This window comes from Acinetobacter sp. CIP 102529 (assembly GCF_000368325.1).
In the GTDB taxonomy this organism is placed as follows: Bacteria; Pseudomonadota; Gammaproteobacteria; order Pseudomonadales; family Moraxellaceae; genus Acinetobacter; species Acinetobacter parvus.
Genome location: NZ_KB849355.1, coordinates 1,577,970 through 1,635,640 on the forward strand (window position 1 = coordinate 1,577,970; position 57,671 = coordinate 1,635,640).

A 57,671-nucleotide genomic window follows, 5' to 3' on the forward strand; every position below is an offset into this window, starting at 1 on the left:
TTTAATACTTTTTTGAATCCGTCAATGCGTAAGTCCTATATGTAGTTCCCTTGCATGTTTAAATGAGCCTAGTCATGTCGTGACTAGGCTTTTTCGTTATAATAGTGTCAATTTTATTTTAAAAACTCATTTCTCTATGAAAGTTCGTACCCGTATTGCACCTTCTCCTACAGGCTTTCCGCATGTAGGCACTGCCTATATTGCCCTGTTCAACCTGTGTTTTGCCAAACAGCATGGTGGTGAGTTCATTCTCCGTATTGAGGATACTGACCAGCTTCGCTCAACGCCCGAATCTGAAAAGATGATTCTGGATTCTTTACGCTGGCTGGGTCTAAACTGGTCGGAAGGTCCTGATGTTGGCGGGCCGCATGCGCCTTATCGCCAGTCGGAACGGATGGGAATCTATAAGCAGTATGCTCTGGAATTGGTTGAAAAAGGTCATGCTTTCTACTGTTTTGCAACCGCGGAAGAACTTGACCAGATGCGTGCTGAACAGCAGGCGCGTGGCGAAACACCAAAATATGATGGTCGTGGGCTAAAATTATCTCAGCAAGAAGTGGAACGTCGTCTTGCTGCGGGCGAGCCCCATGTGATCCGCATGAAAGTCCCTGAACATGGTGTATGTAAGATCAATGACCTGTTGCGTGGTGAAGTGGAGATTCCATGGGCACAGGTGGACATGCAGGTATTGTTAAAAACTGATGGCTTGCCGACCTACCATCTTGCCAATGTGGTTGACGATCACCTGATGGAAATCACCCATGTATTGCGTGGTGAGGAATGGCTACCTTCCGCACCAAAGCACCAGTTGCTGTATCAATATTTTGGCTGGGACATGCCAACCCTGTGCCACATGCCTTTATTGCGTAACCCAGACAAATCAAAATTGTCTAAACGCAAAAATCCAACCTCCATCAACTATTATCGCGACATTGGCGTGTTACCAGAAGCCCTACTCAACTATTTAGGCCGTATGGGCTGGTCAATGCCAGATGAGCGTGAGGTGTTCACCTTGGGGGAAATGGTGGAAAACTTTGATGTACAGCGTGTTTCACTAGGTGGTCCAATCTTTGATGTTGAAAAACTCAACTGGCTGAATGGTCAATGGATCAAGGCACTGACTCCTGGACAATTGCTGGACCGTTTACTGGCATGGAAAAATGACCGTCAAACGCTGGAAGATATTGCCGCCGCCATTCAGCCACGTATTAACCTGTTGTCTGAAGCAGTAAACTGGGCAGGTTTCTATTTTAACCACATGCCTCAAATTAGCAAGGAGCAGTTTGAAAGCAAGAAATTGACTGAAGAACAGGTTCGCCAAAGTCTACAGTTTGCCATTTGGCGTCTGGAAAGCCAGTTCACCTGGAACAATGACACAGTCAGCCAGACCCTGATGGACCTGGCAAACCAGATGGAAGTGAAGCTCCGTGACTTCATGCCTGCATTCTTTATTGCGATTGCAGGTTCAACCAGCTCCACGCCTGTCATGCAATCCATGGTGACTATTGGGCCTGACCTGACCTTTGCCCGTCTACGCCATGCGCTTGAGATTATTGGCTCTCCAAGCAAGAAAGAACTGAAAGTTTGGGAAAAGTTGAATGAAACGCTGAAATTGCCGAAAAATGATGCAAACAGTGAAAATTAATTCAATCTAATCATTGACGTGTGATGGCAATCCTCCTAAGATTGCTGTCACACATACTGGGGTCATAGCTCAGTTGGTAGAGCGCTACAATGGCATTGTAGAGGTCAGCGGTTCGATCCCGCTTGACTCCACCAAGTTTCTTATGTGTATTTTTCATCTGCGCCATGCAGATAAATGACTGCCTCACCTGTCCCTATCGTCTAGAGGCCTAGGACATCGCCCTTTCACGGCGGTAACCGGGGTTCGAATCCCCGTAGGGACGCCATATTCTGTTTATCCAATAATTATACTTTTCTCTCAATCTTTCCATTATTCAGATTGCACATTTCCGAATTTTCCATAAAATAGCCGCTTCTCCATGCTTGGACAAATTGTGCTATGCAATCTTCCAACTCAAATGCGAATTCAGAAACCAAGGCACTGAAACGTGCGATGAGTACCCGCCATTTAGTCATGCTTTCTTTAGGTGGTGCAATTGGTACAGGTCTATTTCTTGGTTCTGGTGAAGTCATCGCCCAAACAGGTCCAGTAGCTGCCATCATTGCCTATATTTTAGGTGGCCTGATCGCCTATATGGTCATGCTCTGTCTAGGTGAACTGGCGGTACACATGCCTGTAGCGGGTTCCTTTGGTGCATATGCGCAAAAATACATTGGTCCAGGTACGGGATACATGATTTCCTGGGTCTACTGGCTGACATGGACCGCAACCCTAGGGACCGAATTTACGGCTGCGGCCTTGCTGATGCAGGAGTGGTTTCCACATATTTCCATGTGGATCTGGACCATTATCTTTGCCATCACCATTTTTGCATTGAACCTCAGCTCAACCCGTATTTTTGCTGAATCTGAATTTTGGCTGGCACTGGTTAAGGTGGTGACTGTGGTTGCCTTTATTATCCTGGGTTTGCTGGCAATTTTCGGCCTGATTCCTTTCCACGGTGCCGAGTCTGCCCCCTTATTCCACAACCTTACTGCACAAGGCTGGTTTCCTCAGGGACTGGTTCCAATTTTCACCACCATGCTGATTGTAAACTTTGCCTTTTCAGGCACTGAACTGATTGGAGTGGCAGCAGGTGAAACCAAAGACCCTGCGGTGAATGTGCCAAAAGCCATCAACGCCGCAATCTGGCGGTTACTGATTTTCTTTGTCGGCACCATCGTGGTGATTAGTGCCTTATTGCCATTTCAGGTTGCAGGCCTGGGTGGTGAAAGTGTAAGCAACAGTCCTTTTGTGACTGTGTTTAACTACATTGGTATTCCTTATGCCGATGACATTATGCGCTTCGTGATTATTACCGCACTGTTGTCTGCCGCCAATTCTGGTCTGTATGCAGCATCACGGATGATGTGGTCATTGTCCGCCCAGCGCCAGCTTCCACAGGTGTTCTCACGCCTGTCAAGTAGCGGCACACCTATAATCGCGCTGGTGGTCACCATGTTTGGTGCAATTCCAGGACTGTTATCAGAGCATTTTGCCCCTGAAACCATTTTTAAGAATTTACTCGGTATTGCCGCTTTTACTATGGTGATTGTGTGGATGAGCATCTGCTGGAGTCAGTTCAACTTTAGACGTGCATGGTACAAGGCTGGTCACTCCGCAAAAGACCTCAAGTTTGCTGCGCCACTTTATCCGATTGTTCCGATTCTGGGTTTTGTCTTCTGCTTTATTACAGGTTTAAGTATGGCGGCAGATCCTGAAATGCAGGCTGGCTTTATCGGATGTTTACTGTTTATTGCAGCCTGTTATCTCAGCCATTATATTTTCTATCGTGACCGTACATAAAATTGGCTCAATAAAAATGCACTTGCACTTCGCCAAAGCTTCAATCGCTTTGGCTTGCTCAAGTTGCATTTTTTATCTCCATAAAAGGTGATTTGGCTGAAACAACTGACCTTAAAACTATTTTTGCTTATTTATTCCGCACAACGCTTTATTTTTAGACACCCACAAGATTTTTTTAGATTTTCTTTGGAAAAGTGTTTGACAGCCTACCTAATTCAACCTAATATACGCCCACCTCTGAAACGTCCCTATCGTCTAGAGGCCTAGGACATCGCCCTTTCACGGCGGTAACCGGGGTTCGAATCCCCGTAGGGACGCCAAATTCTAAAAAGCCACTGCATTGACAGTGGCTTTTTATTGGCGATAAAATTTATTATAAGGCGAACATAGTTCGCCCTGTATTAATCTGTTCCGATGCCAACCTGTACTTCCAGCCGTCCTGACTGTACCCGTAAGCCACGGATCTCAAACTGGTCCACCAGTTGCTGTACCAGCTCACGGCTTTCCTGCAAAATGTTCAAACCAGGCAGGATGCTAAAATCAGACAGACTGAGCAGTTTATCAACCATCCATGAACGGTTGTTAATGAAGTCAATAAAGCCCGCTTCCTCAAGGTCGATATACCAAATGCGGTGCCCCTCTTTCTGGATGCCTGGCACATCACGAATCAGGTGATTAATTAAAAAGGGAATCGGCAAGGAATTAATGACTTCAAAGCTGACATTACCCACCCGACGTGCCGCCCAGTTGGTTAGCGTGCCACCATGACGGATTTGCAGGTCCAGATGTTCATCAATCTGGCGTAAACGCAGATACTTTTCCTGACCAATGCGACATTCCAGCACATTGAACTCAAGTGAAAGACGATAGAGAAAACGGCGGTAATGCCCGTCCAGTTCAATGTGAAAACGGTCATTGCCACATTCAATTTTAATATCATCAATTTCAGAACGATCCATACGTTTCCGAATTTGATTATTGAGCAGCATTTCAGGTAAATATAAGGTGAGGCTACTTTTCCCTAACGATGCACGTGCCATTGCTAACGCAACTTGACGCGCTGCTTCACTGGTTTCTGATACCATATCACGAACAGTATTTCGCATTCCTTCAACACCACGTTTGGTATGATGCGTAACTTGATCTAAGGCGCCTAAGGCAGCATCTGCGACACCTGCTATGTTACGGGATGTGTCAGTGGCAAACTCAACCGCATCCTGCGCGTGTTGCAGGGTCTTGTTGATCAGCCGACGTGACAGCGATGGTTTTTCACCCGATTCATCTGAGTCTGCTGGCATAATATCAAACATTGCCTTTTTATCATCTTGTCGATTCAAGATGTTCTCCCTCTTCCCTTTCTTACTGGCCCATTTCTATGGGCTACACTCTACTTTCTAAACTTATTCAAGGTTTTTTCTAGATTAGCATGCAACGCATGGCAAATTGCGTCTTTTTGTTGCGTAACTTCAAATTATTTAATGCACCAGACAGACAATCTCTAATAAAAAAAACGTTACTTTTCATCTTCTTTGATAGATGTGGTTTCAGGCTGTTCTGGTCGTACCCACACCTGTTCCAGACGGATGGTTTTATACTTTTCCAAAGCCTGCTGGAGTAACTCGATCTTTTCTTTCGCCTCCTCAAGCTGGAAATAAACAATTTCCCTCAGCGCCACCCATGCAGCCTGCATCCTGTAAAAATCATTGCCCTTTTCCAGTTTTTGCTGCATCCAGTTAAACAGACCCTGAGCCCGCTGCTGCTGTTCAAACTGATAGGCAAACAGCCCACTTGATAGTGCTCCCTCAATCGTCTGTTCACTTAACAAACCTTGTAGCTGCTGCAATCGTTTAGTTTGTTGCTCAAGGTAAGTCTTTAACACATCCTGATGGAACCACTGGGCAAATGCAGTCATTTCTGCAACCACCACATCCCGCTGCTCATATAAGGCCGTTCTTTCAGGATGGTGTTTATCCAGGCGAATATCGCCTAGATAGGCCATTAAACCCTGCTCCAGAATGGTCTGGATTGAACCGAGATTTAAACAGCTCTCATGCAATGCCTCTGTATTGGTCAGTGTTGTTGTTAATTGCTCAGGTTGGTTCAATAATTTCAAAATATCAGGATTGGCCTGAACAGCAAGCCATAAACGCCCAAGTTGTTGTTCAGCATTATCCTGTGTGATTGTCGAATCATTTTCAGGGTTTAAAATACGTTTTAACGCTGCCTGCATGTTATTTGAATGAACCAGGCTCGCAACAATGATCTGATCCATTAAAAGCTGGGGCGCGCTGGCAATCACCTCCTGACTATAAGGAAGATGTAACTCTCTTCCACCCAGTATTCCTCCCAAGGATTTCCCCAGTGAATTTAAACCACGTCCAACATCCGCCAGAATATTGGTTTCAGTTGCCCGTTTCTGCAAGATATTGGCGGGTAACAACAGACTCACTGCCCGCTGCAACAGCATGGCATGGGTTTTCTGGTCAATCACTTTGCCATATTGGTTTAACAACTCAACTGCATATTCCACATCACTGAGGTGTGACTTATATTCAGGCTGGTTCCGCTTAAGCAGGCAGTCGATATAGCCATAAAAGGCAACTTCATTGCGCTGGGTGGATTGCGGCGGCGCCCATTCATATTGCGTGATGGCCTGCGTATATTGCCCTGCACCTGCATAGGACTTCGCCAGTGCCACCGCATGCTGGGCACTTGGATATTTCTGCTGAAAATGATGAAGCAAATCCAGTTTAGGCTGCTGGTCCAAACATAGGTCAAGCTGACGCAAATAGAGGTTGATTTGCTGCTGAGTGGGTTGTGGCGTAATGAAGTTTAGTCGATACATCAGGCACTGTTCATACCAGGCATATTTTCTGGCATGGGTTTCATAGGCAGGAATAAACTCATCCTCAACCAATTGAATCAGTTGGGTCGAATACAGAATGTCCTCTTCTGTCTCATGCCTGAATTTCCATTGTTTTGGCAAAGACATCTTAAAGAGCCGTAAAAAGAAATTGGTACTGAGATCAGGACTTTCCATACTCACCAGTATCAACTTGTCCTGAGTGGAAAGATGTTCCTTTCCCTTTGCAATCCGAGACAAACGCAATTTTAACAGCTTCGTTGGGAGCATAGTTCTGTTACATTTTGTACTTATATAAAAGTAAAATATCACGAGCTGACTGAGTTCAGCAAAAGTTTATGATCACTGTCATGCTGATTTGCTAATAAAGTACATATTTGCCCACGTACCCTACAAAATTAAGAAAAAGACTGCCGCTATTCGACATATGCAGCAATGGCGTTGATGAATATCATTGATAAACATCCTGATATTTTGACCAGTTAATATAAAAAAGCCATTACATCTAGAGTAGTAATAGCTTTTTATCAGTTTAAATCAATAATCTGTATAACGAAACCCTTGTGATTCCATACAATCACTGACCATTGCATTTCTTTCATTTTGCTCAACTTTGGCAGCTCTTACTTCATAGCGACATTTTGCCAAAGCGTTATTCATATCAAAGGGTGTAACACCTGCTTTGCGCCACATCGGTTGCGCTGATGAACAACCAACAAAAGTTCCAATCATCAATAACATGCCAATCGTTAAAATACTTGTTTTCATAAAAATCCAAATGGTAAAAATCTACGTAAAACGCAATATTGCGCAATTCGTAAAAACATTCAACATTAAATATACGAATTTCGTAACTTTTACAATGTATGGCATGCTGGAATGATTGAAGATACAAAAGCATGATTTTGTAGAAGATTAAAAACAACACGTAAATTCAAAAAAATTTCACAAGAACAATTAGGCATTACCATTGGTTTAGATGAATCCTGTCCCAGTGCTAGAATCAGCCGCTACGAAAATGGCATCCATACCATTGAGTACAATACAGCCGAAAGAATTGCTCAGGTTCTGGATGTACCCTTAGCTTATTTTTATGCCGATACCGAAGAATTCGCTGAATTGACCAACATCTTTGATCATCAGGATCATGAGAGACAGCAGCGGCTTTTGAACTTTGCACGCAGTTTAGGGAATTAAAATTCTCCCATTTCTGCTTTTGCATAATTTTCGCTAAAATAGCCAAAACACTATAGGAATCCTCTATGCAATACCGTTGCCCTAAATGTCAAAGCGTGAAAATTATGCCTGTCAGTCAGGGTGCCAACAGCCCTCGTCCCAGCGTACCAAAAAGCCTGGTGCTTCTCGTTCCCGCCATTTTTATTTTACTGGTTTTGGTGCTGATCAGTGTTGGGATGTGGGTTTTTGGTCATGGTGCAGGACAAACACTGCAAATCGCAACCGTTGCAGTATTTGGTGTTTGTGTAATTGCAGGTGTTCTGTTCTGGCGTGATCTGCCAGATTTTAAAATCTCCATGCAGGCCTTTATGCAGGCGCAAAAGCACTGGAAATGCCGTGACTGCAATCACCAATGGCAGAATTGAACCACATAAAAGAATTGGGTTTCACATCAGCTTAATGCTGATGTGAATGACCATGTTCCTCATCTTCATCATGTTGATGCGTATGCTGGCAATTCATTTCTGCATCATCCTCTATTTGTAAGGTCACCTCGGCAATACCATGCTCGTGCGATAGCATCTCTGCTGCGGCATAATGCAGCTGTTTTCGGTCAGCATTTGGTGCAAATAAATGTACGGTCAGATGAATATTCTTTGAGGTAATCGCCCAAACCTTAAGTTGATGAATACTCTCAACACCCTGTAACGCCAATAAGTCGTTACGCAGTTTTTCAATATCCACTTCTTCAGGTACACCTTCAAGGAGAATATTGATACTTTGACGAAGCAAAATCCAAGTTCTTGGTAACACCCAAAACCCAATTGCAACGGCAATAATCGTATCAACCCAATACCAATTGGTGTAGTAAATAATGACCGCACCAATAATCACACCAACTGAGCCAAGCGCATCACTTAACACTTCCAAATAAGCGCCTTTCATATTCAAACTTTCGGCTGCACTCGACATCAAAATCTTCATGGAAATAAGATTAATGACAAGACCCAAAGACGCAACGATAAGCATGCCTACACTCTGAATCTCAGGAGGTTGTGTAAATCGTTGATAAGCTTCGTAAAGGATATAGATTGCAACAAAAAATAGCATGGAAGCATTAAATAACGCCGCCAAGATTTCAAAACGCTGATAACCAAATGTGCGTTTATTATCTGCTGGACGTTTAGCGATTTTAATCGCAGCCAAAGCAATCGCGAGTGCTGCCGCATCAGTAAACATATGCGCTGCATCGGACAGCAATGCCAAACTTTGTGTAATTAAACCCGCAATAACTTCGACGATTAAAAATGTTGTTGTCAGCACCAACGCAATCGTCAATTTTTTTGCGTTGCCTTCAGTAACTACAGCATAACTATGATCATGCCCTTGATGTCCACTCATGTTGGACTCCTTATCATTATCGGCGTAAAACCCATAGGGGTTTTACAAGTCAGCCAAAGTTGAAATGCTTTGGCTGGTTTAGTTTCTTCTTAATAAAATGCTTTACTAAGAAGATAGCATAAATGGATTAGATTGCGGTTTCCTGACTTTTTGCTTCCTTAGCTTCATTCATCCAGCGATAAACTACAGGCAAAATCAGCAAGGTCAGCAAAGTCGATGAAATAATTCCACCAATCACTACCGTTGCCAATGGACGCTGCACCTCTGCACCAGTACCAGTCGCAATTGCCATTGGAATAAAGCCAAGCGAAGCAACAAAAGCCGTCATTAATACAGGACGTAATCTTAAGATTGCTCCCTGCCATGTGGCTTTATGCACATCAAACTGCTCACGAAGTTCTTTAATAAAACTCAGCATCACCAAACCATTCAGTACTGCGACACCAGAGAGTGCAATAAAGCCCACGCCTGCTGACATTGACAATGGAATATCACGCAGCCACAGCGCAACCAGACCACCTGATAAGGCAAATGGCACGCCACTAAACACCAAAAAGCTTTCCTTAAAGTTATGGAACACCGCCATCAATAAAATAAAGATGGTGATCAAGGCCAAAGGAATGACGATTTGCATTCGCGCGGCCGCAGAAGCCAGATTTTCAAACTGTCCGCCATATTCCAGCCAATAACCTGCGGGTAATGGTTGCTGTTTCAGTGTGGCCTGTAACTCCTGCACAAATGAACCCAAATCACGCCCTTCCACATTGGCAGTCACAATGACACGACGTTTACCATTTTCACGTCCGACCTGATTCATACCTGAAATGGTTTCCACCTTGGCAATATCTTGCAACTGGATCAAACCACCATTCGGCAATTGAATAGGTAACTGCGCTAAGTTCTGTGCTGTGCGTTGTTCATCGGGTAAACGGATTTCAAAATCAAAACGGCGGTCACCTTGTAAAATCTGACCGACATTCTGACCACCGACACTCGCTGCAACAACATCTTGAATCGATTTCACAGATAAGCCATATTGCGCTGCAAGTGCATTATTGATATCGACATTGAGTACAGGCAAGCCCGTCGTTTGCTCAACCTTAACTGCAGTCGCTCCCGAGATTTTCTGGACTTGTTGCGCAATTGTCTGTGCTTGAGTATTCAGCACATCCATATCATCGCCAAAGACTTTGATCCCGACATCACTACGTACACCTGAGATCAATTCATTAAAACGTAGTTCAATCGGTTGTGAAAACTCACTGTTGTTGCCTGGAATATTTTCCAGAAATGCCTGCATCCGTGTCCGTAACTCATCAATAGTTTCCTTTGGATTTTCCCACTGATCTCGTGGTTTTAATAAAATCACCGCATCGGAAATATTGGGTGGCATTACATCCGTTGCAACTTCAGCCGTACCTGTTCGAGCAAAAACAGCTTTAACTTCTGAGAAATTCTTTAAGATTAGTTTTTCAGTGTTTTCCTGCATTCTTAAAGATTGTTCCAAACCTGTACTTGGAGAGCGCATTTGCTGTAAAGCAAAATCCCCTTCACTCAATTGTGGTGCAAACTCACTACCAATTTGCGTGGTCAATACACCAGTCAAAACTAAAATACTCACCGCTAAAGTCACAACCACCATCTTAAATTGATATGCCCAATCTAGGATTTGTTGATATTTTCTTTTTAGCGCTTGCATCCAACGAGATTCTTTTTCTTTCACCTCACCTGTAATAAATAACGCCACAGCCGCTGGAACAAAAGTCACCGACAAAATCATCGCACCCAGCAATGCCATTACCACCGTCATTGCCATTGGATGGAACATTTTCGCTTCTACACCTGTCAAAGCAAAAATGGGTAGATACACCACCATAATAATGGCCTGACCAAACAGGAGTGGTTTACGTGCTTGCTTGGCTGCCAAAAAGACTTCTTTAAAGCGTTCTTGTCTTGTTAATAATCGCCCTGCATGATGTTGGGCTTCTGCGAGCCGTCGAATACAGTTTTCGACAATCACTACCGCACCATCGACAATAATCCCGAAGTCTAATGCGCCTAGACTCATCAAATTGGCACTAATATTTTGCTCAGCCATTCCTGTTAATGTAAACAACATCGAAAGCGGAATGACACAGGCAGTAATTAAAGCTGCACGAAAATTACCTAAGAACACAAAGAGAATCACGATGACGAGGATCGCACCTTCAACCAAGTTCTTTTGAACAGTTTTAATGGCTTTATTGACTAAACTGGTACGATCATAAACCGTTTCAATTTCAACCCCTTTGGGTAAAGTCGGCTGAATTTCTTGAATTTTTGCATCTACCGCTTGGGCAACGGTACGACTGTTTTCGCCCATCATCATCATGGCGATACCTAATACCGTTTCTTCGCCATTATAGGTTGCAGCACCTGTACGTAAATCATGCCCAATCGCAACCGTTGCAATATCGGCTACACGTATAGGTAAACCATTTTTGACACTTACGGTAATATTTTGGATATCTTCAACAGTGCTCAACATGCCCGGAACACGGACAGTAAGCTGCTGACCATTTTCCTCAATAAATCCCGCACCACGGTTTTCATTATTTTCCTGTAGAGCTGTTTGAAACTCTGTCAGTGAAATTTGAAGCTGCTGCAAACGTTTTAAATCAGGAGAAACGATATAGGTTTTGTTGTAACCACCAATACTATTGATTTCAGCTACACCTTTCACTCGCTGCAATTGCGGACGCACAATCCAGTCTTGGATCTCGCGCAAATCCATAGCAGTATATGGCGTACCATCTTCTTTTTTGGCATCAGGTTTAGCTTTAATCACCCACTGGTAAATTTCGCCCAAGCCCGTAGAAACAGGTGACATGAGTGGATCAACTGCATCTGGCAACTGCCCATCGGCTTCTTGCAAACGTTGATTAATTAACTGTCTCGCCCAGTAAATATCAGTGCCATCTTTGAAAATAATAGTGACTTGCGATAAACCATAACGTGAAATTGAACGAGTTTGCTCTAAGTTTGGAATCCCTGCCATGGCGGTTTCAATCGGATAAGTAATCCGCTGTTCGACTTCGAGAGCTGTATAACCATTGGCTTGGGTATTAATTTGCACTTGGGTATTGGTAATATCTGGCACTGCATCAATCGGCAGTTTTTGATAACTCCATATCCCAACCGCAATCCACGTCATCACAAACAACATGACCCAAATCGCATTACGGATCGCAAATTGAATAATGCGATCAAATAAGCCCTCTGGCTTCGGCAATTGAGAGGAATTAGTGTCCATGCGCAGCCTCTCCTTTCTCAAGCTCTGATTTCAGCAAGAAGCTTCCTTCAGCCACATAAGATTGACCTGCTGTTAAACCTTGGGTAATTTCAACCCATTGTCCATCTTGGGTACGCTGTCCAACTTGCACAGGTACTGCAACAAAATCAAAGCCTTTTTTTTGATTTGCTTTTGCAACAAAAACGGTATCTTTACCTTCAACCTGTTGAATCGCCTGTGCATTGACGCGCATAGCCGACTGTTTTGAGCCTGCTTGTAGCTCTACATTCACCATCAAGTTTGGACGTAATTCAGTTGCATTTGACAAAACTTTAGCACGTACTTGTAAACGCCCTGTTTGTGCATCGGCTTCAGTCGTTAAACTTTGGACTTGGGCATTAAACAGATTGCCTGTTTGCAGTGATTTAAATCGAATCTGCTGATTGGGCTGTACATTGATATTTGCCATAGTCGGCAACACAAATTCCAACCAAAGTTGATCTAACTGATCAATGGTAAATAGTTGATCTGCAAGTTGAACATTTTCACCAATGACAATGTCTTTATTACTAATCACACCACTGATCGGTGCAGTTAGCGTATAGCGACCACTTGAACCAGAAGCTGCACCAAAGGCGCTAAGACGCGAACGGGCTGCCTGCACCTGAATCTGTGCTTGACGATAAGCATTGTAGGCACGTTGATAATCTTGTTTGGCAGAAATACCTTGCGACCATAAACTACGTTCACGCTCATAATCCTGCTTTGCCAGCTCCAGATTGGTCTGGGCAATTTGTAAATTGGCCTGTTGATCCACCAAATCAGGAACAAGCAGATTTGCCAAAGCCTGACCACGTTTCACTTGCTGACCCAACTCAACGTAGACCGATTCAACACGACCAGCAAAACTTGGTGAAACATGCGCTTGCCGATCTGTATTCACGACCAATTTTGCAGGAAAAGTTTGAACCTGATTCACTTCACCCAATGCCACTTGTGCCAATTTGACACGATGCTGCTGCATTTGCTCTGCGGTTAAACTAAGGCTTTCTTCAGCCTCATGTTCCTCGCCATTTTCATCATGAGCAGATTCAGCTTTTTCACTTTCCTGATGAGCATGTTCTTGTTCACCCTGTGCAGCACTTTCAGCAGTTTTGCTCTTGTTATTCCACAATAGTCCGACTGCCAAAAGTATCGTCAGTACGGCAATCACCACAATCCAAAGCCACTGAGAAGGTGTTTTTTGTTTGATATTCATTTCTTATTCTCCGACTTGGCTTGGGAAAGCGTTACTTTGTTGCCAAACACGTTGATTCAATTGCATCAGTGCATCTTTGGCTGTGATTTGCTCGACAGGAAGACCCATACGCGCACTTTGAACTTCTACACTCAACTGCCATGCTTGTTTAAGGAGTTGTACTTTACGCAAGCGAACATCTTGTAATTGGGTGGTCGCTTGCTGCACGTCAGTCACAGCAAATTTACCAAGACGAAAACCTTCTAAGGTTTTTTGCTGAACTTGGGTTGCCAAGGGCACCTGCTGATCATTCAGTTGTTTAAATTGCATGTGTAAGCCACGTAATTCTGCAAGACGAACATCGATATCCATCTGGTTTTGTTGACGGTAGAAACGCTGTTGCTGTTGAATCAGTGTTTGTTTGGCCTCTGCAATCTGAATACCGTATTTTTGTGGATTAAAAATATTAAGAGGAATCGCAACGCCTAAACGAATTTGATTTTCAGTGTTTTGATCTGCTGATCGAGTCCGATTCACCCCTAAGGTCATAATCGGCTGAGGACGAGATTTTGCTTTGAGCTGCTCGATATTGGCTTGTTGACGTTGTGTTTCTAATTGCAAACTACGCTCAAACAAATTCTCAATGTTTTGTTCATCAGTCTTCACAGCTGTGGCTCTTGCCCAAAGCTCATTGACAGTTGGTGCAATCATAAATTGATTCGCATCACTGCCCCAGAAACTGGCTAATTGTTTCTGTGCGACTTGCAGCTGTAAATCAGCCTGCTGAAAAATACGCTGATTCTCTAAATGAGCCATACGCACACGTTCGACATCAACTTGAGCAATACTACCGGCCTGATAGCGTTTTAAAGTGGCATCTAAATTTTGCTGACTCACTTGCAACTGTTCTGCGATCAATGACTTTTCTAATTGGAATAACGCCACTTGCGACCATGCGTATTGCACAATCAAATCAAGCTCTGCATTGTAACGTTGCTGTTCTAAATCAACTTGAGTTGCCGAAAGTTGAGCGACTTTCTGTGCTGCGCGACGCTGACCAAAAAGATCCAAAGGTTGTGAAACACCAATTGCGAGCTCTTGATCTTTATTACTTTGTAAGCCTGTTTGTTCCACTGAAATACTTGGATTGGCCCATAAAGCACTTTGTTTGAGCTGTGCACTCGCCATCTGTTGTTGTGTTTGCCAACTCGACTGATTCGCTTGATAGCTACGAATCTGTTCAAGGATCTGATCAAAACTAGCATTTCTTTGCATAGCACGATTGGGTGACTGATTGGCATCCAACAATGACTCTGCTTGCACAGATTGATTAGAAATCACCATTGCCAGTGTTAGCAAAAGTACTGAACATTTTGATGAAAACGCATAAGCACTTGGTTTTAGTGCATACGACCTAAGCGTATTACTACGCTGATTAAAACTGGAAGACATAATGAAGCCCCGCAAATAAAGGAAAATTGCGGTGGGCTATTTTTCGGCTACCCCACCTATAGCGGGGTAAAAAGCGGCGGTGGGTTTAATCTAGATAAATGCGGGGATTGGTAGGAATTCGACCAAATATAATTCTGCTTAAATTCTTTGACTCTAAGCAAAGGTTCATCAAGTTGCTGCTGTGCTTCAATCATCACAACATGAAAACAGGATGGCAAATGATCATGGTGATCCTGTAAATTCAAAGACATCGGTAAATCAGAGGCTTCCTGATCGGAAACCACTGAATAATGAGTAGATGCAATAGAACTTTCTGGAACATGATGACCAAAGTGCGTAACCACGCTGCTATTTGTCGTATTGATATTTTCATGTCCACAATACGCAGCCGCCACGTTCCAAAGACTTTGAAACATGAACAAACTGAGCAAGACGGTAATAAAAATACTAGAACGCTGCAAAGGTTACTCTTTTAGATAAAAATTGCACAGATGAACTATAGCAAGTAAGTTCGATGTAATAAAATTACATTTCGGTCAGTTTAAATAAAAACCAACATTGCTGACCTTTAACTACTAAGTTCGACTGTATTCATGTTCAATCTTATTTTTGTTGAGCACTTAACTGCTCACCATGATTGACTTGCTTGTTTTTCGTTTCCTTTTGCGCTTGTAAATTCTTTTCCAAGAACATCAAGCCACCATCAGCGTGCGCTGTACCAGCAAAAAGACAGAAAACTACGGCACATAACTTTAAATTAACTTTAGATAACATAATTCAGACCCTATTCAAAAAATTCATCAATTATTGGAAAAACGCCAATAACCAAATCAGATAAACAGCCCTAGTTTGAGTAAGCTCTGAAGCTTAGATAACTCGTACCAAGACCAAAATGAAACTAAAAAAACAGTTGTTTAAAACCACCTAAAAATAGATGGGATTACACCTAAAAGCCGAAGCTTTTCAAATAATTGAACCAGTGCTGCAACCCAGATAAACAAAACCACTTGCCCCAAAAAAATACGGAAATGTTTTGGAGATACTTGATAAAAATCAGGCTCTTTAAAGTTCTTGAAGCTTGGTAAAAAGCGAGGGGTTGTGCTTACATAATCTGAATATCTTGTTCCATATTTTTTACTCAAGAACACTTCTTCTTGACGCATAACATAATGGTAATAACCAAGAAAATAGATCGTAAATAAGATTGGGAAGACAAACGTCTCTGTCAGAAACATGATGCCAACGCCGCCTAAATAACTAAATAGATATAGTGGATTTCTACAAAGAGAATATGGACCTTGGGTCACTAATTTTGCATTCTTAAATCCTGAAATATAAAGACTGCACCATATTCTCCCCATCACACCAATGCCTACAAATAGCCATCCGAAGAACCATAAAATATGTTCTATAAATGAAGACTGGAAATGCCATTCACTAGAACTCAATGCAAGAATAATCGCCAATGTAAATCCAATAACTCTTGAACTCACAGTCCTAACACGTGGGGAAAATAAAATATTCATTTTATAAACCTCAATGACTGCAAATCATTAAAGATGAAATAGGAACTTCATTAAAATGATATTTTTGCTGATGAGGAATGGAGGATGAATACTGGAACAAATTGGATTCATGAATGAAGGAAACGTTCCGTAAAGATTTACAAAATCTTGATAAAACTGTAGATAGCATCGTCTTATCAGCATAAGGATGTGGACGTTTCAGTGAGTAATCTACAGAGAAGATCGTTGTACTGTATTTACAAGTATAATTAAGCATAGAATAACCCTTTGAAATAGATATATTTCTAGTGGGTTATTTTTTGGCTACCCCACTAATAGCGGGGTTGATTCAGGTGGTGGATTAAATTCAGATAAATAAGGGGATTGGTAGAAATTTGCCCAATAATACTTTTGTTTTAATTCATGTGCTCTGAAAATTGGCTCATTTAGTTGTTGTTCTGAAGCTAAAACGACTACATTCGTACAGGTTGGCAGATGATCATGATGATCGGTGACATTAATAGATTTCGATGTATCTGAAACCTTTAAAACAACCTCAGCATCACTGCTATTTTTGGTTGAGCTTTCAGAAAAATGATGACCAAAATGCGAATCTGAGATAATTTGTTCAGTTGGATTTTCGTGCGTGCAATAAGCTGCAGCCACATTCCAAATGCTTTGGAATATGAACAAACTCAATAAGACTGTCATAAATACAGCAGAACGTCGCACGTTTGATCAACTGTTCAAAATTTATTGAAGCATAGCAACGAAAGCTTATGTAATAAAATTACATTATTAAGTGAGATTGTTTTAATTACGTAACCAATCTTATAAATCCATTTTTTGTCCTTCAAATGATAATCTAAGCAATAAAAAAACCAGCCCGAAAGCTGGTTTCTTTTAGTTTACGGGCAATTAACCTGTAATCTTCTTATATTTGGTGCGTTTCTGGGCCGCATCTTCACCTAAACGTGACTGACGGTATGCTTCATATTCCGCATAGTTACCTTCGTAGAACTCAGGCTGTTCATTTTCAAACGACAAGATATGCGTTGCAATACGGTCAAGGAACCAACGGTCATGCGATACAACCATTACCGTACCTGGGAATACAAGAATTGCATCCTCAAGCGCACGTAAGGTTTCGATATCCAGATCGTTCGATGGCTCATCCAGTAAGATGACGTTCGCGCCCATTTGCAGGATTTTCGCCAGTTGTAAACGGTTACGCTCACCACCTGACAGCTCCCCTACACGCTTCTGCTGGTCTTGACCTTTAAAGTTAAAGCGACCGATATAAGCACGCGATGCGATTTCATAATCACCGATTTTTAAGATATCCAAACCGCCAGAAACCTCCTCCCAAACAGTTTTGTTGTTATCTAAAGTGTCACGAATCTGACCGACATACGCAACTTTAACCGACTCACCCAAAGTCACCGTACCTGTATCAGGTTGCTGTTCGCCAGTCATCATACGGAACAGTGTGGTTTTACCTGCACCGTTTGGACCCACAATCCCGACAATCGCTGTAGGAGGTACAGTAAAGCTCAGGTTTTCGTACAATAGGCGACCGTCAAATGATTTACTAATGCCTTCCACTTCTACGACTTTATTCCCTAGACGTGGGCCAGGTGGAATATAGATTTCAGAAGTTTCGTTACGCTGTTGGAACTCACGTGAGTTAAGTTCTTCAAAACGCTCCATACGCGCTTTGTTTTTCTTCTGCTGACCTTTTGCATTTGAACGAACCCATTCAAGTTCTTTTTTCAATGCTTTCGCAAAAGATTCTTCTTGTTTGTTTTCTTGCTCTAGGCGGGCATTCTTCTGCTCTAACCAAGAAGAATAGTTACCTTGATAAGGAATCCCCATACCACGGTCAAGTTCAAGAATCCACTCGGCCACGTTATCCAGGAAATAACGGTCATGGGTAATCGCAACGATGGTGCCAGGGAAATCTTTTAGGAAACGCTCTAACCAAGACACTGATTCAGCATCTAAATGGTTGGTCGGTTCGTCCAGAAGTAACATATCTGGCTTAGACAGCAATAAACGACACAGTGCAACACGACGACGCTCACCACCTGAAAGCAAAGATACGTCAGCATCCCATGCTGGAAGGTTCAAGGCGTTTGCTGCAATTTCCAACTGGTTATCTAAATTATGTGCATCCCAGGTCTGGATAATCGCTTCCAGTTTTTCCTGTTCTTTTGCAAGCTTGTCAAAGTCAGCATCAGGATCAGCATATTCAGCAAATACCTGATCAAGACGCTCTAAAGCATCCAGTGCTTCACGTACGCCATCTTCAACGTTGCCACGAACATCCTTGCTTGGATCAAGTGGCGGTTCCTGTTCCAGATAGCCGATCTTGATTCCTGGTTGGGCACGGGCTTCACCTGAGAAATCTTTGTCTACGCCAGCCATAATACGGAGCAAGGTCGATTTACCTGCACCGTTCAAACCAAGCACACCAATTTTTGCGCCTGGGAAAAATGATAAAGAGATGTCTTTTAAGATTTCGCGCTTGGGCGGAACCATTTTCGACACTCGGTTCATCGTATAAATATATTGGGCCACGCAGGACTCCTCAATTGAAAAACCAATACATCGCAAAAAAGCGAATGAATAATCGGGCGTATTATACGCTGAAAACCCGATCAACTTGAAGTTAAGATAGGATTTGTTTGTCCCGAACAAAGGATTTTCTTTTTCAAGACATTGCAGAGTTGCAAAGACCTTGCCAGGAAAAATACAGGCACCGTTATCGTCATCTCATCTATATGAATAAAAATGCTAAAAATCGCATAATTTATGCAATATTTTGGATAGATTTTGGGCTACACTCGATGATTATTTAACTCACGTAGATGATGTAACCATGACCTATAAAGATGAAACCTTAGCCATTCATGCAGGGTATTCACCAGAAGCCACCACCAAGTCAGTGGCAGTGCCAATCTATCAAACCACCTCCTATGCCTTTGATAACACACAGCATGGTGCAGACCTGTTTGACCTAAAGGTCCAGGGTAATATCTATACCCGTATCATGAACCCAACCACGGCGGTACTGGAGCAGCGGATCGCGGCACTAGAGGGTGGTATTGGAGCGCTTGCCGTGGCATCGGGCATGGCCGCGATTACCTATGCCATTCAGACCATTGCTGAAGCTGGCGACAACATTGCCTCGGTTTCAACCCTGTATGGCGGCACTTACAACCTGTTTGCCCATACTTTACCGAAACAAGGTATTGAAGTTCGCTTTTTTGATTATCAAAACCCAGAAGCATTACGCTCCATTATTAATGATAAAACCAAACTGGTGTTTGTTGAATCCATTGGTAATCCACTTGGCAATATCATTGATCTGGAAGCCATTGCCAAAATTGCCCATGAATATGGTGTCCCTGTGATTGTGGACAATACCGTAGCAACGCCTGCCCTGCTTAAGCCATTTGAATTTGGTGCAGATATTGTGATCCATTCCCTCACCAAATATATTGGTGGTCATGGCAACAGTATCGGTGGTGTGATTGTTGACAGCGGCAAGTTCCCTTGGGGTGAGTATCCTGAACGCTTTAAGGCACTGAATACCCCTGATCCCAGCTATCACGGTGTCAACTATGTTGAGGCATTGGGTGCGGCCGCCTATATTGCTCGCGCCCGTGTGGTGCCTTTACGCAATACTGGAGCGGCCATTAGTCCACTCAGCGTATTCCTGATCTTGCAGGGACTGGAAACCCTGAACCTGCGAATGGAGCGCCATACTGAAAATGCCATCAAAATTGCCGAATATTTAAAACAACATCCAAAAGTGAAATGGGTGAACTATGCAGGTCTGAAAGACCATCCACAGCATGATTTGGCACAAAAATATGTGAAAGGGAAACCATCTGCGATCCTTTCCTTTGGGGTACAGGATGGTCTGGAGGGTGGCACTCGCTTTATTGATGCATTACAGCTATTTACACGTCTGGTGAATATTGGGGATGCCAAAAGTCTGGCCTGCCACCCAGCAACCACCACCCACCGCCAGCTCAATGAGGAGGAACTTAAATCGGCAGGGGTCAGTGAAGACTTGGTTCGCTTGTCCATTGGTATCGAGCATGTTGATGACCTGATTGCCGACCTTGAACAGGCGCTTGCTCAGGTTTAAAGTCAATAAAATCAATGAGCCCTTAACATAGGGCTTTTTTTTATATGCAAAATTCGAAAAAATATAATATCATATTCAACTATAGGTTTATTTTTTTAGAGTTTTTGCTCTAAAAAAATTATTATTATTCAACAATTTACACTAAACAAACAAAAAATGTCGGTTAATATACATACAAAATAAAATGCAGTGCCTAATCACAACCATGACGGCAATGCAAACAACATGTTGATTAATGTAGGACACGTACATGAACGCAAAACTTAAAAAACTTTTTCAGCAAAAAGTCAACGGTAAAACAATCATTGTCACTGGTGCATCGAGTGGTATTGGTTTAACGGTTTCAAAATATCTTGCTCAAGCTGGCGCTCATGTGTTGTTGCTTGCACGTACCAAAGATAAACTGGATGAAGTCAAGGCGGAAATTGAGGCAGAGGGTGGCAAGGCATCGGTCTTTCCATGCGATCTCAACGATATGGAATCAATTGATGCTGTGTCAAAAGAAATTTTGGCAAGCGTAGATCACATTGATATTTTGATCAACAATGCAGGACGTTCAATTCGCCGTGCTGTACATGAATCAATTGACCGTTTCCATGATTTCGAACGCACCATGCAACTTAACTACTTTGGTGCAGTCCGTTTGGTCCTTAACTTGTTGCCACACATGATGCAACGCAAGGATGGCCAGATCATCAACATCAGCTCAATCGGTGTGCTTGCCAATGCAACCCGTTTTTCGGCTTATGTTGCATCTAAAGCTGCATTGGATGCGTTCAGCCGCTGTTTGTCTGCTGAAGTGCATTCACACAAGATTGCAATTACTTCAATTTATATGCCTTTAGTGCGTACCCCAATGATCGCACCAACCAAGATGTATAAATATGTTCCAACCTTATCTCCTGAGGAAGCAGCAGATTTAATTGCGACTGCCATTGTAAAACGTCCAAAGAAAATCGCAACCAACCTGGGTCGTATTGCTTCAATTACTTATACAATTGCACCAGACATTAACAACATCCTGATGTCAATTGGCTTTAACTTGTTCCCAAGTTCAACTGCCTCTATTGGTGAACAAGAGAAATTAACGATCATACAGCGTGCCTATGCCCGCCTGTTCCCAGGTGAACACTGGTAATCTGTCCAGTCCAAACCTCAAGAAGCAGCGTCTCAACAACGCTGCTTTTTTTATTTGTCCAATTAGCCCCCTGCTCCATGATTGATCCAGTCAGCTGTTTTGCGAATGGCGGCCGTTGCACCTGGCCCAATGGACACAGCATTTTTCTATGGTCAGGAACTGCCTGAGACAGTGGCCTATCACAAATCTGCTTCAGCTTTAGGTGGCTTAACCAAGATTGAAGATATTGAGCCTTTGGTTCGCTTCTTAGCTTAGTTACTGACGGCTAGTGGATTACGGCCCAAACGATTTTTGCCAATGGTGGTTATACCACACGTTAACAGGCTTTAAATGGGGCTTGTGGCAAATTTCATATTGCCCAAGCTTGCTAATTCAACCAAAACACCAAGGCATAAAAACACGTCAAACTCAGGATAATGGTCAATAAGGTATGTCTGACCTTATAGGCAATCACAATGGTTAAAATCATGGCCAGAAAATAAGGATTAAGTAATGTTTCACGAAATACGCCCTGCTCATCCATAAACACAATCGGGGTGGCAATCGCGGTCAATAAGCATGGTGCAGAATATTGCAAGGACTGTTGAAACCATTTGGGCAAACGCAAGGGAATATTCGGTTCGAGCAAGATATAGCGGTTCATAAACACCACAATTGCCAAAATAATCAGGAGAAACCAACTCATGCCATACGCTCCCGAAAATTCTGCAAGCAGGTTGCAGCCAACATGCCAATCACCCCTGCCAAGATGGCTGCACTTTTAATGCCTAGACTCAGAAAAATCAAGGTCAACAGTACCGAAACCAATACACCCACCAACGTATTTAGGTTTTTAATAAACGGAATCACAATCGCGATAAAAGTTGCAACAATGGAAAAGTCGAGATGATATTGGTCTAAATTTGGTAGAGAGGAAGCTAACACAATACCGCCAACACTAAACAATACCCAGGCCAAATAGAAACAGCTACCTGCCCCAAGCAAAAAATAAATATAATGTTCACGTTTATAAATACCAACAGCAAACAATTCATCAGTCAGCAAAAAACCAAATAACAAACGCTGTTTTAAGGGCAGTCTGGCAATTTCTTCACGAAAATATAGGGCATATAAATAATGCTGTGTGGTAATCAAAAATACTGAAATGATGATGGTCAGTGCAGGTGTACCCGCCATGACCAAACCCAGTGTCATCAACTGTGCTGCACCCGCAAACACCAAGGCCGACATGCCAATGGCTTGTAAAGTCGTTAGCCCTGCCTGAATCGCCATTGAACCTGCCAGCAAGCCCCACGGCAACACTGCCAAACATAAGGGAAGTATTTTGATGCCCCCTTGTAAAAAAGCACGCTGGGGGGAAGAAAGATTTTCAGCAGAATCTGGGGACATAAGAACAACAAGTTTGTGTTGGGAACTGAGGAATTATAATAAAGTTCAAAATAAAAATGGAAAAATCATCTATTTTGAATGTAAAAAACCTCCCGAGGGAGGTTTTTTACATTATCAAAAATTGTAATAGACTTATTTCGTCCCTTTAATTCCCGCCTGCAACAACAAAGCACCCAGTCCACCAATTTTTTGCTCTTGTGGTTTTTCGGTTTTTGGTTTGCTGTTTTGTGGACGTTTAAAGTCACCCTCTTTACGTGGTGGACGCTGTCCATGCGGCTTACGCTCTGAACGTTCCGCACGGTCTTGCTGTGGACGCTGCTGTTGGCGAGGTGCTTTTGCAGGTGCAGAACCCTCGGCACGCATACTCAGGTTGACACGGTTACGCTCCACATCCACCTGCATCACACGCACCTGCACGATTTGACCTGGTTTCACCACTTTATGCGGATCAGAAACAAATTCATTCGCCAGCTCAGAAATATGTACCAAGCCATCTTGATGTACACCCACATCTACGAACGCACCAAAGTTCGTCACATTGGTCACGACACCCTCAAGCTGCATACCTTCAGTAAGCTGGGCAACTTCAGTGATATCCTCACGGAATTTGGCAGTGCGGAACTCTGGACGTGGATCACGGCCTGGTTTTTCCAGTTCTGCTAAAACATCCTGAATGGTGGGTAAGCCGAATTTGTCATCCACAAATTCATCCGCTTTGACTTGGCGAATGATTTCAGTATTGCCAATGATATCTTTTACCGTTGTTGCTTTTGCCGCAACAATTTTTTCCACCAAACCATAGCTTTCAGGGTGAACAGCAGATGCATCCAATGGCTCTGAACCATTCTGAATACGCAAGAAACCTGCTGACTGCTCAAACGTACGTTCGCCCAAACGTGGTACTTTCTTCAATGCCTGACGGTTGTCAAAACGACCATGTTCTTTACGGTATTCAACAATTTGCTGGGCAATGGCCTTGTTTAAACCTGCAATATAGGCAAGGATTGCTGGAGAAGCGGTATTTACATCAACACCCACCGCGTTCACACAGTCTTCCACCACGGCATCCAGTGTTTTTGCCAAACCTGTCTGGTTCACATCATGCTGGTACTGGCCCACACCAATGGATTTTGGATCAATCTTCACAAGTTCGGCCAACGGGTCCTGCAAACGGCGTGCAATCGACACTGCACCACGAATCGACACATCAAGCTCTGGCAATTCTTGCGAAGCGAGTTCACTTGCTGAATAAACTGATGCACCTGCCTCACTCACTGTGATACGTGTCAGTTTCAGGTCGGTATTGGCAGCCATCATCTCAGCAACCACTGCCTCTGTTTCACGGCTTGCAGTTCCGTTGCCAATCGCAATAAGTTCCACGTGGAACTCTCGACATAAACGAGCAAGTTCCGCAATAGCACCCTCTTTATCTTCTTTAGGGGCAAATGGATAAATGGTGCTGTAGGCAAGCACATCACCCGCATCGCTGACAACAGCAAGCTTCACGCCTGTACGAATACCAGGGTCAACACCCAAAGTGGTACGGCCACCCGCTGGTGCAGAAAGCAGTAGATGGCGCAGGTTCTCAGCGAACACATCCATGGCTTCCGCTTCAGCAGACAGACGTTTATCTGTTAGTAATGAGTGTTCAATCTGTGGGCGCACCTTGCCCAACCAGAACAGTTTTGCTGTTTGCTTTAAATAGTCCTGACGGCTTTGTGGCTGTAGCGTTTCAAGATTGTATTCGGTTTCAATACGTGCCAATGGTGCATCATCTTCACCATCTACTTTCAAGCCCAGTACATTTTCCTGACGACCACGCAGCATCGCCAATAAACGGTGTGATGGTACTTTGTTCAAGTTTTCAGAAAACTCAAAATAATCACGGAATTTTTTGCCCACTTCTTTTTTCTCTTCAGAAGCAACTGCACTCTTAAGAACTGCTGTTTTAGAGAAAATTTGTTTTAATTCAGTGGTTAATGCAATGTTTTGCGCCCAGTCATCAATCAGAATATGCTGGATTGCATCAAGCTGGCTTTCTACATCTGGATAATCTTCATGGCTAAAACCAGCCAATGCCTCAGTTGGATCAATTTGATCTGCAATAATTTTTTCAGCAATTGGTCCTAAACCCGCCTCTTTTGCCTTAAATGATTTGCTGGTCCGTTTTGGACGGTAAGGTGCGTAAATTTCTTCCAGTGCGTTCTTGGTTTCTGCGGCATTGACACGCGCCAATAAATCATCACTTAATTTATCTTGTTCTTGTAAAGACTGGATCACTTTCTCACGACGTTCGTATAAATCACGTAAGTAAGTCAAACGTGTATCAAGTTGACGTAATTGGGTATCGTCCAAGCCTTGCGTGACCTCTTTACGGTAACGTGCAATAAAGGGAACACTGGCGCCTTCATCAATTAAACGAATAGCAGCTTCTACTTGGTTTGGACGTACGGCAAGTTCATTTGCCAACTGCTGAACTAAGTCAGTCATCGTGATTGATTCCACAAGGGTTAAGTCTAAAAGCACTGATTATAAAGTTCATGGCTATAAAATCCACTATTGTTTTTTTGAATATTTAATCAGTAGTTTTTGCAAATCCGTCAATGTTTCTAAAATAACGGCGTTTTTTAGGCTAAATATTAAAAAATAGGTTGATTGTCATCATTTTTCCTGTATATATTTGGTATCTATCTCTTGATTTTATTGGCAATATTTGTTGCTTTATAACATAGCCAAAACTGTGCAATGAATCGTATACTTCAGGGTCTATTGACATTTCACAATCGCATTGCATAAAGACGATGACAATAAACGATAAAAGGAGCACATCATGAGTTTAGTTGTACCTGCCGAATCAACGGAAACCGTACACCATGAAACCGATCGGGTCGAACGCATCCTAGTCGTCGATGATGATGTGCGCTTGCGTACACTGTTACAACGTTTTCTTGAAGACAAGGGCTTTGTGGTAAAAACCGCGCATGATGCAACGCAGATGGATCGTTTACTACAACGTGAATTATTTTCGCTTATCGTTTTAGATTTTATGTTGCCTGTTGAAGATGGTTTAAGTATTTGCCGTCGTTTACGTCAATCTAATATCGACACCCCAATCATCATGCTGACCGCACGTGGCAGTGACTCTGACCGTATTGCAGGTCTGGAAGCAGGTGCAGATGACTATCTGCCAAAGCCATTCAACCCGAATGAACTGTTGGCCCGTATCCGTGCGGTACTGCGCCGTCAGGTTCGCGAGGTGCCAGGCGCGCCAAGCCAGCAGGTTGAAGTGGTCAGTTTTGGGCCGTGGGCACTGGATTTGTCTACACGTACTTTAACCCGTGAGGGACAGGTGGTCACATTAACCACAGGTGAGTTTGCTGTACTCAAAGCCTTAGTTCAACATCCACGTGAACCATTAACGCGTGATAAATTAATGAATTTAGCACGTGGCCGTGAATGGGGTGCGATGGAACGCTCGATTGACGTACAGGTTTCCCGTTTACGCCGCTTAATTGAGGACAATCCTGCCCGTGCCCGCTACATCCAGACCGTTTGGGGCGTGGGCTACGTTTTTGTTCCAGATGGTGCTGAGTAAGTGCGGGAAACTCAACCTTGAAGCTTGAACCGATTGATCCACAAGAATTTACCGACTTTGAGACCTACTCTGAAAAGCCACGGACCCACTGGGAACGTTTTTTAGACAAGATCAAGCCACGGTCTGCCGCAATGCGTACCACCGTACTGGTACTGTTTACGGTGTTCTTTAGCCTATTCATGTCCTTGTGGTTCTTTTGGCGAACCCTCTATCTTCCTGAACTGCAACAGCATGCACGCTATCTGGCCATTGAGCTGGAACTGGTCAACAATCCTGACATTCGCATCCTACACCGTGATAATGAAGTCGATATCGACACATGGCTAAAAAACCGTATTGGAATTGAATATGTCACCGATCCAGCAGAATTTCCAAAATTAGAAAATAAATTTCTGGCTGAATTTTTCACCAATCAAATTGAGAAAAAGCTTGCCAAAGAGCTGGGCGTCGAGAAAGTTACCGTTTATTTTAAATTCAAGCCGATTCCACGTATCTGGATTCAGACACCTGAAATGAATGGCAACTGGGTCAGGGAACCCCTCAAGACTTACACCAACTACAGTGTTGAACTGATTGCATCATGGCTGTTTGGTGTGCCGATCCTGTCCTCCGCTATTATCCTGATCTTGGTGCGGCAGATGAACCGCCCCTTGCGCCGTCTACAGAATGCAGCCAACAACTACAGTAAAACAGGCAAGGCCCCCTATCTGGATACCAACCACGGACCACTGGAAATCCGTCAGGTCAATCAGGCCTTTAACCACATGGTATATACACTGGAGCAAACCGAGCGTGATCGACAGATCATGCTGGCGGGCATCTCCCACGATTTGCGCACTCCATTAACCCGTATTCGCCTGACCGCGGAAATGCTGCCTGATGAGTTTTTCCGTGAGGGGCTGATTTATGATGTGGATGATATGGATGCCATCCTGAATCAGTTTATTTCCTATATGCGAGATGGTTCGGATGAGGAGCTGACAGATACCAATATCAACAGCTTGCTGCAAGAACTGGTGGTGCAGTTCAAGCCGCTGGACATCCGTTTTGAGGCACAGGAACTTCCCGTGATTCCTGCACGCAGTCTGTCACTCAAGCGCCTGATTGCCAACCTGATCAATAATGCCAAGCGTTATGGTGCCGAACCCATCGAACTGTCTGCCAGTCATGTCGACCAGTATATTTTAATTACTGTTGCAGATCATGGTGAGGGCATCCCGCCCGATCAGGTAGAGGAACTGATGCAACCTTTTGTACGTGGCAATTCCGCACGTACCATTCAGGGAAGTGGTCTGGGCCTTGCCATTGTGAAACGTATTGTGGATATCCATCATGGACAGATCAACATTCGTAACCGAGAACAAGGCGGTCTGGAAGTGGTGATTTCCCTACCTATTCCCACACCCGAAGATGAATCACATAGCAATACCATCGACAAGATCAAGCAAACCCTGAGCGGTCATTTCTAGACATCGGCATGACCGCCAATACACCTTGCTTTTTAGCAATAAAATTATCCTCCATTTCACCTATTAGACCTTAGCCGTAGTTCAATTCACTTTTCCAGTTTTAGCGCTAAAATCCATATCCAATGAAAATCAAAATTGAGAATGGATGATGTCTCTAGATCGTATTCGCCTTGCCTCACTGCATGACAAAGTAATGAGTGCCGAGCAGGCTGCCAGCTTTATTGAAAATGACATGACGGTGGGTATGAGTGGTTTTACCCGTGCAGGCGAAGCGAAAGCCGTTCCTCAGGCACTTGCTGAACGTGCCAAGAAAAATCCGTTAAAAATCACGTTAATTACAGGTGCAAGTCTAGGTAACGACCTCGATAAACAGCTCACTGAGGCAGGTGTATTGGCACGTCGTATGCCTTTCCAGGTGGACAACACCCTGCGCCGCGCCATCAACAACGGCGAAGTGATGTTTGTTGACCAGCACCTGTCTGAAACTGTGGAGCACATGCGTAATCTGCAACTTAAAAAACCAGATATTGCGGTGATTGAGGCGGTGGCGATTACTGAAGACGGTGGCATCATTCCAACCACATCGGTGGGCAACTCGGCCAGCTTTGCGATTTTTGCTGAAAAAGTTATTGTTGAAATCAATACCAACACCAGCATCGCCTTTGAAGGCCTGCATGACATCTACATTCCAACCTATCGCCCAACACGCCAGCCAATTCCATTAACCAAGGTGGATGAGCGTATGGGAAGTACAGCCATCAATATCGACCCTGCCAAAATTGTCGGTATTGTATTCAATGACACCCTGCTGGATTCGCCATCAACCGTCACCCCGCCAGATGACGAGACGCAAGGAATTGCCAATCACCTGATCGCCTTTTTTGAAAAAGAAGTGGCTGAGGGTCGTTTACCGAAAAACCTGGGACCTTTACAGGCAGGTATTGGTTCGATTGCCAATGCGGTACTAACAGGTTTAAAAGATTCTCCTTTTGAAGACTTGGTGATGTATTCAGAAGTATTGCAGGACTGTACTTTTGAATTGATTGATGCTGGAAAAATGAAATTTGCGTCAGGCTGCTCCATCACCCTGTCACAGAAATATGGCGAAAAGGTGTTTGGCAATATTGAAGCATATCGTGACAAGCTGGTGTTGCGTACACAGGAAATGTCCAACCACCCTGAACTGGTTCGCCGTTTAGGCATCATTGGTATCAATACCGCACTTGAGTTTGATATCTACGGCAATGTGAACTCAACACACGTTTGCGGCACTAAAATGATGAATGGGATCGGCGGTTCAGGTGACTTTGCCCGTAATGCACATCTGGCCATCTTCGTGACCAAGTCGATTGCCAAGGGCGGTGATATTTCATCTATCGTGCCAATGGTCAGCCATGTTGACCACAATGAGCATGATGTTGATATTTTGGTCACTGAAATTGGTTTAGCAGATTTACGTGGTCTGGCACCTCGTGAACGTGCCAAAGTGATCATTGAGAATTGTGTACATCCGCTTTACCGTAACGCACTTCAGGACTATTTTGAGCGTGCCTGTGAACGTGGTGGACATACACCTCACCTGCTTCGTGAAGCCCTGTCCTGGCATGCAAACTTTGAAGAAACAGGCCATATGCTGGTTAGCAATATTGAGGTTGCTAAATCGGCTTAATTTATCATTAAGTCAATAGAATAATTGCCAGCTTGAAAGCTGGCTTTTTATTGTCACTCTTAGATTATAAAAAAAGCCCCAAACTTTTGTTTGGGGCTTTTTGAATATGGTGGCGGGACCCAGGATCGAACTGGGGACACACGGATTTTCAATCCGTTGCTCTACCGACTGAGCTATCGCGCCAATGGCGTGTATTAAGCCGCATATCAGGCAAATAGTCAATAACTATCCTGAGCTTTTGTTTTAAATGACGATTTTTCACACAAAAACCCCAGGCAAAAAAAATCCCTGATGGGATCAGGGATTGAAATTTCAAATTCATGGTGGCGGGACCCAGGATCGAACTGGGGACACACGGATTTTCAATCCGTTGCTCTACCGACTGAGCTATCGCGCCAAAGTGGGCATATTAAACAATGTTTGTCAAAATCCGTCAAGTCAATTTGTGGATTTTTCTATTAACTGTTTAATTTTGCTACAATACTGAACAGGAATCTATTTTCAGCTAGATCTTGCCTAGATGCGACAGGCAACGGTGAATCGCGCCACAGCCTGGCTCAAACTGCTTCACGCCCTGCTCCTCTTCAATGCGGCAAACCTCCTCAACCAGACGCTCCGCCACGCCGCGTCCACGATTGGCAGGGTGAACTACAACATATTCTAGTACTCGACTTTCGCCTTGTCCTGTTGACCAAATTGCGCCTATAATTTTGCTGTTAAATTCAGCGGTGTAAACTGTGGTATATTGTTGCAGGTCTTGTTCAAGTTGCTGCATGGCATCTTGCCCATCACCAAACTCTGGGCTGGTGTCATAAAGTCGCTCTAGCTGGGTACGAATCCCTAGATTATCTAGAGAACGGTAAGCATGTACGGTAATAGGCATTGATTAACCCTCCTGAGCAAACTATGATGCTGTCACTTTTTCGTGACAGCGAAACTATCGGTTTTTAATTCAATCATTTTTGACGTTTTTTGAGGAACGTGTCCATGACGCAACGTATCAGTGAAGTGGTAAGAAATACCAACGAAACCAAAATTCGAGTTCGTCTCAATCTCGATGGTACTGGTCAAGGCACCCTCAACACTGGAGTTCCATTTTTAGACCATATGATTGATCAAATCAAGCGCCATGGTCTATTTGATATCGACATTCATTGCGATGGTGACCTTGAAATTGATGATCACCACACCGTAGAAGACTGTGGAATCACGCTGGGACAAGCCTTTGCGCAAGCTTTAGGTGATAAAAAGGGCTTGCGTCGTTATGGGCATTTTTATGCGCCACTCGATGAGGCACTGTCTCGTGTTGTTGTTGATCTATCTGGTCGTCCAGGTTTATTTATGGATATTCCATTCACTCGCGCTCGTATCGGCACGTTTGATGTCGATTTGTTCTCTGAGTTTTTCCAAGGTTTTGTCAACCATGCGTTAATGACCCTGCATATCGACAATCTAAAGGGTAAGAATAGCCATCACCAGATCGAAAGTGTGTTTAAGGCATTGGCTCGCGCATTGCGTATGGCCTGTGAAATCGATCCACGTGCCGAAAATACCATTGCATCTACCAAAGGGAGTCTGTAATGACTCGCATTGCATTACTTGACTATGGTATGGGCAACCTGCACTCTGCGGCAAAAGCGCTGGAGCATGTGGGTGCAACGGTTGATGTCACCAATGATGCAAAGCTGATTGCCAAAGCGGATAAGATTGTTTTTCCAGGTGTTGGTGCAATGCGTGACTGTATGCAGGGTATGCATGAGGCAGGCATTGATGAGGTGGTGCGTCAGGCAGCTTTCAATAAACCTGTTCTTGCGATTTGTGTTGGCATGCAAGCCCTACTGCAAAGTTCGGAAGAAAATGGTGGCGTGGATGCACTCGGTATTTTTGATGGTGTAGTGAAACACTTCCCTGAAATTCCACATTTAAAAGTACCACACATGGGCTGGAATCAGGTTCACCAGCTTGATCCAGATCATCCGATGTGGAACAACATTGAGCAGGACGCACGTTTCTATTTTGTGCATAGCTATTATGTTGAGCCAAAAGATTCAGCGATAACGGCGGCAACCTGTGATTATGGCGTGAACTTCTGTACCGCCATTCATAAGGACAATATGTTCGCAACCCAGTTCCATCCAGAGAAAAGTCATACCGCTGGTTTGCAGCTGTTAAAAAACTTTGTGGAATGGAAAATTTAAGTTAAATCAAATATCAATGGAACAGCAACAATGTGTTGAATAAATCACGTTACATGGTCAAAAAGCCAAGTTTTCTCACTTGGCTTTTTCATATGTGCAAAAGTGTTTAAGCTTCACCCATCAATCAAGTTTCAATGAAAATGGAAAATGTAGCAACAAACAAATCCCCTATGCGGCGGCAGATGCCTATGCAGCCCTGCTGATCTTTGGCCATCTTTATACACAGCAGTTACTCAGCCCACAACTCCAGCAACAAGTTAATAGAATACTGGATGATTCAGTATCCAAGACTTAGAGATCGCCCAATACTTTGCTAATATGTAGCCAATTTAAACTTTATGATGACGCTAGGAGCGAAAGCATGCTAATCATCCCTGCAATTGACCTGAAAGATGGTAAATGTGTTCGTTTAAAACAAGGACGTATGGAAGACGATACCGTTTTCTCTGATGATCCTGTCGCAACTGCACAACACTGGGTGGATGAAGGCGCACGTCGTTTACATTTAGTGGATTTGAATGGTGCTTTCGCAGGTACGCCAATTCATAAACCTGTGGTTGAGGCGATTGCCCGCGCACAGCCTGAGCTTCCAATCCAGATCGGTGGCGGTATCCGCTCCCTTGAAACCATCGAGCATTATTTAGAGGCTGGCGTGTCATTTGTGATTATTGGCACCAAAGCGGTGAAAGAGCCTGAGTTTGTGGAAGAGGCATGCAAACGCTTTGCAGGTCATATCATTGTTGGTATTGATGCCATCAATGGTATGGTCGCAACCGATGGCTGGGCAAATGTAACCGATGTCAAGGCAACTGATCTGGCCAGGCGTTTCGCTGATGCAGGCGTTTCCAGCATCGTGTATACCGACATCGCACGCGATGGCATGATGCAGGGCGTAAATGTCGAGCAAACCGTGAGTTTAGCGGAATACTCAGGCCTACCTGTGATTGCTTCAGGCGGCGTGACCAACCTTGATGATGTCCGCAACCTGAAAGGCCAGAAAGGTATTTTAGGCGCAATTACAGGCCGTGCAATTTATGAGGGTACCTTGAATCTGCGTGAGGCTCAGTTATTACTGGATGAAGATCGCCTCTAAACAAAGCACTAAAAGAAGAGCGGTCAGGCTCTTTTTTTATTTGTGAGTTGAATAAATTGCCTGATCCATACTGGAACAGATGATTTCTCTTGCATAGACGCTATCAGTTTATACACAATATAAAGTTGATTTTTACTGTTTTTACACCATGCCAACCCATCTCGCCTCCTCTCCCAGAGCTGCCCAGTTTGCGCTTATTTTTATTACCATGATCTGGGGCAGCACATTTCTGGCAGTGCAATACGCCCTGAATTTTAGTAGCCCGATGTTTTTTGTCGGCTGTCGTTTTGCTGTCGCGGCCTTGGCCATCCTACTGATCTCAATCAATTCCATTCGCGGGTTAACCCTAAAGGAAACACTGGCAGGCACCGCAATTGGTGTGGTCATCGCAATTGGTTATGGCACACAAACCATTGCCCTACAGACCATTCTCAGCAGTGAATCGGCCTTTCTTACTGCCCTGTACGTTCCACTGGTACCCATCCTGATGTGGGTTATTTTCCAGAAACGCCCCAGTTTAATGACCTGGGTGGGCACAGCACTGGCATTTACAGGTCTGGTATTTTTAACGGGAAATGGTTTCTCAGGTATTCACCTCAATTACGGGCAGGTGCTGACCCTGATCTGCGCCTTTGTGATTGCACTGGAAATTATCTTGATTGGTTATTTTGCTGGAAAGGTCAATCTCAGGCGGGTTACGGTGGTTCAGCTTGCCGTTGCCTCAATCCTCTCCTTTGCCAGTATGCCGATGGTGGGTGAACACAAGATTCCTGAATTTTCATGGACACTGCTACTGATTGCTGTGATCCTAGGTTTAGCCAGTGCCCTGATTCAGTTCGTGATGAACTGGGCACAGCGAATGGTTGATCCAACCCGTGCCGCGATCATCTATGCAGGTGAACCTGTCTGGGCAGGCTTATTTGGGCGGATTGCGGGTGAGCGACTGCCTTTACTGGCCTTGCTGGGAGGTTTAATGGTGGTTCTCGGGGTATTGGTCAGTGAGTTAAAATGGAACAAGCCTAAACAAAAAGAGCGCTAAAAAGCGCTCTATGCTGCTGATGCCTCTTTCTTTTTCATTAACATACACGAATGCACATGCTCAATAATCATGCTTTATCCTATTTTATTGGTACATGGGTTTATTATCATTCAGTGCGATTAAACCACGAATTGCCCGATAAACAATCCAGACCCACGCGGCAAAAATCACCAGTACACAAAATACAGTACCTGAAAGTGCAACGCCAGCAAATGCATTGGCATTGTCCCCTGTAAAGAATAGGAAGAAGAATGGAATAAAGGCGATGATGTTCCAGGCCAGATACCACCAGAATGTACGGATCTGCCAGGTAAAGTGGCTTTCAAAGATTGAGCCACGCACATCACCACGCTTGACATAGTTAATAATGAGCGCAATGACCGCCAATAAACCACCAGAAAAAATCGCAATAATATAAAGTACATAAAGAACCAGCGTTAAAGTACGGTTCGGGTCTTGATCAACGGAATAATTCATTTTTATTTATCTCCAGAAACGCCCTCAATAAAAGACATTAAGGGGCGAAATTAACCAGCATATCAACAGTATATGAAAAGCTATGGTACAGAAATAAATCTTACGGAATGGTTGCTTTTGTGTTTTATGTCGCAATTTTTGTTGTGCAAGCCACCCTCCACACCAACCACCTAAAGAATCCACGATATGCAAAGTCTGCTCTGGAATACGTCGATTCCCCAATTGTGCCGCTTCTTTATCCTGTGCATACAGCCAATAGCTCAGGACATTCATCAGGCTGACAAACAGTAGCGTATAAGGTGGTAGCAACTTGCTAAAACCTGCAACCAGCATAAATACAATATAAATGATGATACCAATCTGCATCGGTGACCACGCTTTAGACTGTTTTGGCAGAGCTGGTTCAGCCCGATGCTCAAGCACCTGTGATGCTTTTAAATAAGTTGCTTGCTGAGCGCGATAACGACCCCGCTCATCCAGAATCACGGTATATTCCAGCGCACAGCCCACTATCGGGCGTGGCCCTGTACGGGCAAAGTCCTTGATGTGCAGGAACACACGCTGCTTATGTGCATCATTGGGTTGTATAAATCCATAGCCCCTATCATCAAACCATTCCACCAAACGTCCTTGATCTCGCATATTCCTATCCTAAACCTAACACTTGTTGTAAACGGTCTTGTAGCATCATACGCATTTCTATCGGGTCTTTTTGCAAAATATCCTCCCCTGTGCGCCCCTGCTCAGCATTCTTCTGTGCGACCTGCAAACGCATACACCAAAAACGGCAGGCCGCCATTGCTAAGAAAATATCTAAACAAGCTAACTCATCTTGTGTCAGTGGGCGCACTTGTTGATAGGCGGTGAGGAATGTCTCTGCTTTTTCCATATCCAAATGTGCCTGCGGATAACTGGTACAGAAATCATTGATGCTAATGGCAATATCAAACAGCCATTCATCTTGGTTGAGCTCATAAAAATCGAGGATACCGTTGAGTTGACTGCCCTCAAACAGGGTGTTATCCCGAAATAAATCTGAGTGAATAAAGCCTGTTGGCCGATCTGGATATTCCTGACTAATCACCTCAAATAGCTGAAATACCTGATCTAAAAGTTGTTGGTCTGCTAGGGGCATCTTGGAGCGTAGTTGGCTGGCAACCTCTGACCAATAGGCATGATTGCGATTAAAATCACGTTGTAATGGAAAATCCTGCAAGGCCAGATGCAGTTTGGCCTGCGCCTGCGCAATCGCCTGCACCTGCTCAATGCTGGCCTGCTCAGGATGCTCACCCATTAAGCGTGGCGCAATCTGGGCAGGTTTGCCTGCAATGCTATGGATAGCCTGACCGTGATGTTTCAACGGCACCGCGACAGGTACGCCTGCCTGCCCCAAACAGTCCAGCACGGGCACCAATTCAGCCGCTCCCTCGGCATCCAGTTCTTCAAAAACCGTTAAAACATACTGTTTCTGTGTATGATCCACCAAAAAAAAGTTGGTGTTTTGAATACCGCCCTGGATTGGAATCAGGTCAATCACCGCCAAACCATAAGGCTCGGCAAATGCCTGCACTTCCTCTAAACTCAACGGGGTATAAACCGACATGGAAAACCTGCAAAATATCACTCTGATTTTGATAGAATACCCGTTCCCTCCATGAAGGTGTAGCACCAGAGTCGGTCTCCTTTCTCTCTTGGCGATTTTTTGGAAAATTTTATGCTCGCAAAACGTATTATCCCTTGCTTGGATGTTGATAATGGCCGAGTCGTTAAAGGCGTTCAATTCCTTGATATTCGTGACGCAGGTGACCCTGTTGAGGTTGCACGTCGCTATAATGAACAAGGCGCCGATGAAATTACCTTTTTAGATATTACTGCTACCCATCATGGACGGGACACCACCTACCGTACGGTGGAGCGGATGGCGGAAAGCGTGTTCGTGCCTTTAACTGTGGGGGGTGGCGTGCGTAAGGTTGAGGACATCCGTTTACTACTGAACGCAGGTGCCGACAAGGTTAGCATCAACTCGGCTGCGGTGTTTACCCCTGAGTTTGTGCAGGAAGCCTCACAGCGTTTTGGCGCACAATGTATCGTGGTTGCCATTGATGCAAAAAAAACAGGTGAGAATAAGTGGGAAATCTTTACCCACGGCGGTCGTAAACCGACTGGGATTGATGCGATTGAATGGGCTGTCAAAATGGCGGACTTCGGTGCGGGCGAACTGCTGGTAACCAGTATGGATGCCGATGGAACCAAAGCAGGTTATGACATCGCCTTAATGCGTCAAATCAATGATCGTGTCAGCATTCCAACCATTGCTTCAGGTGGTGTTGGAAGCCTACAGCATTTAGCGGATGGGATATTAAAAGGCGGTGCGGATGCCGTATTAGCAGCATCTATTTTCCACTTTGGTCAGCACACCATTCCAGAAGCCAAACAATATCTGGCTGAACAAGGCATTGAAATGCGTTTGTAAGCCCTATCATAGGCGTAGCTGGGTTTTGGGTTACGCCTTAATTTTTAAAAGAATAAAAATAAGTATGATACTTTACTCTGGACTGTTATTTTTACTTTTGCAAGTTGCATGTTTTTTCTGTTTTCAATATTCACTAAAATCTAAAGATAGTGATGAACGTCACCTGCTCACAGGTTTAAGCCTGCAAAACGAGTAGGCAAAAAAATACCTTGCCTAAGCAAGGTATGGAAACTGCGTTTATACAACGCTAGAGGGTAAACGTGAATTTTGTCATTTTGAAAATTCTGTGCATTTCAAATGCTTGAATCAAAATAGCTATAAAATGAACAAAAATATTGACATTAAAAACTCATTTTATTGACAATTCACGACAAGCCCTCCTGTCCTGTAGTTATAAATGTCAAAATGGCAACGTCTCTTTAGCAGTTGTCAATCTGGTGTTAAGCCACCGATTCTGTTTGTTCTTCCTCAACTACAACAGGCTGCACCAGTTTTGGCTTGTGCTCCACCCACTTTGCTGGAAAAACCGATTCAATTGCGTTGCCTAAAGCCTTGGAAATAGACTCTGGCAATGGCAGCCCAAGAGGATTGGCCTCTTTCAGGTCCGCCGAGGACACCACACGGGTTCCCATGATGTAGTCAAACCACGGACGGGTAACCCCCCAGTTGGCATCCTGATTTGAGTTCATGTGATGATCATAATGCCAGGGAATACGTTTTTTTGCCCATTCTGGCTCTAAATGAGAACGGCGATGCACATAATAATAATTACCTGCACAATACCAGAATGACAGCGCCATCCCTTTGGAGAATGGATAGGCTGCCGCACTCGACACGGTTGCAACCGCAGCCAGTGCTATCAGTTCGTTACGGGTACGCCAGTTATCCAGCCCCTCAGCATAACAGTCATCAGAAAAGCCCTGTTTACGGACTTCACGGTGATGTGCCCAATGCGATTCCATCTGTTTTGGCGTTGGACTGAAACGTGGCTTGCCTTTACGGTGTACCCCATGTAATAGATATTTATGAGCAAACCATTCAAATGCGTTTGCAACAGCCAAACCCGCAATAAAACCCTTTAACATGGCTTTCTCCAAATGTTTCCTTATTTTTATTAAAGATATAAATTTTTGTAGGCGAAGTATTGACGATGCGATATATTTATATTGACAAAACACGACAGAATAAGGATAGACAGGATGTCTCAACTCAAGAACTATACAGGCTCTGTTTATGGGGGATTGGGGCATTTATTAAAAGCCTATTGTGAAGCACAACATATTGCTGTTCCTGAACAATTACAACAAGTTCAAAATCTGGAACGCTTTGATTATGTGATTTGGCGAGACCTACTTGAAGACCTCAATCACTTGCACGCAAAGACAGGTTTGGGCTTAGAAATTGCAGAATACGTACAACCCAAACATTTAGGGATTATTGCTTACCTCGCACTTTCTTGTGAAAATTTGGGTGAAGCATTGGCACGTTATCATGATTTTCATCGTCTGATTTATGATGGCAGTCCCTTGGTGGTGGAATTTAATCATCCTTATGCTTCAATCCGTTGGGAAGCTCCAGAACCCCACCCAACCCAGTTAACGGATGAAATTGCAATTGCCTTAATGGTGCAATTCCTCAAGTTATTTATGTCAGGTGAAAACATCAATCTGCATGAAGTCCATTTTGTGAATGTTGCACCGAAGAATATCAGCGTTTATGAGCAATATTTTCGCTGTAAAGTCCGATTTGATCAGCCAAAAACCCAACTACTCCTACCCGTTACTGAAGCCTTTAAACCATTAAAAACAGGTGATCACACCTTACAACAACTGTTATTACAACAAGCCCAAGCATTATTGGACAAGCTGCCAAATTCCACTCAACTTGATCAACGTCTGCAACATGCCATTTTGACAGGATTACAGAAAAACCAATATCAAATCGATTTTATTGCCGAAAAATTAGGGTTATCGGTAAGACAATTACAACGTCACTTACAACAGCAAAACACCACCTTTCAGGAACGGGTACAACAGATTCGCTTTATGTTGGCAACCGAATACTTAAAAGATCCGCATCTGAGCCTACAAGAAATCGCATTGCTACTTTGCTATTCTGAACAAAGTGCTTTTCAACGTGCATTTAAAATTTGGACAAATCAAACCCCGCAGCAGTGGCGAAACAACAACACAACTTACAATTCTTAATAAAACTAGAGACAAACTAACGCTTTCACAACAGATCATTTTTTTTACAGCATTTATAAAAGAGCGTATGCAGTTTTGTGAATTAATTCACATTTATTCATAGAGCTTAAATATATCCATAATAAATTCTTGGATGCATACTTTTTTATTTTTATAACGAATCGGGTGATAACAATGAACAAATATTTAGCAGAATTTCTGGGGACCTTTTGGCTAGTTTTTGGTGGTTGTGGTAGCGCTGTGCTTGCCGCCGCATTTCCAGAGCTTGGGATCGGCTTCTTAGGTGTAGCACTTGCTTTTGGTCTAACTGTTTTAACGGGTGCTTATGCATTTGGTCATATTTCAGGGGGTCACTTTAACCCTGCTGTCAGTGTAGGCTTATGGGTTGGTGGACGCTTTGAAGCCAAAGAATTAGCACCTTATATTATTTCTCAAGTGATTGGTGGAACAATCGCAGCCTTAGTACTTTACATTATTGTGCAAGGTCAAGCAGGCTTTGCTGGTACTGGCGGCTTTGCAAGTAATGGCTATGGGGATTTATCACCTAACCATTTTTCTATGGTCTCCGCTCTTTTAATTGAAGTGGTACTGACCGCATTTTTCCTGATTGTGATTTTAGGATCAACTGATCGTCGTGCGCCTGCTGGTTTTGCACCGATTGCTATCGGTTTAGCATTAACATTGATTCACTTAATTAGCATCCCTGTAACCAATACATCGGTAAACCCTGCACGTAGTACAGCGGTGGCGCTTTTTGCTGAAACTGCAGCACTAAGCCAATTATGGTTATTCTGGGTTGCGCCTATTATTGGGGCAATCATTGGAGCGCTTATTTATAAAGTGGTCGGCAACGAGAAAAGCTAAGCTCACATTCCCATAAAAAAACAGCCTTTTGAAAAGGCTGTTTTCATTTACAAAAATGGGTTTTCAATTTCTCGCTCAAGCTTTCGTTCAATCTGTTCAGGTAAGCTTTGTTTTTCTAATGCTGCCACCACATCATTGATAAAACTTTGTAATGCTTTGGCTGTTTTCAAACCTGCTTGATCTTTGGTAATTTGTAAGTTGCCATATAAACTGACACAGTCCACTTGATTTTCCAAAGTCAGATCGTAAATTGCCGAAGACTGATCGCCCTGTTCAAAAGGTTTAAACATCTTTTCCTCTCATTGTTCTTTTCTGTTTTACCCTATTTGAGTTAAGCATAATCACTTTAGGATAGCTGCGATATTATCGCAATAATTGTAAAAAAAACTGAACCAATGCTTCAATCAATTGCTTGATTAAAGCCTGTTTGGTTTCTTCATCTACTTGCGGTAACTTACTTTCAGTGGACTGTGATTGCCCTGAAGCAAATTGCTGTTGTTGAGCTTGAATACTTTCTGTTGTTGCCTCTTCTGCACACTGACTTTGCCCATCCCATTTGACATAGTTAATGTCTTTATTGGCTTTAACCTGTTGTGCTGATGTCGGTAATTGATAAATATTACGCTTTTGTTGTTCTGTAAGCTGCGGGAATAAATTAATCCCTAGTTTTTCTTCTAGATAGCACACGCTCACGACTTTAACCTGTAGCGAATCATTATTCGGCGCATAATACGCACCAATAATGCCCTGTTTGGGTAAATACACGGCTTTGTATACAGCCGTAGGGACTATTACGCCATTGCCAATGGTTTTTAAACGCTTCGCTTCAAAGATCGGTCCCGTAATAACATAAGCATCTTTATGCTGTTTAGTCACAATAGAACGTACCGCTTCTTCTAATTTACGCCAGACTTCCTGATTATTCTTGGGTGCTTGTGGCACCATATTGGCTAAAGAAAAGCTATCCTGCTGCGCTGCGGTATTGTTCATATCACCGTTGGGTACCATATGCCCACGATCATAACCAGAACCACGATAGTCCGATAACAAAGCACGATGCGCAAGCTGCACCCGTGTTTCCTCATGGAAATTGTCTTCACGCTTGATCTTAATGCTTAAACGCTCAGGTGTCAGGTATTCGGCTGACCATAGCGGCGTTTTGGACACACCTGAATACATCACATTGAAGCCGTTAAAGCACAGTGCATAACTGTCTTTTTTCAGGCTTTCCCTGTTGAGTATCGGTGGCACATCACGGTAGAACTGTTTTAGGCATCCACTGTTGCCGCCTGAGACAGGAAGAAGTTTGGCAATTTTTTCACTGCCAAATGCGATGGCAAAACTTCCCGTTGCAACTAGGGCGAGCAGAATCTTTCCAATATTTTGGCTCAAAAAATGAGCTTGAGTTTTAGCCTTTTTGGTTGTTTTCTTTGCCATAACCACATCAAGATCAACATGAACGCGAAGCTTAACAATTCAGGGACATGCTGTATATCGCGCTACCGCTTAGAACGACATTTTATGTCGCAAAACTGTTCACTTGATCAGCAGGCAATAAAAAAGGCACTCGAAAGTGCCATTTTTATTTGTATTTTCACTAGATTTCGATTTGACTGCCCAGCTCCACCACACGGTTGGTCGGAATCTGGTAGAAGTCACTCACAGGACTGGTATTACGCTGCATTGAAATAAACAGCTTCTCACGCCACGGCGACATGCCATCCCCCACCGTATGCACAATGCGGTCGCGTGAAATAAAGAAGCTAATTTGCATCAAATCGTATTCAAAGCCTAATTCTTCGTAAGCTTGAATCAAGGCTTTTGGCACATTAGGTTCATCTTTAAAACCGTAGAAAATTTTGATGCGATAGAAATGTTCATTCAACGTTTCAACACTAATTCGCTCCTCTTGAGGAACAAATGGGACATCTTCAATCACAACCGTGACTAAAATATTACGCTCATGTAGTACTTTATTGTGCTTAATATTATGTAGCATCGCATGCGGAACAACATTAGGCGTTCCAGTTAAAAAGACTGCATCGCCAGGTACCCGATGAACATTGTCCCCAATACTTTTCACAAATAAATCGAGTGATAGGGTGTCGTGTTCAAGCTTAGCAAAAGTAAGCTCACGCCCACGTTTCCACGTCATCAGGATCATAACCGCGACTGCACCGATCAATAACGGTACCCAACCACCTGAGAACATTTTTAATGATGCTGCTGCGACCAGTACGGATTCCAAAATGAAGAATGGAATAATCAACAGCATCACTTTTGGTAAGCTCCATTTCCATGCATAGTATATGAATACAGCAACCAAAATTGTGTCACATAACATGGTTAAGGTCACAGCCAAGCCATAAGCACTTGCAAGGTTTGAGCTGGTTTTAAAAATTAAAATTAAGATGACAATCGAGATCAGCAATAACCAATTCAGAAATGGCACATAAATTTGTCCTTCTTCAGAATCAGAAGTATGTTTAATGCCTAAACGTGGTAAATAACCCAATTGGATTGCTTGACGAGCTAAAGAGAAAACCCCAGAAATAACGGCCTGTGATGCAATCACAGCTGCCATCGTTGCCAAGATAATCATTGGGTACAAAGCCCAACTTGGGACTAGTAAATAGAATGGATTTTCAATCGCCGCAGGATTGCGAAGTAACAGCGCACCTTGTCCAGCATAATTTAATACAAGGCAAGGCAAAACGACACTAAACCAACCGAAACGAATTGGACGCGGTCCAAAATGCCCCATATCTGCATATAAGGCTTCACCACCTGTGACCGTCAGAACAACAGCACCCATAATAAAAAATGCTTGTACAGGATGAGTGAAAATAAACTGAATTGCCCAATGAGGACTAACCATACCGAGTACGATTGGTGTTTGCACGACGCTAATGACACCCAAGATCCCCAATGACAAAAACCAGAGTAGCGTAATTGGCCCAAAAAATTTACCAACAAACGCGGTTCCATGTTTTTGCATTAAAAATAATGTCGTTACAATCACGATTGCAATTGGCACAATAAACGGATCAAGTACATTGGTTGCAATTGATAGACCTTCAACAGCGGAAAGTACTGAGATTGCAGGCGTAATAATACCGTCACCAAAAAATAGCGATGCCCCAACAAAACCAATCGCAATTAAATAAATCTTCTTACTATCGGATATTTTTGCTTTGCGTAGATTCAAAGCAAGTAGAGCCATGATTCCACCTTCACCATTGTTATCCGCACGCATAACAATCGCGATGTATTTAATACTAATAATCAGCATTAAACACCAAAAAATAATCGACAAGATTCCTAATACATTTTCAGGTTGAATTCCTAGGCCATGTGCAGCATGGAAGGATTCTTTCAAAGCGTACAAAGGACTAGTTCCAATGTCTCCAAATACGACCCCTAAGGCTGCCAGCGTCATCGCAGGCAATGCGGCTTTTTTTGCGGTACTTTGCATATATTGTCTTCAATATAGAGCGTTATAGCGCAATATTATCACTAGCCAAAAAGTTTTTCTGCAAATCTATGCTGTAACAACTTGGCAGCTCGCTTTTTTTTGGTTACTATCGCACACCTTGGTGAGGTGTCCGAGTGGCTGAAGGAGCACGCCTGGAAAGTGTGTATACGTTTGCGCGTATCGAGGGTTCGAATCCCTCTCTCACCGCCAAGATTATTTCAGACGACATCCGACGATGTCTGAAAAGCTTAAATCCAAAGGGTTTAGGCTTTTTTTATTGCCGCACAGAATCCGACCTCATCCGTTGCAATCCCCCATATTGTGGGGGATAATTGGGGGACAAGAATTAGATGTAAATAATCGTCCCCCAATCTGTACGGATATCGCTCAAAATGCTGACGGATGCTCAAGTTAGAAAGATAAAACCACTTGATAAGAAAAAACGTTATTCAGATGAAAAAGGACTGTATTTAGAGGTCACTCCATCGGGTGGAAGATTCTGGCGTTTAAAATATCGGTTCAATGGTCGTGAAAGCACTTTAACCATTGGAAGCTATCCAGAAATATCCCTTGCTCAAGCTCGCCGTGCTCGTGATGAAGCACGTATTCAGCTTTACAATAATATCGACCCAAATGCCGTAAAAACCCAACGCTTACAGCAAATGGATGAAAGTACTCTTTTCAAATCACTTGCCATGGAATGGATGGAAGATCGAAAAGCCGTTATTAAAGAAACAACTTACCTACGTGATTTGTCTGTATTTGAAAAAGACCTTTTCCCTGCATTAGGTGATATGCCGATTGACCAAATCAAAGGTAAAGATGTTCTTGCCTGCGCAAAAAAAATTGAAGAACGTGGTGCATTAGAGATGGCGAAACGTTCAATTCCTTTATTCATCCCATAGATTTTGATCAATTAAAAGCCATTAAACTATCAAATTCATTTGTTTATTTTTTCGCTTGTTTTTTTAACCAGATTATGTAAAATTCACGCCACGTTGCCGGCATAGCTCAGTTGGTAGAGCAACTGACTTGTAATCAGTAGGTCCACAGTTCGAATCCGTGTGTCGGCACCATTAAATTCAAGAAAGGCTTAAACTTTTAAGGTTTAAGCCTTTTTTATTACCTAGTTTTTAACTGCACTCACCTGAACATAACGCACCAGACCATCTTGATAGAGTTTTTGGCACAACTTGGCCGTCATTGCTATTTTGAGTTGGGCAAAATCAAAAGCCTTGTTCCTTGGTCTTGGTGACCGTGTATCAATATATTGGGCAAAACCTTTCAAAACTGGCTCTGAAAAATCCTGAATGACAATGTCCTTAAAACCACGCTTTACCAGTATTTGAGAAAGCTGCTGCTCGTCCATCAAATGCTGCCATCTCACATCAGCACCTTTTAACAGATAGCAATATTGCTGTTTGTGTAGATAGGAACAATGTTGCCAATCATCCGACCACATCAAATAATGAAAGGCAATTCGCCCTTTTGAATTCAAAACAAAAGAAACTGAATCCAGAAATAAATTCAATTCACTGTGATACGCAGCATCAACACATACGGCCACATCAAATAAATTTAAAAAGTGCAGCGGCCTTAAATTCAAAAAAGAACCACAGATGCTTTGCACCTGTGGCAATTCCTTTTGAATTCGTTGAATGCAATCTTTCTGTAATTCAACTGCACTCAATTGTTCAATATGATAATGATTAAGCCAGTGCAATAAACTGGCACCTTGCCCACAACCAAGGTCTAAAACACGATCTGTCGACTTGAGCTGAACAGATGCCGCGATCTGATCAGCTAGGTTTTGACATGCCAGTGGATAGTTATGCTGTTGACCTTGCCAATACCCCAGATTGCTCCAGGCAAGCAATGTATCATCACCCAGCCGTTTGGCATCAATTGCATATTTATGCCCAATGACTTTTTCGATGAATGCCTGTCTAAAAGTCGCCATGTTTAGTACCCGAGTTCAGGTGCCACCTTGACTTTGGGTTTAAGCCCAACAAAAGGCAATGGCGCACCCAGGATTTGGGCAATATGCATGGCAGAGGTCACGGCGGACTCTAAAATTGGCAGGCCATCACATGACCATGAACCACAGTAAAACACCTTACGGTTCAACTGTAGGTGTTGTTGCTGAATTTTTTTGTTCAATGCCACGGTTTCCGAATCCACCACCGCACGGGTCAGTTTCACTTTGGAAATAATTTTCTTGGGATCAATCTCAATCACAGGACACCAGGTCTGGAAAACCGCATTCTTACCGACCAGACTGGGTTCGATGGAATTAATCCATACCGTAAATTGCTGGCGTGTAAACTTTCGGTCCATCATATAACTGAGTACTGCCCAATCCTTACGGCGCTGAGGCATGACAATCGGGTCAGTGTGAATCACCAAATCCCCCTGTTCAAACCTAAACTGTTTTAACAGGGCAATATCTTCAGCAAATTGTGGCTGCTTGAGGAAACCCTCAATGGCAGGCGTTGGGGTGGCAATCACCACACGGTCAAATAACTGGCTTTCGCCCAGCGTATTTTCAACCCTTACCTTGTCTCCCTGCTCTTCAACTTTCTGAACCGCCGAACCACTATAAATGCTGATTCCCGCGATTAGGCGATCCACCAATGCAGGTGTGCCCCCTTTCATACGCAACAGTGCCTCACCCTCAGTGAGCTGGCGAATAAATTCCAGTAAAGGTTTGGCAGGCCATTCACCAATCGTTTTTGGATGACAGGTGCAAATTGTATAAAGCACTGGCATTACCGTGCCGTGCCAGAACACTTCCTCAATATGGTACTGATTCATGAACTCAGCCAGGGTAATGTCCTGATTGTCCGACTTAAAGAACTGGGTGATGGCGGTCTTGAGTTGCAGCATGCCCTTGACCAAACGCCAGCCATACTGCTGGATGCCCTTGCGGTTGTTGATAATCGGAAAATTGCCAATACGGCTACGCGAGGTGGTCAACCATGTATCGGTTTTATCTTCAAACAGCCAGCTACAGGCCATAAAGGTTCGTACTGGAAAGGTTTCTATGCCTAAATAGGTTGCCAGACTGAGCGTGTTTTTCCAAAGCTTCGGATTCATCACCCGTAATGGCGCGTCAATCAGGCCTCCTTCAAAATCAATACTGTGACTATCCATGCCTCGACCAGAGAGGGCCTCAAAGATAGTCACCTGATGTCCAGCATCCTGTAGGATTCTGGCGGCAGCAAGCCCTGCCATTCCACTGCCAATAATTGCAATATCCAAAATTATGTCCCATCAGTTGATGATTTTTCTTGATTATGACTGATCATCGGCTCAAACGCCGTATTAAAAAATACCAGATTCAGCATTTAGGCCAGAATTTTGTCGACCAATTATTTGTCGGTTACATTTACATTTTGACAAAAATTGATTTTACACGCTAAATAGATGAAAAATAAAACTTTATTAGATCAAAACCCACAAAAACATACAGATCGTCCTTTATATATCCATTTTTGCACTATACAGGCCTTTGCAAAGCATAATTTTAGCGCTATTCTGATTAAACAATAATGAGAACAGAGTGACATAATAAACTGTACAAGAATAAGTGACCAAATATTAAAAAAATCAATAGAGAACCTTATAGCGAGAGCCCATCAGTCAAACAGAGTGATGGGCTTTCTTATATAAATAGCTGATTTATCCTAGTTAATAGCTCTCCATGATGCTCAGTTGTTGGGGCAAAACCGTAAGGCGCCGCATAATCCAGCAACAGGAAAGGACTGATGCTTTGCCCTAGGCGATCATAGGAAAACAGGTTGTAGACTGGGAAGCCATCACCCACCCAATGCATGTACTTATTTTCATAGATACCAATAATCTTTTTCATCTCTGTACTCCTATTCATTTAGAAGTTCTGGTTTTGGGTTTGATTTTACGCCTTGCAAGTTCAGGCTTATAGCTATGGAAATACAACACATGGTCCTATGTACAGAACAAGGTATGTTTGTGAGAACCGAAGTCAAATATGAATGAGACAATCTCCTGGAAAAGAAGAAGCTAATGAAAATAAAAAAGGCATAAAATTTAATTTTATGCCTTTTCTTGAGGGTTCTACGATGATCTAAAATGGTAAATCATCATCTAAATCCGCAGGGGCAGCCGCCGCAGGTTGTGGTGCTGCTTTTGGTGTATTAAAGCCATTGCCCGCCTGTGGGCTACCTGCATAGTTGCCCTGGTTTCCACCAGCAAAGCCACCGCCTTGACCATAACCATTCTGGTTATTGTTAAAGCCCGTATCCTGGTAAACGCCACCCTGATTGTTATTGTTGTTAAATCGTGGCTGGTTGAAGTCATTGCCACCCGCAACCCCCTGTTCACCTTGCTGACGTGAATCTAGCATCTGCATTTGGTCACCACGGATTTCGGTGCTGTAGCGCTCCTGACCATTCTGGTCCGTCCACTGGCGTGTGCGCAATGAACCTTCAATATAGACTTTTGAGCCTTTACGCAGGTATTGTTGTGCAATCTCACCCAAACGGTTGGGCAGCACAATGCGGTGCCATTCCGTTTGTTCCTTACGCTCACCTGAATTCTTATCTACCCACGACTCACTGGTTGCAATCGAAAACTGGGTTAATGATCCACCATTTGGAAAGGTTTTAGTTTCTGGATCTTTACCTAAAGTACCGACTAAAATAACTTTATTCACACCACGCATTAGCTGTCTTCATCCTATGTATTTCTGTGTTTTACTTTATAAGAGTTATGCTTAAATGGCTACCTCTTTGCCCAACAAGTGCGTTAAATCTTGTCGCCCAGCATCATCAATACACTGTTTATCGACCTTAATATAGGCAACCTGCTGTTCGGGCATCACCACCACTTCTTCAATACCACGAATTGCCAATAGTTTTGAAGTCCATTCATCTGTTTGTACCCCCTGAGGCAGGGGCAATACAATCGAGGATAAATATCTTGGCTGCGCCAGCCCAAAACTAATCAGCAGCCATAGTATAGCAATCCCCGCCAGCACACTCCACCCGAGCGCAGTATTCTGTAACATCAAAAGCTGTCCACCCAGCGTACCGCCAAAGAATGCGCCCAGAAACTGGCTGCTGGCGTTTATCCCCATTGCGGTGGCCTTAGACTGGATGGGTGCCGCCTTCGACAGCCATGAGGGCAACAGGGCTTCCATCACGTTGAACGCAATAAAGAAAATGCCCAGCCCAGCCAGCAGTACATATTTGGATTCATAACCGAAGATCAGGATCAGCAAACCACCAATAATCCCCGCAATTGCAGACAGGAAAATGCCTCGCATCTTGCGGTATTTTTCCGCAATGATGATGCTTGGAAAGGCAAAAAACAGGCTAATCACCAATAGTGGCAAATAGACCAGACCATGTTTGGCAAGTGGAATCTGCGCATATTCAATCAACTGTGATGGCACATAGATAAACATGGCTGTTAACAACAGGTGCAGGGCAAAAACCGATACATGCAAACGGTTCAGGTCTCCCATCTGCATCACCTGCCTCAGTTGATTCAGATAGCCCTGCTGAAAGTTTCGATGATGTCGGGTCACTTTCGGAACCAATAACAACATCAGGATTGCCGCCAGTCCCATCAGCGTGGTGACAAAAAATAATCCTGAAATTCCCACAATGCTGGTCAACCACGGTCCCAGACTGAATGCCACTACAAAGGACAATCCAATGCTCATGCCCATCGCAGCCATTGCCTTGGTTCGCTGCTCCTCACGGGTGACATCCGCCAGCAATGCCATCACCACCGCTGACACCGCACCCGCGCCTGCGATGGCACGCCCAATAATCACCCCATAAATGGTGTCAGAGAAGCCAGCAATGGCCCCGCCCAATGCAAACAGCAACAGGCCCAAAACAACCAGGGATTTTCGGCTAAAGCGGTCGGCCAACAGGCTGAATGGAATCTGCAGGATTGCCTGGGTTAGGCCATACACCCCGACAGCCAAGCCAATCAGGGCTGGCGTTGCATATTGATAGGATTGTCCTGCCACTGAAAACACAGGAATAATCATGAACAGGCCCAACATGCGTAAGGCAAAAATGCTACTTAGGGCAAAGGTTGAACGGCGTTCTAAAGCATTCATTGTTGATAAGACACTGTAACTGACTCAGCGAATTATAAGTCATTCGCCTACAAAGGTTGTAAGGAGATGATGAAAAAATCTGGCAGAAAATTCCACAGCGTTTTTGAATTTATCTGGTTCAACTGAAAATAGGCTTAAATCTCCCAAGGGATTCAAAACAAATGCCCGTCAAGATTCTGCTATAGTTTGAAAATCATTGATGGAATAACACTCGCATAGGCTCAGTTCATGACGTTTTCCCAAGAGGTTTGGCAACGTAATCTCGATTTATATCAAAAAATATTGGCACTACCTTTTAATCAGGAGCTTGCCGCTGGCACACTAGACAGTAAGGCGTTTTGCCATTATGTCATTCAGGATGCACATTACTTACTGGCTTATGGCCGCGCACTGGCTGTTGCGGCAGCAAAGGCCTTTGACGCAGATGACGTGATCCAGTTTTCCGAGGCCGCCAAAATTGCGATTATTGTGGAGCGCAGCCTACATAAGGATTTCATGCAGGCATTTGGCATCACTAAAACTGAGTTTGAAAGCACGCCTTTAACCCTTGCCTGTCATCATTACACATCGTTCCTGACTGCAACGGCCTGGTCGGAAAGCTACCCTGTGGTTTTAGCCGCCCTGTTACCTTGTTTCTGGATTTATGCAGAGGTTGGCCACGATATTGTCAGCCAGTCTGTGGAAAATAATCCCTATCAGGCATGGGTGGATACCTATTCAGGTGAAGAGTTTCATGCAGCCGTACGCAATGTGATTGCAACCGTTGATAAAGTGGCCGCACGCTGTGATGCGGATACTTTGGCAAAAATGCATGCAGCCTATAGCATGGGTGCAAAACTGGAATGGCTCTTCTGGGACAGTGCTTATCAGCAAAGAGAGTGGTTGGGGTTGGACCACGCCTAAAACAATTGATATAGACGTAAAAAAAGCCCCTATTCGGGGCTTAGTCGTATATCGTATTGTCCGATATACTGTATGAGGCTCATCTCAAACTGAATGCATTAAAGCATAAATAAAGTTGAATAAATACTTTTATTGTTGAGCCTTATCAAAAAAGATTGACAACAATTAAGGTGATCAATGCAGGTACAGCCTGAATATAAATAATCTTTTTACTGGCGGTCAGCCCGCCATAAATGCCTGCAACCAGCACACAGCCTAAAAAGAAGTTGGCGATTGCAACTGCACAAGCTGTGGGTGCCAGTAATGACCAGAACAAACCTGCTGCCAGAAAGCCATTATACAGGCCCTGATTTTGTGCCAGAACCTTGGTCAGTTGAGCTTTCTCTAATGTATTGCCGAAAGCCTTTAAACCGTAGGGTTTATCCCATAAAAACATTTCCAGCACTAAAATATAAACATGCAATATAGCAATCAACGCAATTAAAATTGTTCCCAACATTTTATTTGTTCCTTGTTCTACCGCTTATACAATGGATTTAAATGCAGCACTGATCTATTTCAATTGCTCAATCGGCAATACGATTTGTGTGACTTTCCAGCTTAAGCCTTGTCGCTGCATTGTGACTGTAACAGGAGGTTTTGGATACGGATATTGAATCTGGACCACAAAACGATTAAATGCCTGATATTTACCTCGATAAGACAGCTTTTCCTTTGCTTGCGCTCCTGCCTGTGTTTGCTGTTGTTCGGATTGTTCAGGCTGGGTTTGAAATGGCAAACTTTCTTTTAGCTTTTTTCCCTGTAAAAGCATGGCAACTCCTTGCGGACTGACCATCACATCCACCATTTTATCCACCATCGAAGACGCCAGTAAGGCACCGAAAGCGGCAAAGCCACCCTCCGATGCCTGTGCATGTTCTGGAAATTTCTTTACGAGTTCGGTATTCAACTGATCCTTGATTCCCTGTCGAACACTGGGAAAATCAACATAGGCTGCCAGTGCTGCACTGTCTTCATTCTTCAATGCCTGACGGATTTGGTAAATTGCCAGATAGGGAGATGTATATACAAAAGCGAAAATCAGTAGAACAATCGCAATAATAGAAACTTGCAGTTTTTTTGACATGATGCCCTCAATTTTTGGAATTTATTTTTGAATAAATGGTCTGTAAATCTCAGCGATAAGCCTTTGGGCCAGATAAGAATTTCATGTTAAAAACATATTTGAAATCATTAATCCGACACAATCTGACGTTTAAAATCGTTTTGTTACAGCTTGAACAGTTTTAAATCGCTATTATATACACGTTTTATTCGCACAATTTCGAGATGTATTTATGAGTCAAAGTCATATCCGTATTCGAGGCGCACGTACCCATAACTTAAAGAATGTGTCACTCGATATACCACGGGACAAATTTGTGGTGATTACGGGACTTTCTGGCTCAGGTAAATCATCACTGGCGTTCGATACCCTGTATGCCGAAGGTCAGCGCCGCTATGTTGAGTCGCTTTCAGCCTACGCACGCCAGTTCCTGTCACAAATGGAAAAACCTGAGGTCGATTCAATTGAGGGCTTGTCTCCTGCGATTGCGATTGAGCAAAAGTCGACCAGCCACAACCCACGTTCAACGGTGGGAACCATTACCGAAATCTATGACTATCTGCGCTTGCTGTATGCACGTGTCGGTACGCCATACTGTCCTGAACATGACCTGCCAATGGTGGCGCAGACCATTTCCGAAATGGTTGATGCAGTCAAGGCACTGCCCGAAAGCACGGCACTGATGCTGCTTGCACCTGTGGTACGTGAGCGTAAGGGTGAATATAGCCAGCTATTTGAACAGTTACAGGGACAAGGCTTTGTTCGTGCCCGTGTTGATGGTGAAATCATTGATATTGATAGCCCGCCTGAACTGGACAAAAAGAAAAAACATACCATTGAAGTGGTGGTGGACCGCTTTAAGGTACGGGATGACCTTGGCAATCGTATTGCAGAATCCTTTGAAACTGCTCTACGTTTAGGCGGTGATATTGCGGTTTTATCGTGGATGAATGGCGAACATCCTGAACGGGTTTTCTCTGCAAAGCACTCCTGTCCTGAGTGTGACCGTGCGGTGGCTGAACTTGAACCACGTTTGTTCTCATTCAACAATCCATTTGGTGCCTGCCCTGTCTGTGATGGTTTAGGGACGCGTAGTCATTTCAGTGCAGAAAAGCTGATTCCAAACACTGAGCTTTCCATCAGTCAGGGTGCAATTCGTGGTTGGGACAGACAACGTCCTTATTACTACACCATGCTGCAAAAAGTCGCTGATCACTTTGGCATTAGTCTGGATGAGCAGTGGAATAAGCTGGATAAGGACACCCAGAAAAAATTCCTGCAAGGCACAGGCAAAGAGAAAATCGACCTGAGTTATATTGATGAACGTGGTCGTAAGCACAACCGTGTGCAACCGTTTGAAGGAATCCTGCCACATCTGGAACGTCGTTACCGTGAAACCGAGTCAAGCTACGTTCGTGATGATCTGGCGCAATATCTTTCCAATGCCGCCTGTGATGCCTGTGGTGGTTCACGTCTGAATGAAATCTCACGTCATGTTCGGGTCAAGGATAAAACCATTGCACAAATCACCAAGATGTCAATTGGCGATGCAGAAAACTACTATCAGGACCTGAATCTTGAGGGTGCCAAAGGTGAAATCGCCGATAAAATCTTTAAGGAGATTCGTGAGCGTTTACACTTTCTGGTTAGTGTTGGCCTGAATTATTTGAGTTTGGCGCGTTCCGCCGAAACCCTGTCAGGTGGTGAGGCGCAGCGTATTCGTCTCGCCTCACAGATTGGTGCGGGTTTAATGGGCGTGATGTATGTGCTTGATGAACCGTCCATTGGTTTGCATCAACGTGATAATGATCGCCTGTTACAAACCCTGATTCGCCTGCGTGATCTGGGCAATACCGTACTGGTGGTCGAGCATGATGAAGATGCGATCCGTGCAGCTGACCATATCATTGATATTGGCCCAGGTGCGGGGATTCATGGTGGTGCCATCATTGCCGAAGGAACGTATGAGGAACTGGCCAACCATGCCGACTCCCTCACAGGTCAGTATTTATCAGGCAAATTAAAAATTGAAGTGCCAAAACAACGTACCCCATCGCCACGCCCAAATGAGGTGATCAAGCTGTCTGGCGCTAGTGGCCATAACCTGCAAAATGTCGATCTGACCATTCCATTAGGTATTATGACCTGTGTAACAGGCGTTTCTGGTTCTGGTAAATCAACGCTGATTAACCGTACCCTGTTGCCTTTGGCTGCCACGCAACTGAATGGCGCAACCACACTCACTGCGGAAAAATTTGATTCGATTGATGGCTTGCAGCATCTGGATAAAGTGGTTGATATTGATCAAAGCCCGATTGGGCGTACCCCACGTTCCAACCCAGCCACCTATACAGGTTTATTCACCCCGATTCGTGAATTGTTTGCGCAAACCCCTGAAGCCAAGGCACGGGGCTATAGCGCAGGCCGTTTCTCATTTAACGTGAAAGGCGGACGTTGTGAAGCCTGTGAAGGCGATGGCATGATCAAGGTGGCGATGCACTTCCTGCCTGATATGTATGTGCCTTGTGATGCCTGTCATGGCAAGCGTTATAACCGCGAAACACTGGAAGTGGGTTATAAAGGCAAAAACATTTCCGATGTTTTGGAAATGACAGTCGAGGATGCGGCAGAGTTCTTTAGCGCGATTCCCGTGATTCATCGTCGTCTGGAAACATTGATGCAGGTGGGCTTAGGCTATATTCGTTTGGGTCAGGCAGCAACCACACTTTCAGGCGGTGAAGCACAAAGGGTAAAACTGGCGCGTGAACTGGCAAAACGTGATACAGGTAAAACCCTGTATATTCTGGATGAACCGACCACTGGCCTGCATTTCCATGATATTGCCAAGTTGCTGGATATCCTGCATGAGCTTCGCAACAAGGGCAATACCATTGTGGTGATTGAACATAATCTGGATGTGATCAAGACGGCTGACTGGGTGATTGATTTAGGGCCTGAAGGTGGTTCTGGTGGTGGTCAGATCATTGCCGAAGGTACACCTGAGCAAGTCGCTGAGGTTGAGATTTCACATACGGGGCATTTCTTAAAGCCGATGTTATTGATATAGTAAGAACATCTTTTAAATATAGATTTAACATGGAAGAAATTTTTTTAAAAAAGTATCACCATCGAACATTCATAGTTATGGTGATACTTTGTCTTTGTACATATACTTTGTTTCGTTTCTTTTTATTACCATTCATAGATGAAAATGAAAAAATAACTTTAGCTAAATTTATAGGAATTCTATTAGACACTTTAATAGCTTCTTTTCTTATTACTATCATTATTAGTTATTTCATCTGGTTTATCACACCTAAAAAACATCTTAAGTCAACCATATCTGTGATTGAGCCTAAAGAGATAAATCAACTACTTAAACAAAATACATTTTCAACCAAAAAATGGATTTATAAAGGTACATGTGGGCGCTTTACTAGAGCAATGACATTACCAATATTGGCTAAATATGCTCGAGAAGATAGTTTAGGACGTACAATTGATATATACCTTCTCAATCCATTAAATGAAAGACTTTGTAAAGATTATGCTATCTACCGTAGTGGCTTAAAATCTGGCTCAAAACAACAGTGGACACAAAAAATTGTTCAAGAAGAAATCCTAGCGTCTACTATTAGTGCTCTCAAATATTCCAAATGTGAGCCACTATTAGATGTTAGATTGTTTTATCTTGATACTTTTTCATCTTTTAGGTTTGATATTTCAGATGAAGTAGCTGTTGTTACTAAAGAAGACCCTATGGCGAGTGCGTTATCTGCATCGAAAGGGTCTTATTTTTATGATTCATATCTAGAAGATATTCGAGTTATTTCAAAACATAGCCAAAAAATTGATTTATCTAATGAAACAAATATAGAATTAGATCAGAATCTTAGAAAATGTTGTATCGAGTTATTAATCAAAAATTATTTTAACTTTGATACACAAAAATTAGCTATAGATTATAATTCTATAGCATGTAAAGTTAATTCTCCTTCAGATCCATATTCATGAATTTCAAAATAAATCACAAAACAGATATTGATGCAGAGCAACTTTTTCAGTTTATTTTAGATAATAGACTAAAAATTACGACACATCCTTTGGGATTTTACTGCTGTAGAATTTCTACAGGAGCTAGTAGCGATATAAGATTACATTTTTGGGATAAAAATCTTTTATCTCAGGAGTCTTTCACAATTCACACTCATCTTTTCGATCTTGAAAGTTATATTTTATACGGATCATTAAAAAATACTATTTTCGAATATTCCAAGGAAAATAAAGGTCTCCGATGCTCCGTGTATCAAACAAGCTATAATGGCAATCAATCAATTATTAAAGATCAAGAAACTCTTAGTTTTCTTTTTATAGATAGTGAGACAATTTATAATGCAGGTGATACTTATTCTTTAAAATCACACCAAGCACATAAAAGTGAATTAATTTCACCTTACGCTATTTCATTGATGACTACACTAAAGCATCAAGCACACATAGCTTATGTTTTCGGCACATCAGAACTTCAAGACGAAAAGTATATCGAGTATCATCGCCGTGAATTAAATCAAGTCGAATGTTATGATTTAATTACAAAATTTAGAAAAATAATCAATCGATAATAATTATACCACTACATTCTTACCTCTGGCTTTCGCTTTTAACAACGATTGATCTGCTTTTTCCAAAAGCTCTAACCAACTCTCTGCACCAATAGCCACTCCAATACTGACAGAAACCTGAATCGCCTTCCCCAGACTTGTAACAACGATATTTTGCGTAGCAATCCCTAAGCGAATACTTTCCGCAATCGCTTTCGCTTCCTCCATTTGAATACTCTCGATCACGACCAAGAACTCATCACCGCCATAACGCACGATAAGATCAGAAGCACGCACATGTTGCTTGAGTTGATTAGCAACCATTCCGATCACCTCATCGCCAACCAGATGCCCGTATTGATCATTTACATACTTAAAATGATCAATATCGATTGCAAACACACATGTCTAAGATAGCGCATTCGGCTTAGCAGTCAAATCATTAATATATTCTTCTAATGCCAATCGATTTGATACACCCGTAAGCGTGTCGGTATTTGCAATTTGCTTGAGTTGCGACTCCATCAAATCACGCTGTTTAAGCATGACTTTTAATTTATTAATCGCTTCAAACAAGGTATAAAACTCATGTTTTGATTTCTGACGAGAAGGTGGCTCATGCATCGTATCCGATAAACCCAAAATCATCTCACGTGCTTTAATCAAAGGGCTAAACACCTTTCTCTTGGTATAGATCATCGTAAATAAAGCAATTAATAAAGATAAGCTTGAAATAGATAGTGTAAAAAATACTGTTGTTTGGCATTTTTATTCTGTTGTGTTGCGATAAGCACACTGTAATCCAAAATATACTTTTGTAGATCGATGACGGTGGTGTATTTATCAACAATTTGCTCTGTCAGTTGCGTCCCTGTTAAAAAATACGTTTGATTATTTTGACTTTCATCCAATAATCTACGGATGATAGGTAATCCTTGCTCTAAGAACTCCGTTCTTACACGTTGGTGTAATCGAATGTAATCTGAAGTTTTCATATATTGCGGTTGAATGACATCAACCAAGGACCAAAGATATCTAGCCTGATGCTCTGTTTGCAAAGTCCTTGCACGGTTTATATCAGAAATTTTTTCAGAAAAAGTAATCGGTGCCATAACATTCGATGCAACTCGTCCTGCCTGATCACGCATATCCGTTAGAATCAATATTGAAATAAAATAGTTCGACATCTTACTGTCTTTACTTTTCGACTGCGCCATCAACTCATTAAGAAGCTCACGACTGTTATCCCAAACACTAAACATTGTTAAAATGGCATGATCTAGTTGCGGTGATGTTCGTTGAGACTGTGGTATTTCCGCATAAGCATCAACGATTTTACGCGCATGCTCTAATTTTACTTTCAAATC

At 43.2% G+C, this 57,671-nt stretch carries 49 protein-coding genes, 7 tRNA genes and 5 pseudogenes (1 of these 61 only partly in view); 28 read left to right on the forward strand and 33 right to left on the reverse strand.

Features of this window, described 5'->3' with window-relative positions:
• The first annotated feature begins 136 nt into the window (after window positions 1–136).
• The 5 genes from gltX (at window position 137) to F972_RS12945 (ending at window position 3,750) form a co-directional block, all read left to right on the forward strand.
• Window positions 137–1,645 carry a glutamate--tRNA ligase gene (gene gltX, locus F972_RS12925; RefSeq protein ID WP_004769930.1) on the forward strand — a complete coding sequence of 503 codons (1,509 nt, stop codon included), beginning with the start codon at window positions 137–139 and terminating at the stop codon, window positions 1,643–1,645.
• A 58-nt stretch (window positions 1,646–1,703) separates the two neighbouring features.
• Window positions 1,704–1,779, forward strand: a tRNA-Ala gene (locus F972_RS12930).
• A gap of 55 nt (window positions 1,780–1,834) precedes the next feature.
• Window positions 1,835–1,910, forward strand: a tRNA-Glu gene (locus tag F972_RS12935).
• Window positions 1,911–2,023: 113 nt separating this feature from the next.
• Complete coding sequence (locus tag F972_RS12940) at window positions 2,024–3,430, forward strand: amino acid permease (RefSeq protein WP_004683436.1); 1,407 nt, start codon at window positions 2,024–2,026, stop codon at window positions 3,428–3,430.
• Window positions 3,431–3,674: 244 nt separating this feature from the next.
• Window positions 3,675–3,750, forward strand: a tRNA-Glu gene (locus F972_RS12945).
• An 81-nt stretch (window positions 3,751–3,831) separates the two neighbouring features.
• On the opposite strand, the gene F972_RS12950 is transcribed toward F972_RS12945, so the two are convergent.
• The 3 genes from F972_RS12950 to F972_RS12960 all read right to left on the reverse strand — a co-directional run bounded on the left by F972_RS12950 (window position 3,832) and on the right by F972_RS12960 (window position 7,061).
• Window positions 3,832–4,767 (reverse strand): hypothetical protein, encoded by a 936-nt coding sequence (locus F972_RS12950; protein ID WP_004769931.1) that lies wholly within the window; start codon window positions 4,765–4,767, stop codon window positions 3,832–3,834.
• 176 nt (window positions 4,768–4,943) lie between these two features.
• Window positions 4,944–6,563, reverse strand: a complete 1,620-nt coding sequence (locus tag F972_RS12955) for a hypothetical protein (RefSeq protein ID WP_004769932.1) — start codon at window positions 6,561–6,563, stop codon at window positions 4,944–4,946.
• A 267-nt stretch (window positions 6,564–6,830) separates the two neighbouring features.
• Window positions 6,831–7,061 carry a hypothetical protein gene (locus tag F972_RS12960; RefSeq protein ID WP_004683441.1) on the reverse strand — a complete coding sequence of 77 codons (231 nt, stop codon included), beginning with the start codon at window positions 7,059–7,061 and terminating at the stop codon, window positions 6,831–6,833.
• A 153-nt stretch (window positions 7,062–7,214) separates the two neighbouring features.
• Between F972_RS12960 and F972_RS16495 the strand changes: the two are divergent.
• Together F972_RS16495 and F972_RS12970 are read left to right on the forward strand one after the other, a co-directional pair.
• Window positions 7,215–7,490: pseudogene (locus tag F972_RS16495) on the forward strand (helix-turn-helix domain-containing protein); the annotation flags it as partial.
• Between the two features lie 65 nt (window positions 7,491–7,555).
• A complete protein-coding gene (locus tag F972_RS12970) occupies window positions 7,556–7,894 on the forward strand; it encodes a hypothetical protein (protein WP_004683442.1) in 339 nt (112 codons plus the stop codon).
• A gap of 31 nt (window positions 7,895–7,925) precedes the next feature.
• Here the strand turns inward: F972_RS12970 and F972_RS12975 are convergent, their stop codons facing one another.
• The 9 genes from F972_RS12975 to ettA all read right to left on the reverse strand — a co-directional run bounded on the left by F972_RS12975 (window position 7,926) and on the right by ettA (window position 18,915).
• Window positions 7,926–8,870 carry a cation diffusion facilitator family transporter gene (locus F972_RS12975; RefSeq protein ID WP_004756966.1) on the reverse strand — a complete coding sequence of 315 codons (945 nt, stop codon included), beginning with the start codon at window positions 8,868–8,870 and terminating at the stop codon, window positions 7,926–7,928.
• A gap of 127 nt (window positions 8,871–8,997) precedes the next feature.
• A complete protein-coding gene (locus F972_RS12980) occupies window positions 8,998–12,162 on the reverse strand; it encodes an efflux RND transporter permease subunit (protein ID WP_004769933.1) in 3,165 nt (1,054 codons plus the stop codon).
• A complete protein-coding gene (locus F972_RS12985; RefSeq protein ID WP_004769934.1) occupies window positions 12,152–13,399 on the reverse strand; it encodes an efflux RND transporter periplasmic adaptor subunit in 1,248 nt (415 codons plus the stop codon). Before F972_RS12985 ends, F972_RS12980 begins: the two co-directional genes overlap by 11 nt.
• 3 nt (window positions 13,400–13,402) lie before the next feature.
• Window positions 13,403–14,830 (reverse strand): TolC family protein, encoded by a 1,428-nt coding sequence (locus F972_RS12990; RefSeq protein WP_004756960.1) that lies wholly within the window; start codon window positions 14,828–14,830, stop codon window positions 13,403–13,405.
• 56 nt (window positions 14,831–14,886) lie between these two features.
• The gene (locus F972_RS12995; protein ID WP_004683448.1) at window positions 14,887–15,291 is read right to left on the reverse strand and encodes a cation efflux protein, CzcI-like; all 405 of its coding nucleotides are present in this window, start codon (window positions 15,289–15,291) and stop codon (window positions 14,887–14,889) included.
• 142 nt (window positions 15,292–15,433) lie between these two features.
• Window positions 15,434–15,604 (reverse strand): hypothetical protein, encoded by a 171-nt coding sequence (locus F972_RS16070; RefSeq protein WP_004683450.1) that lies wholly within the window; start codon window positions 15,602–15,604, stop codon window positions 15,434–15,436.
• 140 nt (window positions 15,605–15,744) lie between these two features.
• Window positions 15,745–16,356, reverse strand: coding sequence for a methyltransferase family protein (locus F972_RS13000; protein ID WP_004769936.1), 612 nt, complete (start codon window positions 16,354–16,356; stop codon window positions 15,745–15,747).
• Window positions 16,357–16,659: 303 nt separating this feature from the next.
• The gene (locus F972_RS13005) at window positions 16,660–17,067 is read right to left on the reverse strand and encodes a cation efflux protein, CzcI-like (RefSeq protein ID WP_005403343.1); all 408 of its coding nucleotides are present in this window, start codon (window positions 17,065–17,067) and stop codon (window positions 16,660–16,662) included.
• Between the two features lie 186 nt (window positions 17,068–17,253).
• Window positions 17,254–18,915 carry an energy-dependent translational throttle protein EttA gene (gene ettA / locus F972_RS13010; RefSeq protein ID WP_004769937.1) on the reverse strand — a complete coding sequence of 554 codons (1,662 nt, stop codon included), beginning with the start codon at window positions 18,913–18,915 and terminating at the stop codon, window positions 17,254–17,256.
• A gap of 301 nt (window positions 18,916–19,216) precedes the next feature.
• Here ettA and F972_RS13015 point away from each other — a divergent pair, with 301 nt between their 5' ends.
• From F972_RS13015 to F972_RS16075, 3 genes and pseudogenes are all read left to right on the forward strand, one after another.
• On the forward strand, window positions 19,217–20,494 hold the full coding sequence (locus F972_RS13015) for an O-acetylhomoserine aminocarboxypropyltransferase/cysteine synthase family protein (protein WP_004769939.1): 1,278 nt from the start codon (window positions 19,217–19,219) through the stop codon (window positions 20,492–20,494).
• 250 nt (window positions 20,495–20,744) lie between these two features.
• On the forward strand, window positions 20,745–21,632 hold the full coding sequence (locus F972_RS13020; protein WP_004678827.1) for an SDR family NAD(P)-dependent oxidoreductase: 888 nt from the start codon (window positions 20,745–20,747) through the stop codon (window positions 21,630–21,632).
• Between the two features lie 99 nt (window positions 21,633–21,731).
• Window positions 21,732–21,901: pseudogene (locus F972_RS16075) on the forward strand (short-chain dehydrogenase); the annotation flags it as partial.
• Window positions 21,902–21,999: 98 nt separating this feature from the next.
• Here the strand turns inward: F972_RS16075 and F972_RS13025 are convergent.
• The 3 genes from F972_RS13025 to F972_RS13035 form a co-directional block, all read right to left on the reverse strand.
• The gene (locus F972_RS13025; RefSeq protein WP_004769941.1) at window positions 22,000–22,317 is read right to left on the reverse strand and encodes an AzlD domain-containing protein; all 318 of its coding nucleotides are present in this window, start codon (window positions 22,315–22,317) and stop codon (window positions 22,000–22,002) included.
• The gene (locus F972_RS13030) at window positions 22,314–23,021 is read right to left on the reverse strand and encodes an AzlC family ABC transporter permease (RefSeq protein WP_004756951.1); all 708 of its coding nucleotides are present in this window, start codon (window positions 23,019–23,021) and stop codon (window positions 22,314–22,316) included. The genes F972_RS13025 and F972_RS13030 overlap by 4 nt, the downstream gene beginning before the upstream one ends.
• A 132-nt stretch (window positions 23,022–23,153) precedes the next feature.
• Window positions 23,154–25,511, reverse strand: a complete 2,358-nt coding sequence (locus F972_RS13035) for a Tex family protein (protein WP_004769942.1) — start codon at window positions 25,509–25,511, stop codon at window positions 23,154–23,156.
• 340 nt (window positions 25,512–25,851) lie between these two features.
• Between F972_RS13035 and ompR the strand changes: the two genes are divergently transcribed.
• From ompR to F972_RS13050, 3 genes are all read left to right on the forward strand, one after another.
• Window positions 25,852–26,616 carry an osmolarity response regulator transcription factor OmpR gene (gene ompR, locus F972_RS13040; RefSeq protein WP_004678831.1) on the forward strand — a complete coding sequence of 255 codons (765 nt, stop codon included), beginning with the start codon at window positions 25,852–25,854 and terminating at the stop codon, window positions 26,614–26,616.
• Window positions 26,617–26,633: 17 nt separating this feature from the next.
• On the forward strand, window positions 26,634–28,085 hold the full coding sequence (locus F972_RS13045; protein ID WP_004756947.1) for an ATP-binding protein: 1,452 nt from the start codon (window positions 26,634–26,636) through the stop codon (window positions 28,083–28,085).
• A 148-nt stretch (window positions 28,086–28,233) separates the two neighbouring features.
• The gene (locus F972_RS13050) at window positions 28,234–29,754 is read left to right on the forward strand and encodes an acetyl-CoA hydrolase/transferase family protein (protein WP_004756945.1); all 1,521 of its coding nucleotides are present in this window, start codon (window positions 28,234–28,236) and stop codon (window positions 29,752–29,754) included.
• 107 nt (window positions 29,755–29,861) lie between these two features.
• Here the strand turns inward: F972_RS13050 and F972_RS13055 are convergent.
• The 3 genes from F972_RS13055 to F972_RS13065 form a co-directional block, all read right to left on the reverse strand.
• A tRNA-Phe gene (locus F972_RS13055) sits at window positions 29,862–29,937 on the reverse strand.
• A 138-nt stretch (window positions 29,938–30,075) separates the two neighbouring features.
• Window positions 30,076–30,151: transfer RNA gene (locus F972_RS13060), tRNA-Phe, on the reverse strand.
• A 108-nt stretch (window positions 30,152–30,259) separates the two neighbouring features.
• Window positions 30,260–30,637, reverse strand: a complete 378-nt coding sequence (locus F972_RS13065) for a GNAT family N-acetyltransferase (protein ID WP_004683467.1) — start codon at window positions 30,635–30,637, stop codon at window positions 30,260–30,262.
• 104 nt (window positions 30,638–30,741) lie between these two features.
• On the opposite strand from F972_RS13065, the gene hisB reads away from it, so the two are divergent.
• The 5 genes from hisB to F972_RS13090 all read left to right on the forward strand — a co-directional run bounded on the left by hisB (window position 30,742) and on the right by F972_RS13090 (window position 34,084).
• Window positions 30,742–31,335, forward strand: a complete 594-nt coding sequence (gene hisB, locus F972_RS13070; RefSeq protein ID WP_000194096.1) for an imidazoleglycerol-phosphate dehydratase HisB — start codon at window positions 30,742–30,744, stop codon at window positions 31,333–31,335.
• On the forward strand, window positions 31,335–31,952 hold the full coding sequence (hisH, locus tag F972_RS13075; RefSeq protein ID WP_004683469.1) for an imidazole glycerol phosphate synthase subunit HisH: 618 nt from the start codon (window positions 31,335–31,337) through the stop codon (window positions 31,950–31,952). Before hisB ends, hisH begins: the two co-directional genes overlap by 1 nt.
• A 43-nt stretch (window positions 31,953–31,995) precedes the next feature.
• Window positions 31,996–32,247, forward strand: a complete 252-nt coding sequence (locus F972_RS16600; RefSeq protein WP_155756562.1) for a hypothetical protein — start codon at window positions 31,996–31,998, stop codon at window positions 32,245–32,247.
• Window positions 32,248–32,313: 66 nt separating this feature from the next.
• Window positions 32,314–33,045, forward strand: coding sequence for a 1-(5-phosphoribosyl)-5-[(5-phosphoribosylamino)methylideneamino]imidazole-4-carboxamide isomerase (hisA, locus tag F972_RS13085; protein ID WP_004683470.1), 732 nt, complete (start codon window positions 32,314–32,316; stop codon window positions 33,043–33,045).
• A gap of 148 nt (window positions 33,046–33,193) precedes the next feature.
• Window positions 33,194–34,084, forward strand: coding sequence for a DMT family transporter (locus F972_RS13090; protein ID WP_004683472.1), 891 nt, complete (start codon window positions 33,194–33,196; stop codon window positions 34,082–34,084).
• Between the two features lie 84 nt (window positions 34,085–34,168).
• Here the strand turns inward: F972_RS13090 and F972_RS13095 are convergent, their stop codons facing one another.
• The 3 genes from F972_RS13095 to F972_RS13105 are packed head-to-tail and all read right to left on the reverse strand — an operon-like array spanning window position 34,169 to window position 36,164.
• Window positions 34,169–34,561, reverse strand: coding sequence for a DUF4870 family protein (locus tag F972_RS13095; protein ID WP_004683474.1), 393 nt, complete (start codon window positions 34,559–34,561; stop codon window positions 34,169–34,171).
• 24 nt (window positions 34,562–34,585) lie between these two features.
• A complete protein-coding gene (locus F972_RS13100) occupies window positions 34,586–35,203 on the reverse strand; it encodes a DUF1294 domain-containing protein (RefSeq protein WP_004683477.1) in 618 nt (205 codons plus the stop codon).
• Window positions 35,204–35,207: 4 nt separating this feature from the next.
• Window positions 35,208–36,164 carry a homoserine kinase gene (locus tag F972_RS13105; RefSeq protein WP_004683479.1) on the reverse strand — a complete coding sequence of 319 codons (957 nt, stop codon included), beginning with the start codon at window positions 36,162–36,164 and terminating at the stop codon, window positions 35,208–35,210.
• A 111-nt stretch (window positions 36,165–36,275) separates the two neighbouring features.
• Between F972_RS13105 and hisF the strand changes: the two genes are divergently transcribed.
• Window positions 36,276–37,034, forward strand: coding sequence for an imidazole glycerol phosphate synthase subunit HisF (gene hisF / locus F972_RS13110; RefSeq protein WP_004678871.1), 759 nt, complete (start codon window positions 36,276–36,278; stop codon window positions 37,032–37,034).
• A gap of 440 nt (window positions 37,035–37,474) precedes the next feature.
• Here hisF and F972_RS13115 read toward each other — a convergent pair whose 3' ends face one another.
• Window positions 37,475–38,119: a sterol desaturase family protein gene (locus tag F972_RS13115; RefSeq protein WP_004683481.1), complete on the reverse strand. Its 645-nt coding sequence runs from the start codon at window positions 38,117–38,119 to the stop codon at window positions 37,475–37,477.
• Between the two features lie 114 nt (window positions 38,120–38,233).
• Here F972_RS13115 and F972_RS13120 point away from each other — a divergent pair, with 114 nt between their 5' ends.
• Window positions 38,234–39,241 (forward strand): AraC family transcriptional regulator, encoded by a 1,008-nt coding sequence (locus tag F972_RS13120; RefSeq protein WP_004683482.1) that lies wholly within the window; start codon window positions 38,234–38,236, stop codon window positions 39,239–39,241.
• A 174-nt stretch (window positions 39,242–39,415) separates the two neighbouring features.
• A complete protein-coding gene (gene aqpZ, locus F972_RS13125; RefSeq protein WP_004683483.1) occupies window positions 39,416–40,105 on the forward strand; it encodes an aquaporin Z in 690 nt (229 codons plus the stop codon).
• Window positions 40,106–40,152: 47 nt separating this feature from the next.
• Here aqpZ and F972_RS13130 read toward each other — a convergent pair whose 3' ends face one another.
• The 3 genes from F972_RS13130 to F972_RS13140 form a co-directional block, all read right to left on the reverse strand.
• The gene (locus tag F972_RS13130; protein WP_004683484.1) at window positions 40,153–40,395 is read right to left on the reverse strand and encodes a hypothetical protein; all 243 of its coding nucleotides are present in this window, start codon (window positions 40,393–40,395) and stop codon (window positions 40,153–40,155) included.
• A 73-nt stretch (window positions 40,396–40,468) separates the two neighbouring features.
• Window positions 40,469–41,542, reverse strand: coding sequence for a DNA/RNA non-specific endonuclease (locus tag F972_RS13135; protein ID WP_004683485.1), 1,074 nt, complete (start codon window positions 41,540–41,542; stop codon window positions 40,469–40,471).
• 160 nt (window positions 41,543–41,702) lie between these two features.
• Window positions 41,703–43,580, reverse strand: coding sequence for a potassium transporter Kup (locus F972_RS13140; RefSeq protein WP_004683487.1), 1,878 nt, complete (start codon window positions 43,578–43,580; stop codon window positions 41,703–41,705).
• A 120-nt stretch (window positions 43,581–43,700) separates the two neighbouring features.
• On the opposite strand from F972_RS13140, the gene F972_RS13145 reads away from it, so the two are divergent.
• From F972_RS13145 to F972_RS13155, 3 genes and pseudogenes are all read left to right on the forward strand, one after another.
• Window positions 43,701–43,790 (forward strand) — tRNA-Ser (locus tag F972_RS13145).
• A gap of 182 nt (window positions 43,791–43,972) precedes the next feature.
• A pseudogene (locus F972_RS13150) lies at window positions 43,973–44,473 on the forward strand (tyrosine-type recombinase/integrase); the annotation flags it as partial.
• Window positions 44,474–44,580: 107 nt separating this feature from the next.
• Window positions 44,581–44,656, forward strand: a tRNA-Thr gene (locus F972_RS13155).
• A 50-nt stretch (window positions 44,657–44,706) separates the two neighbouring features.
• Here the strand turns inward: F972_RS13155 and F972_RS13160 are convergent.
• The 5 genes and pseudogenes from F972_RS13160 to F972_RS13180 form a co-directional block, all read right to left on the reverse strand.
• Entirely contained in the window at window positions 44,707–45,540 is an 834-nt protein-coding gene (locus tag F972_RS13160; RefSeq protein ID WP_004683490.1) for an SAM-dependent methyltransferase, read from the reverse strand.
• 2 nt (window positions 45,541–45,542) lie between these two features.
• Window positions 45,543–46,841, reverse strand: a complete 1,299-nt coding sequence (locus F972_RS13165) for an FAD-dependent oxidoreductase (RefSeq protein ID WP_004683492.1) — start codon at window positions 46,839–46,841, stop codon at window positions 45,543–45,545.
• A gap of 439 nt (window positions 46,842–47,280) precedes the next feature.
• A pseudogene (locus F972_RS13170) lies at window positions 47,281–47,451 on the reverse strand (hypothetical protein); the annotation flags it as partial.
• A 234-nt stretch (window positions 47,452–47,685) separates the two neighbouring features.
• On the reverse strand, window positions 47,686–48,282 hold the full coding sequence (gene ssb / locus F972_RS13175; RefSeq protein ID WP_004683493.1) for a single-stranded DNA-binding protein: 597 nt from the start codon (window positions 48,280–48,282) through the stop codon (window positions 47,686–47,688).
• 51 nt (window positions 48,283–48,333) lie between these two features.
• Window positions 48,334–49,695: an MFS transporter gene (locus tag F972_RS13180; protein WP_004683495.1), complete on the reverse strand. Its 1,362-nt coding sequence runs from the start codon at window positions 49,693–49,695 to the stop codon at window positions 48,334–48,336.
• Between the two features lie 228 nt (window positions 49,696–49,923).
• Here F972_RS13180 and tenA point away from each other — a divergent pair, with 228 nt between their 5' ends.
• Window positions 49,924–50,598, forward strand: a complete 675-nt coding sequence (gene tenA / locus F972_RS13185) for a thiaminase II (protein ID WP_004683496.1) — start codon at window positions 49,924–49,926, stop codon at window positions 50,596–50,598.
• Window positions 50,599–50,743: 145 nt separating this feature from the next.
• On the opposite strand, the gene F972_RS13190 is transcribed toward tenA, so the two are convergent.
• Both F972_RS13190 and F972_RS13195 read right to left on the reverse strand, forming a co-directional pair.
• Window positions 50,744–51,097 carry a DUF1304 domain-containing protein gene (locus F972_RS13190; protein ID WP_004678971.1) on the reverse strand — a complete coding sequence of 118 codons (354 nt, stop codon included), beginning with the start codon at window positions 51,095–51,097 and terminating at the stop codon, window positions 50,744–50,746.
• 54 nt (window positions 51,098–51,151) lie between these two features.
• The gene (locus F972_RS13195; RefSeq protein ID WP_004683497.1) at window positions 51,152–51,724 is read right to left on the reverse strand and encodes a DUF2939 domain-containing protein; all 573 of its coding nucleotides are present in this window, start codon (window positions 51,722–51,724) and stop codon (window positions 51,152–51,154) included.
• Window positions 51,725–51,935: 211 nt separating this feature from the next.
• Between F972_RS13195 and uvrA the strand changes: the two genes are divergently transcribed.
• Genes uvrA through F972_RS13210 form a run of 3 tightly spaced genes read left to right on the forward strand, consistent with a single transcriptional unit; the run spans window position 51,936 to window position 56,325 of the window.
• Window positions 51,936–54,770 carry an excinuclease ABC subunit UvrA gene (gene uvrA, locus F972_RS13200; RefSeq protein WP_004769944.1) on the forward strand — a complete coding sequence of 945 codons (2,835 nt, stop codon included), beginning with the start codon at window positions 51,936–51,938 and terminating at the stop codon, window positions 54,768–54,770.
• Between the two features lie 29 nt (window positions 54,771–54,799).
• Window positions 54,800–55,717: a hypothetical protein gene (locus tag F972_RS13205; protein WP_004683501.1), complete on the forward strand. Its 918-nt coding sequence runs from the start codon at window positions 54,800–54,802 to the stop codon at window positions 55,715–55,717.
• Window positions 55,714–56,325 (forward strand): hypothetical protein, encoded by a 612-nt coding sequence (locus tag F972_RS13210; protein WP_004683502.1) that lies wholly within the window; start codon window positions 55,714–55,716, stop codon window positions 56,323–56,325. The genes F972_RS13205 and F972_RS13210 overlap by 4 nt, the downstream gene beginning before the upstream one ends.
• A 3-nt stretch (window positions 56,326–56,328) precedes the next feature.
• Here the strand turns inward: F972_RS13210 and F972_RS13215 are convergent.
• Window positions 56,329–57,671 (reverse strand): annotated as a pseudogene (locus F972_RS13215) (GGDEF domain-containing protein) (it continues 375 nt past the right edge of the window).

Coding starts and splice junctions, on each gene's coding strand:
- gltX (WP_004769930.1), top strand. CDS start 137: ATGAAAGTTCGTACCCGTATTGCACCTTCTCCTACAGGCTTTCCGCAT.
- F972_RS12940 (WP_004683436.1), top strand. CDS start 2,024: ATGCAATCTTCCAACTCAAATGCGAATTCAGAAACCAAGGCACTGAAA.
- F972_RS12955 (WP_004769932.1), bottom strand. CDS start 6,563: ATGCTCCCAACGAAGCTGTTAAAATTGCGTTTGTCTCGGATTGCAAAG.
- F972_RS12960 (WP_004683441.1), bottom strand. CDS start 7,061: ATGAAAACAAGTATTTTAACGATTGGCATGTTATTGATGATTGGAACT.
- F972_RS12970 (WP_004683442.1), top strand. CDS start 7,556: ATGCAATACCGTTGCCCTAAATGTCAAAGCGTGAAAATTATGCCTGTC.
- F972_RS12975 (WP_004756966.1), bottom strand. CDS start 8,870: ATGAGTGGACATCAAGGGCATGATCATAGTTATGCTGTAGTTACTGAA.
- F972_RS12980 (WP_004769933.1), bottom strand. CDS start 12,162: ATGGACACTAATTCCTCTCAATTGCCGAAGCCAGAGGGCTTATTTGAT.
- F972_RS12985 (WP_004769934.1), bottom strand. CDS start 13,399: ATGAATATCAAACAAAAAACACCTTCTCAGTGGCTTTGGATTGTGGTG.
- F972_RS12990 (WP_004756960.1), bottom strand. CDS start 14,830: ATGTCTTCCAGTTTTAATCAGCGTAGTAATACGCTTAGGTCGTATGCA.
- F972_RS16070 (WP_004683450.1), bottom strand. CDS start 15,604: ATGTTATCTAAAGTTAATTTAAAGTTATGTGCCGTAGTTTTCTGTCTT.
- F972_RS13000 (WP_004769936.1), bottom strand. CDS start 16,356: ATGAATATTTTATTTTCCCCACGTGTTAGGACTGTGAGTTCAAGAGTT.
- F972_RS13015 (WP_004769939.1), top strand. CDS start 19,217: ATGACCTATAAAGATGAAACCTTAGCCATTCATGCAGGGTATTCACCA.
- F972_RS13020 (WP_004678827.1), top strand. CDS start 20,745: ATGAACGCAAAACTTAAAAAACTTTTTCAGCAAAAAGTCAACGGTAAA.
- F972_RS13025 (WP_004769941.1), bottom strand. CDS start 22,317: ATGAGTTGGTTTCTCCTGATTATTTTGGCAATTGTGGTGTTTATGAAC.
- F972_RS13030 (WP_004756951.1), bottom strand. CDS start 23,021: ATGTCCCCAGATTCTGCTGAAAATCTTTCTTCCCCCCAGCGTGCTTTT.
- F972_RS13035 (WP_004769942.1), bottom strand. CDS start 25,511: ATGACTGACTTAGTTCAGCAGTTGGCAAATGAACTTGCCGTACGTCCA.
- ompR (WP_004678831.1), top strand. CDS start 25,852: ATGAGTTTAGTTGTACCTGCCGAATCAACGGAAACCGTACACCATGAA.
- F972_RS13050 (WP_004756945.1), top strand. CDS start 28,234: ATGTCTCTAGATCGTATTCGCCTTGCCTCACTGCATGACAAAGTAATG.
- F972_RS13065 (WP_004683467.1), bottom strand. CDS start 30,637: ATGCCTATTACCGTACATGCTTACCGTTCTCTAGATAATCTAGGGATT.
- hisB (WP_000194096.1), top strand. CDS start 30,742: ATGACGCAACGTATCAGTGAAGTGGTAAGAAATACCAACGAAACCAAA.
- hisH (WP_004683469.1), top strand. CDS start 31,335: ATGACTCGCATTGCATTACTTGACTATGGTATGGGCAACCTGCACTCT.
- hisA (WP_004683470.1), top strand. CDS start 32,314: ATGCTAATCATCCCTGCAATTGACCTGAAAGATGGTAAATGTGTTCGT.
- F972_RS13090 (WP_004683472.1), top strand. CDS start 33,194: ATGCCAACCCATCTCGCCTCCTCTCCCAGAGCTGCCCAGTTTGCGCTT.
- F972_RS13095 (WP_004683474.1), bottom strand. CDS start 34,561: ATGAATTATTCCGTTGATCAAGACCCGAACCGTACTTTAACGCTGGTT.
- F972_RS13100 (WP_004683477.1), bottom strand. CDS start 35,203: ATGCGAGATCAAGGACGTTTGGTGGAATGGTTTGATGATAGGGGCTAT.
- F972_RS13105 (WP_004683479.1), bottom strand. CDS start 36,164: ATGTCGGTTTATACCCCGTTGAGTTTAGAGGAAGTGCAGGCATTTGCC.
- hisF (WP_004678871.1), top strand. CDS start 36,276: ATGCTCGCAAAACGTATTATCCCTTGCTTGGATGTTGATAATGGCCGA.
- F972_RS13115 (WP_004683481.1), bottom strand. CDS start 38,119: ATGTTAAAGGGTTTTATTGCGGGTTTGGCTGTTGCAAACGCATTTGAA.
- F972_RS13120 (WP_004683482.1), top strand. CDS start 38,234: ATGTCTCAACTCAAGAACTATACAGGCTCTGTTTATGGGGGATTGGGG.
- aqpZ (WP_004683483.1), top strand. CDS start 39,416: ATGAACAAATATTTAGCAGAATTTCTGGGGACCTTTTGGCTAGTTTTT.
- F972_RS13130 (WP_004683484.1), bottom strand. CDS start 40,395: ATGTTTAAACCTTTTGAACAGGGCGATCAGTCTTCGGCAATTTACGAT.
- F972_RS13135 (WP_004683485.1), bottom strand. CDS start 41,542: ATGGCAAAGAAAACAACCAAAAAGGCTAAAACTCAAGCTCATTTTTTG.
- F972_RS13140 (WP_004683487.1), bottom strand. CDS start 43,580: ATGCAAAGTACCGCAAAAAAAGCCGCATTGCCTGCGATGACGCTGGCA.
- F972_RS13160 (WP_004683490.1), bottom strand. CDS start 45,540: ATGGCGACTTTTAGACAGGCATTCATCGAAAAAGTCATTGGGCATAAA.
- ssb (WP_004683493.1), bottom strand. CDS start 48,282: ATGCGTGGTGTGAATAAAGTTATTTTAGTCGGTACTTTAGGTAAAGAT.
- F972_RS13180 (WP_004683495.1), bottom strand. CDS start 49,695: ATGAATGCTTTAGAACGCCGTTCAACCTTTGCCCTAAGTAGCATTTTT.
- tenA (WP_004683496.1), top strand. CDS start 49,924: ATGACGTTTTCCCAAGAGGTTTGGCAACGTAATCTCGATTTATATCAA.
- F972_RS13190 (WP_004678971.1), bottom strand. CDS start 51,097: ATGTTGGGAACAATTTTAATTGCGTTGATTGCTATATTGCATGTTTAT.
- F972_RS13195 (WP_004683497.1), bottom strand. CDS start 51,724: ATGTCAAAAAAACTGCAAGTTTCTATTATTGCGATTGTTCTACTGATT.
- uvrA (WP_004769944.1), top strand. CDS start 51,936: ATGAGTCAAAGTCATATCCGTATTCGAGGCGCACGTACCCATAACTTA.
- F972_RS13205 (WP_004683501.1), top strand. CDS start 54,800: ATGGAAGAAATTTTTTTAAAAAAGTATCACCATCGAACATTCATAGTT.
- F972_RS13210 (WP_004683502.1), top strand. CDS start 55,714: ATGAATTTCAAAATAAATCACAAAACAGATATTGATGCAGAGCAACTT.